51 protein-coding genes, 1 tRNA gene and 1 pseudogene are annotated in these 45,899 nt (G+C 60.4%); 29 read left to right on the top strand and 24 right to left on the bottom strand.

The features are described 5' to 3' along the window. Window positions 1–125 precede the first annotated feature (125 nt). Complete coding sequence (locus VNX23_RS28475; protein WP_325634903.1) at window positions 126–1,376, top strand: hypothetical protein; 1,251 nt, start codon at window positions 126–128, stop codon at window positions 1,374–1,376. Window positions 1,377–1,448: 72 nt separating this feature from the next. Here the strand turns inward: VNX23_RS28475 and VNX23_RS28470 are convergent. Next, window positions 1,449–1,522 (bottom strand) — tRNA-Gly (locus VNX23_RS28470). A gap of 482 nt (window positions 1,523–2,004) precedes the next feature. Between VNX23_RS28470 and VNX23_RS28465 the strand changes: the two genes are divergently transcribed. The 5 genes from VNX23_RS28465 to VNX23_RS28445 all read left to right on the top strand — a co-directional run bounded on the left by VNX23_RS28465 (window position 2,005) and on the right by VNX23_RS28445 (window position 7,337). Beyond that, window positions 2,005–3,417, top strand: a complete 1,413-nt coding sequence (locus tag VNX23_RS28465; RefSeq protein ID WP_325634902.1) for an MBOAT family O-acyltransferase — start codon at window positions 2,005–2,007, stop codon at window positions 3,415–3,417. Window positions 3,418–3,421: 4 nt separating this feature from the next. Continuing rightward, window positions 3,422–4,612: an alginate O-acetyltransferase gene (locus VNX23_RS28460; protein ID WP_325634901.1), complete on the top strand. Its 1,191-nt coding sequence runs from the start codon at window positions 3,422–3,424 to the stop codon at window positions 4,610–4,612. Between the two features lie 41 nt (window positions 4,613–4,653). After that, window positions 4,654–4,863 carry a hypothetical protein gene (locus VNX23_RS28455; protein WP_325634900.1) on the top strand — a complete coding sequence of 70 codons (210 nt, stop codon included), beginning with the start codon at window positions 4,654–4,656 and terminating at the stop codon, window positions 4,861–4,863. Window positions 4,864–4,913: 50 nt separating this feature from the next. After that, the gene (locus tag VNX23_RS28450) at window positions 4,914–6,434 is read left to right on the top strand and encodes an MmgE/PrpD family protein (RefSeq protein WP_325634899.1); all 1,521 of its coding nucleotides are present in this window, start codon (window positions 4,914–4,916) and stop codon (window positions 6,432–6,434) included. Window positions 6,435–6,575: 141 nt separating this feature from the next. Next, window positions 6,576–7,337, top strand: coding sequence for a hypothetical protein (locus VNX23_RS28445; RefSeq protein WP_325634898.1), 762 nt, complete (start codon window positions 6,576–6,578; stop codon window positions 7,335–7,337). Window positions 7,338–8,247: 910 nt separating this feature from the next. Here VNX23_RS28445 and VNX23_RS28440 read toward each other — a convergent pair. Next, the gene (locus VNX23_RS28440; RefSeq protein WP_414643100.1) at window positions 8,248–8,649 is read right to left on the bottom strand and encodes a hypothetical protein; all 402 of its coding nucleotides are present in this window, start codon (window positions 8,647–8,649) and stop codon (window positions 8,248–8,250) included. Between the two features lie 358 nt (window positions 8,650–9,007). Here VNX23_RS28440 and VNX23_RS28435 point away from each other — a divergent pair, with 358 nt between their 5' ends. Then, a complete protein-coding gene (locus VNX23_RS28435) occupies window positions 9,008–9,505 on the top strand; it encodes a lipocalin-like domain-containing protein (protein WP_325634897.1) in 498 nt (165 codons plus the stop codon). A 267-nt stretch (window positions 9,506–9,772) separates the two neighbouring features. Here the strand turns inward: VNX23_RS28435 and VNX23_RS28430 are convergent, their stop codons facing one another. The 5 genes from VNX23_RS28430 to VNX23_RS28410 all read right to left on the bottom strand — a co-directional run bounded on the left by VNX23_RS28430 (window position 9,773) and on the right by VNX23_RS28410 (window position 13,648). Then, a complete protein-coding gene (locus tag VNX23_RS28430; protein WP_325634896.1) occupies window positions 9,773–10,009 on the bottom strand; it encodes a hypothetical protein in 237 nt (78 codons plus the stop codon). 155 nt (window positions 10,010–10,164) lie between these two features. Next, window positions 10,165–10,383 (bottom strand): hypothetical protein, encoded by a 219-nt coding sequence (locus VNX23_RS28425; protein WP_325634895.1) that lies wholly within the window; start codon window positions 10,381–10,383, stop codon window positions 10,165–10,167. A 196-nt stretch (window positions 10,384–10,579) separates the two neighbouring features. Beyond that, the gene (locus VNX23_RS28420; protein WP_325634894.1) at window positions 10,580–12,166 is read right to left on the bottom strand and encodes a DHA2 family efflux MFS transporter permease subunit; all 1,587 of its coding nucleotides are present in this window, start codon (window positions 12,164–12,166) and stop codon (window positions 10,580–10,582) included. Beyond that, window positions 12,163–13,434, bottom strand: coding sequence for an HlyD family secretion protein (locus VNX23_RS28415; protein ID WP_325634893.1), 1,272 nt, complete (start codon window positions 13,432–13,434; stop codon window positions 12,163–12,165). The genes VNX23_RS28420 and VNX23_RS28415 overlap by 4 nt, the downstream gene beginning before the upstream one ends. Continuing rightward, window positions 13,427–13,648, bottom strand: coding sequence for a hypothetical protein (locus tag VNX23_RS28410; protein ID WP_325634892.1), 222 nt, complete (start codon window positions 13,646–13,648; stop codon window positions 13,427–13,429). Before VNX23_RS28410 ends, VNX23_RS28415 begins: the two co-directional genes overlap by 8 nt. A 146-nt stretch (window positions 13,649–13,794) precedes the next feature. Here VNX23_RS28410 and VNX23_RS28405 point away from each other — a divergent pair, with 146 nt between their 5' ends. Then, complete coding sequence (locus VNX23_RS28405; RefSeq protein ID WP_325634891.1) at window positions 13,795–14,721, top strand: LysR family transcriptional regulator; 927 nt, start codon at window positions 13,795–13,797, stop codon at window positions 14,719–14,721. Window positions 14,722–14,927: 206 nt separating this feature from the next. Then, window positions 14,928–15,641 (top strand): transglutaminase-like cysteine peptidase, encoded by a 714-nt coding sequence (locus VNX23_RS28400; protein WP_325634890.1) that lies wholly within the window; start codon window positions 14,928–14,930, stop codon window positions 15,639–15,641. Between the two features lie 43 nt (window positions 15,642–15,684). Here the strand turns inward: VNX23_RS28400 and VNX23_RS28395 are convergent, their stop codons facing one another. The 4 genes from VNX23_RS28395 to VNX23_RS28380 are packed head-to-tail and all read right to left on the bottom strand — an operon-like array spanning window position 15,685 to window position 18,149. Beyond that, complete coding sequence (locus VNX23_RS28395; RefSeq protein WP_325634889.1) at window positions 15,685–16,386, bottom strand: NAD-dependent epimerase/dehydratase family protein; 702 nt, start codon at window positions 16,384–16,386, stop codon at window positions 15,685–15,687. After that, window positions 16,383–16,580 (bottom strand): nuclear transport factor 2 family protein, encoded by a 198-nt coding sequence (locus VNX23_RS28390; RefSeq protein ID WP_325634907.1) that lies wholly within the window; start codon window positions 16,578–16,580, stop codon window positions 16,383–16,385. The genes VNX23_RS28395 and VNX23_RS28390 overlap by 4 nt, the downstream gene beginning before the upstream one ends. Before the next feature lie 41 nt (window positions 16,581–16,621). Next, window positions 16,622–16,846 (bottom strand): nuclear transport factor 2 family protein, encoded by a 225-nt coding sequence (locus VNX23_RS28385; protein WP_325634888.1) that lies wholly within the window; start codon window positions 16,844–16,846, stop codon window positions 16,622–16,624. A 55-nt stretch (window positions 16,847–16,901) separates the two neighbouring features. Then, window positions 16,902–18,149, bottom strand: coding sequence for an acyl-CoA dehydrogenase family protein (locus VNX23_RS28380; RefSeq protein ID WP_325634887.1), 1,248 nt, complete (start codon window positions 18,147–18,149; stop codon window positions 16,902–16,904). 336 nt (window positions 18,150–18,485) lie between these two features. On the opposite strand from VNX23_RS28380, the gene VNX23_RS28375 reads away from it, so the two are divergent. From VNX23_RS28375 to VNX23_RS28355, 5 genes are all read left to right on the top strand, one after another. Beyond that, window positions 18,486–19,427 (top strand): helix-turn-helix domain-containing protein, encoded by a 942-nt coding sequence (locus tag VNX23_RS28375; protein ID WP_325634886.1) that lies wholly within the window; start codon window positions 18,486–18,488, stop codon window positions 19,425–19,427. A 157-nt stretch (window positions 19,428–19,584) separates the two neighbouring features. Next, window positions 19,585–20,835, top strand: coding sequence for an acyl-CoA dehydrogenase family protein (locus VNX23_RS28370; protein ID WP_325634885.1), 1,251 nt, complete (start codon window positions 19,585–19,587; stop codon window positions 20,833–20,835). Between the two features lie 54 nt (window positions 20,836–20,889). Beyond that, on the top strand, window positions 20,890–21,612 hold the full coding sequence (locus tag VNX23_RS28365; protein WP_325634884.1) for an SDR family oxidoreductase: 723 nt from the start codon (window positions 20,890–20,892) through the stop codon (window positions 21,610–21,612). Window positions 21,613–21,799: 187 nt separating this feature from the next. Then, a complete protein-coding gene (locus VNX23_RS28360; protein ID WP_325634883.1) occupies window positions 21,800–21,988 on the top strand; it encodes a hypothetical protein in 189 nt (62 codons plus the stop codon). Between the two features lie 228 nt (window positions 21,989–22,216). After that, window positions 22,217–22,339 (top strand): hypothetical protein, encoded by a 123-nt coding sequence (locus VNX23_RS28355; RefSeq protein WP_325634882.1) that lies wholly within the window; start codon window positions 22,217–22,219, stop codon window positions 22,337–22,339. Window positions 22,340–22,371: 32 nt separating this feature from the next. On the opposite strand, the gene VNX23_RS28350 is transcribed toward VNX23_RS28355, so the two are convergent. From VNX23_RS28350 to VNX23_RS28305, 10 genes are all read right to left on the bottom strand, one after another. After that, entirely contained in the window at window positions 22,372–23,373 is a 1,002-nt protein-coding gene (locus tag VNX23_RS28350; RefSeq protein ID WP_325634881.1) for a formate dehydrogenase subunit gamma, read from the bottom strand. A 41-nt stretch (window positions 23,374–23,414) separates the two neighbouring features. Continuing rightward, window positions 23,415–24,011 carry a formate dehydrogenase FDH3 subunit beta gene (fdh3B, locus tag VNX23_RS28345; protein WP_325634880.1) on the bottom strand — a complete coding sequence of 199 codons (597 nt, stop codon included), beginning with the start codon at window positions 24,009–24,011 and terminating at the stop codon, window positions 23,415–23,417. A gap of 12 nt (window positions 24,012–24,023) precedes the next feature. Beyond that, window positions 24,024–26,972 (bottom strand): formate dehydrogenase subunit alpha, encoded by a 2,949-nt coding sequence (locus VNX23_RS28340; RefSeq protein WP_325634879.1) that lies wholly within the window; start codon window positions 26,970–26,972, stop codon window positions 24,024–24,026. A gap of 11 nt (window positions 26,973–26,983) precedes the next feature. Continuing rightward, on the bottom strand, window positions 26,984–27,193 hold the full coding sequence (locus VNX23_RS28335) for a twin-arginine translocation signal domain-containing protein (RefSeq protein WP_325634878.1): 210 nt from the start codon (window positions 27,191–27,193) through the stop codon (window positions 26,984–26,986). Between the two features lie 25 nt (window positions 27,194–27,218). Beyond that, window positions 27,219–27,998 carry a Cro/CI family transcriptional regulator gene (locus VNX23_RS28330; protein WP_325634906.1) on the bottom strand — a complete coding sequence of 260 codons (780 nt, stop codon included), beginning with the start codon at window positions 27,996–27,998 and terminating at the stop codon, window positions 27,219–27,221. A gap of 119 nt (window positions 27,999–28,117) precedes the next feature. Further along, window positions 28,118–28,759 (bottom strand): DUF3306 domain-containing protein, encoded by a 642-nt coding sequence (locus VNX23_RS28325; RefSeq protein ID WP_325634877.1) that lies wholly within the window; start codon window positions 28,757–28,759, stop codon window positions 28,118–28,120. Continuing rightward, on the bottom strand, window positions 28,756–29,271 hold the full coding sequence (locus VNX23_RS28320; protein ID WP_325634876.1) for a DUF3305 domain-containing protein: 516 nt from the start codon (window positions 29,269–29,271) through the stop codon (window positions 28,756–28,758). The genes VNX23_RS28325 and VNX23_RS28320 overlap by 4 nt, the downstream gene beginning before the upstream one ends. Further along, window positions 29,268–30,275 carry a DUF6352 family protein gene (locus tag VNX23_RS28315; protein WP_325634875.1) on the bottom strand — a complete coding sequence of 336 codons (1,008 nt, stop codon included), beginning with the start codon at window positions 30,273–30,275 and terminating at the stop codon, window positions 29,268–29,270. Before VNX23_RS28315 ends, VNX23_RS28320 begins: the two co-directional genes overlap by 4 nt. Continuing rightward, window positions 30,272–30,811 (bottom strand): DUF6505 family protein, encoded by a 540-nt coding sequence (locus VNX23_RS28310; protein WP_325634874.1) that lies wholly within the window; start codon window positions 30,809–30,811, stop codon window positions 30,272–30,274. The genes VNX23_RS28315 and VNX23_RS28310 overlap by 4 nt, the downstream gene beginning before the upstream one ends. Beyond that, window positions 30,808–31,494 carry a biotin/lipoate--protein ligase family protein gene (locus VNX23_RS28305; RefSeq protein WP_325634905.1) on the bottom strand — a complete coding sequence of 229 codons (687 nt, stop codon included), beginning with the start codon at window positions 31,492–31,494 and terminating at the stop codon, window positions 30,808–30,810. Before VNX23_RS28305 ends, VNX23_RS28310 begins: the two co-directional genes overlap by 4 nt. Window positions 31,495–31,722: 228 nt before the next feature. Between VNX23_RS28305 and VNX23_RS28300 the strand changes: the two genes are divergently transcribed. Further along, window positions 31,723–33,693: a 4Fe-4S binding protein gene (locus VNX23_RS28300; protein WP_325634873.1), complete on the top strand. Its 1,971-nt coding sequence runs from the start codon at window positions 31,723–31,725 to the stop codon at window positions 33,691–33,693. Here the strand turns inward: VNX23_RS28300 and VNX23_RS28295 are convergent, their stop codons facing one another. Continuing rightward, window positions 33,694–34,995: a c-type cytochrome gene (locus VNX23_RS28295; RefSeq protein WP_414643099.1), complete on the bottom strand. Its 1,302-nt coding sequence runs from the start codon at window positions 34,993–34,995 to the stop codon at window positions 33,694–33,696. Between the two features lie 215 nt (window positions 34,996–35,210). Between VNX23_RS28295 and VNX23_RS28290 the strand changes: the two genes are divergently transcribed. Further along, the gene (locus tag VNX23_RS28290; protein ID WP_325634872.1) at window positions 35,211–35,450 is read left to right on the top strand and encodes a hypothetical protein; all 240 of its coding nucleotides are present in this window, start codon (window positions 35,211–35,213) and stop codon (window positions 35,448–35,450) included. Window positions 35,451–35,734: 284 nt separating this feature from the next. Continuing rightward, on the top strand, window positions 35,735–36,130 hold the full coding sequence (locus VNX23_RS28285; protein WP_325634871.1) for a response regulator: 396 nt from the start codon (window positions 35,735–35,737) through the stop codon (window positions 36,128–36,130). A gap of 968 nt (window positions 36,131–37,098) precedes the next feature. Here VNX23_RS28285 and VNX23_RS28280 read toward each other — a convergent pair. Further along, window positions 37,099–37,245 carry a hypothetical protein gene (locus VNX23_RS28280; protein ID WP_325634870.1) on the bottom strand — a complete coding sequence of 49 codons (147 nt, stop codon included), beginning with the start codon at window positions 37,243–37,245 and terminating at the stop codon, window positions 37,099–37,101. 32 nt (window positions 37,246–37,277) lie between these two features. On the opposite strand from VNX23_RS28280, the gene VNX23_RS28275 reads away from it, so the two are divergent. Then, the gene (locus VNX23_RS28275) at window positions 37,278–38,264 is read left to right on the top strand and encodes an ABC transporter substrate-binding protein (RefSeq protein ID WP_325634869.1); all 987 of its coding nucleotides are present in this window, start codon (window positions 37,278–37,280) and stop codon (window positions 38,262–38,264) included. 176 nt (window positions 38,265–38,440) lie between these two features. On the opposite strand, the gene VNX23_RS28270 is transcribed toward VNX23_RS28275, so the two are convergent. After that, on the bottom strand, window positions 38,441–38,731 hold the full coding sequence (locus tag VNX23_RS28270) for a hypothetical protein (RefSeq protein WP_325634868.1): 291 nt from the start codon (window positions 38,729–38,731) through the stop codon (window positions 38,441–38,443). 455 nt (window positions 38,732–39,186) lie between these two features. Here VNX23_RS28270 and VNX23_RS31180 point away from each other — a divergent pair. From VNX23_RS31180 to VNX23_RS28220, 11 genes and pseudogenes are all read left to right on the top strand, one after another. After that, window positions 39,187–39,462, top strand: a pseudogene (locus VNX23_RS31180) (Arm DNA-binding domain-containing protein); the annotation flags it as partial. A gap of 90 nt (window positions 39,463–39,552) precedes the next feature. Continuing rightward, on the top strand, window positions 39,553–40,503 hold the full coding sequence (locus VNX23_RS28265; RefSeq protein WP_325634867.1) for a site-specific integrase: 951 nt from the start codon (window positions 39,553–39,555) through the stop codon (window positions 40,501–40,503). Further along, a complete protein-coding gene (locus tag VNX23_RS28260) occupies window positions 40,500–41,030 on the top strand; it encodes a hypothetical protein (protein WP_325634866.1) in 531 nt (176 codons plus the stop codon). Before VNX23_RS28265 ends, VNX23_RS28260 begins: the two co-directional genes overlap by 4 nt. Window positions 41,031–41,096: 66 nt before the next feature. After that, on the top strand, window positions 41,097–41,300 hold the full coding sequence (locus VNX23_RS28255; protein WP_325634865.1) for a DNA-binding protein: 204 nt from the start codon (window positions 41,097–41,099) through the stop codon (window positions 41,298–41,300). A gap of 297 nt (window positions 41,301–41,597) precedes the next feature. Continuing rightward, window positions 41,598–42,200, top strand: a complete 603-nt coding sequence (locus VNX23_RS28250) for a hypothetical protein (RefSeq protein WP_325634864.1) — start codon at window positions 41,598–41,600, stop codon at window positions 42,198–42,200. A 37-nt stretch (window positions 42,201–42,237) separates the two neighbouring features. Beyond that, complete coding sequence (locus tag VNX23_RS28245) at window positions 42,238–43,923, top strand: DNA polymerase (protein ID WP_325634863.1); 1,686 nt, start codon at window positions 42,238–42,240, stop codon at window positions 43,921–43,923. Beyond that, window positions 43,916–44,278 carry a hypothetical protein gene (locus VNX23_RS28240; RefSeq protein ID WP_325634862.1) on the top strand — a complete coding sequence of 121 codons (363 nt, stop codon included), beginning with the start codon at window positions 43,916–43,918 and terminating at the stop codon, window positions 44,276–44,278. The genes VNX23_RS28245 and VNX23_RS28240 overlap by 8 nt, the downstream gene beginning before the upstream one ends. A 397-nt stretch (window positions 44,279–44,675) precedes the next feature. Then, window positions 44,676–45,005: a hypothetical protein gene (locus tag VNX23_RS28235; protein WP_325634861.1), complete on the top strand. Its 330-nt coding sequence runs from the start codon at window positions 44,676–44,678 to the stop codon at window positions 45,003–45,005. 48 nt (window positions 45,006–45,053) lie between these two features. Then, window positions 45,054–45,236, top strand: coding sequence for a hypothetical protein (locus tag VNX23_RS28230; RefSeq protein WP_325634860.1), 183 nt, complete (start codon window positions 45,054–45,056; stop codon window positions 45,234–45,236). A gap of 149 nt (window positions 45,237–45,385) precedes the next feature. Continuing rightward, window positions 45,386–45,736: a hypothetical protein gene (locus VNX23_RS28225; protein WP_325634859.1), complete on the top strand. Its 351-nt coding sequence runs from the start codon at window positions 45,386–45,388 to the stop codon at window positions 45,734–45,736. Continuing rightward, window positions 45,717–45,899: hypothetical protein (locus tag VNX23_RS28220; RefSeq protein WP_325634858.1), on the top strand; the 183-nt coding region annotated here is incomplete at its 3' end. The genes VNX23_RS28225 and VNX23_RS28220, both read left to right, overlap by 20 nt.

Below are 45,899 nucleotides of genomic sequence, written 5' to 3'. Positions count from 1 at the left end.
TGGTAAGACCGCTTCGTCTGTAAAGATCGGCGATGGCTGGTTCGAAGTCCTGATCGGCGGCCACGAAGAGCGCTCTGATCTCGGGTCAAGCGAAACATCCGAAACACTGCGGAAGCTTATCTCTGATGATTAAGCCGCCGCGCACTGCCCTGCCCTTGCCGCGCTACGTCGAGCGTAGGCCGCTCAAGTCTGGAGGGTGGGGCCACTTCTTCCATGTGCCGAGCAAATACAAGAGGAACGGTTGCCCACTGCACGATGAACCGCTCGGCCTCGACTACGATGCTGCGGTGAAGCGTGCCGAGACGATACTGCTTCCAGCATTCGATGCGTGGCTGTCCGGCGATACCAAGACCGCAACGATGCCAGCGGTCGCAGCAGTCGGAACGCTCGACTGGGTATTTGCCGAATATCGCGCCGATCGCCGTTACACCAAGCTGGACCCGAAGAGCAGACGGAACCACGAAAACGGTTTCAAGCTGGTGGGCGGCTTCAAGCTGAAAGACGGAACATTGCTCGGCGACCGCCGCGCCGCTCAGATCGACACCAGTATCACCGATAAACTGTATGAGGCGCTGTTGCCGCTCAAGGATGACGACGGCAACGTGATCGGTGAGCGTCGTACCACGGTCAACCACGCAATGAAGTCATGCCGCCGCGCTTGGAACATCTGTGCGCGCCGCAATCCCGGCAAGCTGCCACTGGTGAATCCATTCGCGCAAATGGGCCTGCGATCTTCTGACCGCGAGACACCGACCGCGACCTTCGAGGAATTGCAAAGCTTCCGAGCCAAGGCGAAAGAGATGGGGCTGCCGTCGCTCGCCACTGGCGCTCTGATTGCATGGGAATGGCTGCAGCGCGAGGTCGATATCTTCGCGACCTTCGATGTCGCTCACTATCGACCGAAGGAACGGCCCAACATGGTGCGCGTGGTACATGAGAAAACCAAGGAGGAAAACTGGGTGCCGCTGTTCACCGACGACGGCAAGCCGGTCTACCCCGAACTGATGGCCGAGCTTGACGTGATCAAACGCGAGCGCATCGGCGGCCTGATACTGAGAAGGGACTGGGGCGAGCGCGGACCGTGGCCGACATGGCCGAAGCCTGATCAACCGGATTTCACGCACCTGAGCCGCAAGGTGAAGGAAGTCATTCGCGCCGCCGGATTGCGCGACGAACTGTCCTTCACGTCATTCCGTCACGGCGGATTTACCGAGACCGGAGACGCTGAACTGACCGACCGCGAGATCGTGGCGCAGAGTCGGCACAAGTCGGTCAAGGTGCTGCCTAAGTATGTGAAGCGCACTGCAAAACAGGTCACCACTGGCGCGAAGAAACGGCGCGCCTATCGCGACAAGCAAGATGCGAACAATGCGTGATTCTGGTCCGAATGAGCAGCAGCACGCCGGTCCGAATAGAAAACGGAGGATGCGAGAAGTGCCTGATTTTATTGGAGCGGGTGAAGGGAATCGAACCCTCGTATTCAGCTTGGAAGGCTGCTGCTCTACCATTGAGCTACACCCGCTCGGCGGCCGATCAACTATCACGCCCCGCGCGCCGCCTCAACTCTCATCAGGCGGGAAAACCCCTAAACAGGCCACATTTGCCCGCTTATAGTAGGCCTCCCATCAACAACGAAAGGAGGTGATCCAGTGTCTTTTACCAAGCGCTGTCACCTCGCTGGGATCGCCCGCTGAGCTTCGGTAGCTTGGCCTGAAGGCGTTCTCGGCGCCTGGACCAGCGAGTTTGAAAGAGGTGCGGGCGCGACGGGAAAAGTCCCGCCGCGCCCTTTGTCTTGACCTGATCTCCTGACCTGATCGCCCCGCGGCAGCACGCCCAGGCGCGACCTTTTCTCTACTTCGGAGCTTTCGCAACAATGATTCGCCTCAGTGGAACCGTCGCGCGTACCGGCAGGCGCCAAACTGGACTCGACTTTGGGGCCGTGCTTCCATCGCCCGCCATCCTTCCGGGCGCCTTTCACCTTCCGAAAACAACATCGACTTCCACATGCTTTTCTACGAGCCGCTGTTTCTCACGGTTTTCCCTGCGGTCTACGCGTCCTATCTGCTGGCGACCGGCGCTCGCGCGCGAAAGTGGATGCTGCTCGTCGCAAGCACGCTGTTCTATCTCTGGGGCGAGCCGGTATTCGTGCTGGTCCTTTTTGCTTCCACGGCGCTCGACTACGCGCTTTCATTTCATCTGAGCGATCCGACGCGGCTTGCAAGGCGAAGACTGGCGCTTGCGGGTGGGATCGCCGGCAATCTCGCCATCCTGATCGTCTATAAATACGCCGACTTCATCGCCCAAAATCTCAACCTCGCGCTCGCACCGCTCAGTGCGCAACGCGTTCCCCTGTTGCATCTGGCACTCCCGATCGGCGTCTCCTTCGTGGTGTTCGAAAAGATCACCTATCTGGTCGATACCTATCGCGGCACCTCGCGGCCTGCCGCGACCTTTACCGACTATTGCCTGTTCGTGCTGTTCTTCCCGAAACTCCTGGCAGGACCGATCCTCAAATATCACGAGATGAAGGATCAGATCGCAAAGCCGCCCGCGGTCGAATGGAGCGACTTTGCGACCGGTTTCTTGCGCTTTTCCCGCGGCCTTGGACGCAAGCTCCTGATCGCCGATCCGCTCGGCAACTTCGTCAACACCGTCTTCGCCGCCGATCCCGCAAGCCTCGGCACTGGCTATGCCTGGCTCGGCCTCGGCAGTTTCACGCTCCAGATCTATTTCGACTTCGCCGGTTACTCCGACATGGCTATCGGGCTGGCGCGAATGCTCGGCTTTTCCCTGAAGGAGAATTTCAATTCGCCCTATGTGGCGCGATCGATGACGGAGTTCTGGCGGCGCTGGCACATTTCGCTCACGACGTGGATTCGCGACTATCTCTACAAGCCGCTCGGCGGCAACCGTGAAGGCGAGGCGCGCACCTACCTCAATCTCTGGATCTGCTTCCTGCTCTCCGGGCTGTGGCACGGCGCGAGCTGGAATTTTGTGCTGTGGGGCGCCTATAACGGCCTGTTCCTGACGCTCGATCGGCTGTTCCTGCGCGATGCTCTGGCGCGATGCGGCACCTTGATCTCGACCGGTATCACACTTTTCATCGTGATGATGGGGTGGGCGATCTTTCGTTCAGACTCTCCGGCACATCTGACGACGTTCGTTTCGGTTCTGTTTGGAGCTTCGCCTGCCTCGCACGCACTCGAAATTCCTCCGGAAGTGCCCTGCGCGCTCGCTGTTGGTGCCGCGATCTCGCTGCTGCCGGCGACCCCGCTATATCCCGCGCTGATCCGCAGCTATGAGAAGCGCGTCTCGATGCGGGCGCTGACCGCGACCGCGCTCGTGCTGATCTACGTGCTCTCGACCGCGCGCTCGGTGGCCGTGCCCTTCCAACCGTTCATCTACTTCAGGTTCTAAAACGATGAGGAGCCTCGCCCTGCCCCGCCCCCTGGTTCGCGCCGCATTTTGCGCGTTCCTGTTGCTGTTGCCGCTCGGCACGGCATGGAACCTCCTGGTCGCGCAGAACCATCCCACGCTTGCAATCAAGATCGGGCCGAAACTCGGCGGCGTCACTTACGACAAGCGGATGATCCTGTCCTGGTCATCGCTTCGCGACGGCAGTTTCCAGAAAGCGGCGGCCGAACGAATCACGGAAGCCATGCCGATACGACCGCTTCTCATTCGCATCAACAACGAGATTCGCTTCGAACTGTTCGGCGAACTCACCGCCCCTCATGTCGTCCGTGGCGCAAAGGGCCATCTGCTCGAGCGGCCATATCTCGAGGAATACTGCTCCCGTACCGAAGGAATGGGCGCGAAATTCGCCGCCGAGATTCTTCCGAAGTTGAAGGACATCCAGAATTATTACGAAGCGCATGGCGCCGTCTTCATTTACGTCATTTCGCCGTCCAAGATCGCCCACCTGCCGGAATATTTCGTCGATCGCTTCCCCTGCCCGAGCACGCCACAAGCGCGGGCGCAACTCGTCCCCCAATATGTCGGCGCGCTCAGGCAAGGCGGCATCAATCTCGTCGATACCGCGAGCCTGATCCACTCCCTGAAAGGGACCTACGAGTTCGACCTGTTTGCCGAAGGCGGCGTTCACTGGAACGATGTCGGCGGGGCGCGGGCGGTTTCCGCAATCGTCGAGGAAATCAACCGCCTGGCGGGACACCAGCTCGTTCCGCCGTTCGGGTTCAGCTATACGCTCTCGGGCGCGGCGAGCGGTGCCGACCGCGAACTCGTCGATCTCCTGAACGTGTTCTTCCCGCCTCTGGGTTATCTGACGCCGAAAGTAGGTTTCTCGCCGTCTGTGTCCTGCGTCGACAGCCCGGCGCGACAGCTCGATGTCGCAATGGTGGGCAGCAGCTTCGGCCATCTGCCCGCGAGCATCATGGTCGAAGCCAATTGCCTGAGCGGGCTGCAGTTCTATTATTACGCCGCCCTCGGCCGCTTCGGTGGCGTGCCCTACCATGAACTGCAGAGAAATCTCCCCCAGTCCGAACTCGATCGCTGGCGCGACGCCAGGATCATGATCGTGGAGGAGAACGAGTCGTTTGTTGCACGAACCGGATATGTCGATCAGCTTCGCGCGGTCGTGAATCGGCCTTGAGGCTCGGCTAGCAAATTACGCACTTCCACCGGATTGACCGAATGAGCATCGTTGCGTCGATCGCCTATATCGCGGTGGTCTCAATCGCCCGTACCCATGGCGCCGTCGTGATTTTTCAGACGCTGGCCTCGAAACGCGTGCGTGGCCGTTCCCCTGCCGCCGACCCGTGCCGACCTGTACCGCTGAGGTTCAAGTTGAACGGCCTTGCCGAGTCCTGCGTGCATGGCGCGGTTGCCGGCCCTATTGCATGAGAAGCCGCGCTGAGCTTTCATCGACCGAGCCTGCCAGCAGGGAGGGTATGATGGACGATACCTCCGACACGGTCGAGTCGCGCAAGGATCGTGTGCTTGCGACGGATATTTTGATCGATCGGCGCCTTGCGCTCGGAGCAATTGCTGGAGCGGTCGTGACTTCGGCCCAAGGGTTCGGCCTGGCCACGGCTTTTGGCGCTTCTGCAAACAATCTCGCCGAACAGCTCGCCGACTACGCCGCCCGAATCGAATATTCGGCTTTCGATGAAAAAACCGTCGAGGTCGCAAAATCGCTTTTCATCGACGCGATTGGGTGCGCCATCGCCGCTCACGAGGAGAAGCCTGTTCGCGCCGTCAGGGACGTTGCGCTTTCCGTGCCTGGCGGCGTCGCCACGGTTGTCGGGACCGCAAAGCGGACCACGCCGGATCTCGCTGCCTTCGCCAACAGTGCGGCGATCCGCTACTACGATTTCAACGATCTCTATCTGGGCCGCGAGCCCGGCCATCCCAGCGATATCAGCGGCGGATGCCTAGCGGTCGCGGAGGCCGAGGGGCGCAGCGGCAAGGATCTGCTTCTGGCGATCGTGCTGGCCTACGAGATCAACTGCCGCTTGCTGGATGCTGCCGAGCTTACGCGGCGCGGTTTTGATCACCCGATCGCCAGTCTGCCTGCCGGCGCGCTCGCCGCCGGCAGATTGATGCGCCTGCCGGTGGAACAGCTCGCGCAAGCCGTCAATCTCGCGATCAACGGTCACATCGCCTTGAACCAGACGCGGAAACAGGAACTCTCGGATTGGAAGGGTCTGGCCGATCCCGACGCGGTCCGTAATGCGGTTTTCGCCGCTCTCCTCGCCCGGCAAGGGGTCACCGGTCCATCCCCGATTTTCGAGGGAACAGCGGGCTTGTTCAAACAAGTGACCGGCCCCTTCGAGATCGACGTCAACCAGTTCGGCGGACGATCGGGACGCTTCCGCATCAACGATTGCAGCGTGAAATTCTATCCGGCACAGGGCATGACGCTCATGGCGATTGCCGCAGCCGCCAGGGTCGGAAAGGAGATCGGCGATTTTGGCAAGATCGCCGCTGTCGAGATCGCGACCACCAACTTCGCTTATATCTCAGCCGGCAAGGAGCCGGAGAAATGGGCGCCAGAAACCAGGGAAACAGCCGACCACAGTCTTCCCTATATCGTCGCGCGCGCTTTGGTCGACGGCGACATCACGCACGACAGTTTCTCGGCCAGCGCCGTCCGCGATCCCAAAATCCGCGACCTCATGAAGAAGATCATGGTCAGACCGGACGAGGCGCTGACCGCGATGGCGCCGAAAAACCTTCCCAATCGAGTAACCGCCACGCTAACCGATGGGCGCACGATTTCATATCAGGTCGACGCTATTCCCGGCTTCGCCAGCATGCCGATGCAGAAGACCGACTTCGAACTGAAGTTCAGCAAGAATGTGGCCAAGTACATGGGAAAACAGCAGCAGCGCCAGGTGCTGGATTATCTCTGGGCACTTGAGCGGCAGGAAAACCTCGCAACACTGTTCGAGCTTCTTGTGGTGAAGGCCTGAACCCGTTGTGCGGGGCCCGGCGAGATGCCGGCCATTTCGATTGACCTAGGTCAATCATCGCCCGCCGAGGGTGCCGCACTCTGGCTGGCCGCGACGAAGACGGAAAAAGTCCAGCTCCGCGTTCCTGCTTCAGGCGCTCCCATGCCCGACAATTTCGATAATCCGTTTGCCGTCTTTGCCGCGGCCCTGATCGGGCAAATCATCGCGGCCCTTGTCGGCGATTTCCTGCGCAAGCGAGTGCAATCCTTCAAGCAAGGCGAGCGTCACGATTTCAACACCGTCCAGGCGGCGACCCTCACACTCATGGCGCTGATCATCGGCTTTTCGTTTTCGATGGCGGTGACGCGCTACGACCAGCGCAAGACGCTCGAGGAAGCCGAAGCCAATGCCATCGGCACGGAATATCTGCGAGCGGATCTGTTGCCCGAGGAAAGTGCCTCGCGAACGCGCGAATTATTGAGGAAATATCTCGACCTGCGTATCGCCTTTTACGAAGAGGCCAGGAGCAGGCCTGCCACCGACATCGCCCAGCAGACGGCAAACGTGCAAGGCGAGATGTGGAACGTGGTCAGGCCTGCTGCGACCAGCCAGCCGACACCGACGATCGCGCTGGTCGTATCTGGCATGAACGAGGTGATCAACGCGCAGGGCTTTACCCAGGCCGCCTGGTGGAATCGGATTCCCAAAGGCGCCTGGGCGATGATGGCGCTGATGGCGCTTTCCTGTAACCTTCTGGTGGGCTACGGCGAGCGCCGCAAAGGCGAACTGTTCCTGTTCGTGTTGCCGGTCGTGATTTCGCTGGCGTTCTTCCTGATCGCCGATCTCGACAGCCCGCGCGGCGGTGCGATACGTGTGCATCCGCAGAACCTCTTGGCTGCGGCGCAATCGATGAAGCCGCCATAGCGAGGCACGAATCCTTTGCCGGTTCGCAGCCAAATTCCAACAGCGTCCTGCGCCGCGATCGCATGGCGGCTCGGACCCCCGCCGCAGCCGCCTAACGCGCGAACGCGGCGCAGGGCGCAAAGCCCTACGACAAACCGAGCTTGAAAGTCTTGTTATCGCGAGCCAATAAATTGCTTTCTTGCGCCAACGCCGCGAACTCCGCTCAAGGTGAAATGCCGGCCATGTCGCGATTTTTGCCGGGAACTTTATTGTCATCCTGCATACCGACCAGACCGAAATGAAGGTTGATCGAAGAAGCGTCGTGTTGCACTCCGACGCGCCAATTTCCTGGCATTCGGAAACGAGGTCTGCCGAGCAAGGGGCAGAGCGAATTTGCACCAACGCACAAAACCAGACCGCATTCCGATCCTGCGTGATCCTGCGGCGCGCCGTCATTCGCTTCGCGCCGCGTTTGCCGGGAAGGTGTCAGGGGGTTGTGGAGCGCGGGCCGAGCGGCGGACGGCGCCCACCCCGTTAACCTTTTATTAACCATACACAAGCAGCCTCAGATCGTGGCGCTTCGGGCGGGGTAATCCCCATTGAACATCAACCCATCCCCGAACCGCCGGTTTCGATCGTTCATCCTTGGGCGGCGGGCGATGCCCGCGGGGGCTTTAAGGGAGTAACGGCATGTCTGGACGTGCGGTGTGGGCCGGAACAAGTCTGCTTTCGGCTCTCGTGTCGACGATTGGTGGCGCCGTGGGTGTTGGCCTTCCGATGGCGCTGGTGATTATCTGGATTTGTTCCTGACGCATTCGGTAGCGAGGAAATTTACAGAGCTAGCGGACCGATTTTTTCGGCGGCGGAAAAGCCCCGTGCCTTCCGCAGTGATCATCCGGGAGTGACGCGAGGCGTCGAGAGCATTGCTGGCTCACGTCATGCTTCCAGGCATGAAGCAGCGAATCGACACGCCTTGGTAGGTGTAGAGCGGCCAGACCATGGTGTGCCCTGCTCTGTTCGGCTCCGTAATCACTGCCTCGTCCGGGACATCAACCCAGACGGCGTCGCTGGAATCGGCGCTCTTCGGTACGCGCACGCGATAGTGGCCCTCCATGGTCTCCCAATCCGCGTCCCGTACGACGTAGCCGTCGGCAAACGAACAGCAAAGGCCCTTGCGGCTCGCCAGATGTTCAAACCAGTCGTGGAGTGGCGACTCCCTGTAACGGCCGTCCAGGTCACGTCCAAATGCGGGCAGCGTGCCGGCTGCCATGACCGCGGCAAGGCTGATCGGCCGCAACCAGCGTGCAATTGGGTCGACGCGATGTTTTCCCATTCTCGCCTCCCTCGCCCCCGGAGCGGATTTCACAGGATGATGACCTGCACAATGGGCGAGAAAATGACAGCGGGTTCCCGCAGTCGATTGGCCATCGTTTGGTCCGCCACGTTTCCGATACCGAGCACGGTGCGTGCCGGCCTCGGCCTTTGGCCGGCAGGCGACATATACTCTTCTGCCTTGTCGCCGGGCGGTGTAGCTTGGCCGCGGAGCAAGCGCCGTGAGCAGGTCCTGGAGGTGAATGCGGGAAAGAAACGCCTCAGCGCGCACTTCCAATTTTTTTTGCGGCAATCGATCTGAGCGGGCGCCTCCGGAAGCTTCCGGGCAAGTGAAGTCGTATTTTCAGGAGGAGATACTCATGAAGCACAGCATTGCCGCAGTCCTCGTTGCTGCAGCTCTCCGGGGTGGAATTGGTCCCGCCGTTTGCGCAGAAAATCCTCTCGTCGGTACGTGGCAGCTGACGAGCTTCTCGCTGATCGTCCTGGATACGAAAGAGACAAGCCGGCCATACGGCGATCATCCGACCGGATATATTCAATATTCTCCTGGCGGCCACATGGTCATGTTCCTTACCGCGGGCGATTTGAAACCACCCGCGTCCGGAAGTTACACCGATGCGGAGAGAGCGGACGTTCACAGAGGGATCGTTGGCGCTTATGCGGGGACATATACGGTTGAAGGAAACAAGGTTACCTACCATGTCCTCACTTCCTGGCGCCCGGAATGGATCGGCCGCGATCAAGTTCGCTACTTCGAGATCAACGGCACAAACCTGACGATCAAAACGTCTCCGCTTGCCTTCTCGCGAACCGGGCAAACCATCGTGGGAACCCTGACATTTGACAGAGTCGAATAAGTCTGCCCAAATCGAAATGGCGGCCTTGCAATTTCCGATCCGTGCGTTGCCCCGAACTCACGGGCGGCTCGATATCGTCGGGATCGGATCAAAGACCTCTCATCTCGCATCCGCCGCACCCGACGAATTTCCTGAAGAAGGCTTTTGCACCACGAAGCGACCGGAAACGGCCCCGCCATTGTGGTGCGGGGGATGACGGGGCCGTGCATCGGGCCGTATGGGGGACGGTGCGGCCCGAACCGAAGACATCAACAGCAGCTGAAGTGGTCAGTCGATTGGTACGAGCGGTTTGTGCCACTGTGCCGCGAGCTTTTTGATCTCGGCGAAATTCAGGATCGCCGGATCGCCGTCTCGGACAATGGTCGCGAGCTTGCGTTGCTTGGGTAGCATCATCATCGCTCGCAATACCGCCAAGCGAAGTTTCATCATACCGTGATCTGTCAGGGTGACGAGCTCTTCCGGGTCTAGCTCTTCCGGGTCTAGCTCTTCCGGGTTCAAGGCCATTGTCGCACGCCTTTGCTTACGGCTGGCCCGCAAGCCAGCACACGCACCCCCGCTGCCCAAATCCAAGAATAAACCAACTCCGTTAAGAGCGGGTTTATCCCTGAAAACCAGCTGCCCGATCTTTCCGTTTCGAGCGGATGCGGCGCGAGCGAAGGTCAATTAAAGCCGGTCATGCTTCCCCAGGCGCCCGCGCTACCCTCATAGGACCTCGTTACCGGCGGAGCGGGTATCTCACCAGCATTGGAGTTGCGGAAGTGCTGGACGGTGAGCTGCCGCGCATCACGCACGTGATGACGCTCCTTTGAGTAGGCGGTTCCTGTGGTTGCGCTGGCCAGCAAGGCTGTGCCGAGAAAAGCGAAAATGATCTTACGCATGATTACCTCCTGTTTGGCTCCTCCAGATCACGTAGGGCGTGACACTCGTCTTGGTAATTCCGCGACCATCACAACACATCAAAGGAGAGTGATTGCACTGATCCGGCGTCGGACGAGTATCGCCAATCTTGCAAGGCGTGCGATTGCCGACCGATCGGCAAGGTTCTTCTGCGAAAGTCCGCCGGTAGCGTTGTGGTCAATGTCCGGCATGGACGGGCCCTCCGAGCTTGATCTTGCGCAGGGTCAGCGCGAGCGGCACGGCGGAAAGCGAAATCAGCATCAGAACCCAGAACGCATCCATGTAGCCCAGGAACGACGCCTGCACCTGCACCTGCGCGCCGATCCATTGAATGGCCTGGTCATGCGCCTGCGCCAGCGAGCTGCCATGCGCGGTGAAGTAGCTCGTGATCTGTTGCAATGTGTCCTGGTAGGCCGTGCTCGACGGGGTCACCTGCTCGATCAACCGGTTCTGGTGGAATTGCTCGCGATGCGTCAATACGTTGGAGACGATGGAGACGCCGATCGAACCTCCGGTGTTGCGCGCAGCGTTGATCAGGGCCGAAGCCTGGTCGGTCTTGGATGAGGGAATCCCGTCATAGGACGCGGTCATGATCGGGATGAAGATCAGCGGAAGTCCGACACCGAGCAGCATGCGCGACCGAGCCATGAACCAGAAGCCGAGATCGCCATACACGTTGGTCATGCTGTACATCGAGAGCGCAATGAGCACCGCTCCTGTCATGATCAGGTACTTCGGTTGCACTTTCGCCGCCACACGGCCGACCACGAACATCATCGCCATGGTGACAACGCCTCCCGGAGAGAGCAGGAGGCCGGCCCAGGTGGCGGTGTAGCCAAAATCCTGCTGCACCAATTGCGGCAGGAACTGTGTGGTCGCAAGCAGGATGGCGCCGGTCGCGAGCATCACCAGGAAGGAGGCGCCGAACTGACGCGACGCCACCATGCGCAGGTCGATGATCGGATTTCTGCGGGTCAACCCCCACGGAATCATCAGCACGAACGCGAGACCAGAGATGACCGCGAACGTCACAATGAAGGATGAACCAAACCAATCGTCCTCCAGACCGCGGTCCAGCACGACCTCCAGGGCACCGAGGAAAGTCGCGACCAGCACAAAGCCGATCACATCGAATCCCTGGCCCTGCTGCAGCCGCCGTACTTCCGCGCGCGCGGTCGGGGACTCCTGCAGGAGCAGCGAGATCAGCGCCATCGCGATCACCCCGACCGGCACGTTGATCAAAAAGCACCATTGCCAGGAGATGTTGTCCGACAACCAGCCTCCAAGCGTCGGCCCCACCACCGGCGCCACGACAACGGCGACGCCGAACAGCGCAAAAGCCTGTCCGCGCTTTGCCGGTGGGAACAAATCCGCCAGGATCGACTGGGCGACCGGTACCATGCCGCCGCCACCTACGCCCTGCATGATACGGAACAGCAACAGCGCGTTCAGATTCGGGGCAAACCCGCTAAGCAGTGAGCTGAGGGTGAACAATCCGAGACAGATAAGGAAGAAGGTCTTACGGCCAAGCATTCGCGCCAGATAACTGCTGGCCGTCAGGACGATGGCATTGGCGACCAGATAGGTGGTGACCACCCAGGAGGCCTCGTCCTCGCTCACTCCCATGCCGCCGGCGATGTAGGGCAGCGCCACATTGGCGATCGTGGTATCCAACACCTCCATGAAGCTGGCAAGGGCAACCAGGACAGCAATCAGCCAGGGATTGGTGAGGGCAGGTTCGGCCTGAATTGAAGCGCTGTTCATATGAACTTCCTCAGCCGCTCATAGAGTGAAGGCGCAGGGTTGATCCGCACAGTCGGCACCACCGACATGCCTGGGCCGAGCGCCACATCCGTTGGGGGATTGTCCATGACGATCTTGACCGGCACGCGCTGGACGATCTTGACGTAATTGCCGGTAGCATTCTGGGCCGGCAGCAACGAGAACGCCGTGCCTGATCCAGGCTGCACGCTATCGACATGACCACGGATCGTGCGTCCCGGATACGCATCGATCTGCAGTGTCACCGGTTCGCCGGGCCGCATCTGGTCAAGCTGAATCTCCTTGAAATTCGCAGTGACCCAAATCTCGTCCGGCACGAATATCGTGAGATTTGTGCCTGACTGTGCGAATTGACCGACTGCTGCGGTCAGGTTGACAACACGCCCTGGTTGGGCCGCCGTAACCGTCGTGTAGGAAAGATTGAGTTTCGCCTGGTCGCGCTGGGCCTCGGTTTGTGCCAGGTTTGCAACTGCGCTGTTGCGCTGCGCCTTCAGCGACTCCAACTGCCGCTGCGCCAGTTTGAAAGTGGCCTGTGCGCTCGCCACCGCCGCCTGCTGCTGATGCAGCTGAGATGAGTACTGCTGCGCGTTCTGAACGGTGCCATAGCCGGTCTGCTCGAGGTGCTCGTAGCGCGTCGCCTGCTGCTCGGCGAATACCAGCGCGGCCTGCGCCTGGTCGACCTGCGCCTGGTTGGCGCTGATCTGCGCCGCCTGCACGTCCAGCTGCGCGTCGATGTTCGCGATGCTCGCTTGCGCGGCTGCAACCTGCGCCTCCGCCTGCTCCAGCGCGATGCGGTAATCCCGGTCGTCGATGCGCGCGATGACGTCGCCGGCTTTGACATGCTGGTTGTCGGTGACCGGGACAGCCGTGATGTAGCCCGATACTTTCGGAGCGAGCGAGGACTGCCGCGCTGCGATGAAGGCGTCGTCGGTGGATTGAAAACGTTCCGAGTTGTTCAGATATACAAAGCCCGTTCCCAGCAAAGAGGCGAGAAGTACCGCACCGATGGCAGCGACAACGGGGCGGCGATGCAAAGGACCCTTTTTGGGCTGCTTGCCGCTCGCCGGCTGCTCCCGGCTCGGAGCCGGAAACGCGGCGGGCTCGGCCGTGGGGCCTTTTTGTCGCAAAGGAGCCCGTGCGATGACCCGCTCTTCGCCGAAACGTGAATCCGGCTCGCTCAGAACGAATTGCGGACTTTCGGATTCTTCCAGGGCAGCTTCGTTTCTCTCGATAACATTACTTTCAAACATGATTGTCGCTCCTGTTTCGATACGCGAGGCCGTGGTCGTCGCTCGAGGAGACCATCGGTGGCCCGACCCCGCTGACCGGCTTTGCGGCAAGCTGGACGAGGCTGAACAAGGCCGAGATCAGGATGACCGACAGCATTTCGCCACGTGCAGCGGCGGCGCTTGCCGCAATCAGGGTGGGCTTCAGCGTGGCCAAGATCGCGAGGAACTTTGACATCGAACACCTCCATCTCTCGATGGCCCCGGCAAAATCAGTTTTCAGGCGCAATGCCGGTCTGCGATGCCTTTGGAAATACACCTCTTGCAAAAGAGTGATAATCCCGCTTTCTTTTGCATGATCTTTGCGTTTTTCGAGGAAATCCGATGGACCTCCTGGGCGCACTCGGTGTTCTGGTTCGGGTAGTGGAGACCGGCTCGTTTTCGGCCGTCGCTCGCGAGCGCGAGCTGAGCCAGGCCGCTGTCGCCCGGCAAATCTCCCAATTGGAGGACCATTTCGGGGTCCGGCTTTTTCACCGCACGACGCGAAAACTCAGCCTGACCGATGATGGCCAAATGCTGCTGGGCCTTGCCCGGCCGGTACTGGACGGCGTCGATACGATGGAGGCTGCGCTCGGCAAGCAAAGCGCCTCACCCGTGGGACTGGTGCGCCTGGGTGTCACGGTGACGGCAAGCCGCTTCCTTTCCCAGCGTCTGCCGGCCCTGCTCGGCGAACATCCGGGCTTGAAGGTCGAACTCGTGGTGAGCGATCGGTTCGGCGACATGGTCGAAGACCGGCTCGACCTCGCCTTGCGTATCGGCGAGGTCGCGGATGCGTCACTGGTCGTGCGCCGACTTGGGACTGGTGCGTTCGTTTTGGTGGCAGCGCCGAGCTACATCGAACGGAAAGGAAGACCATCCACGCCTGCCGACTTGGCGAACCACACCTGCATCGTGCACGATCTCGGACCGGGATCGGACGTGTGGACTTTTGTGACTCCCGAAGGCCCCAGGGACTTCAGGGTGTCAGGCGGACTTCTCGCCAATGATGTCAGTGCGGTGCATCTGGCCGCGCGCAGCGGGTACGGCATCGCGCATCTTCCCTTGTTCCAGGTGCTCGACGATGTGCGCGTTGGGAGCCTGGTTGTCGTGTTAACCGAATTTCCATCACCGGGCATTCCCTTAAGCTTGGTCTATCCGTCGCGGCGACATCTGGCGCCGCGTACCCGCGTCGTCTTTGATTTCATCGTCGAGCAGGTGCGACCGATCCAGGAACTGATCGCGTCTGTGTCGGACCAGATCCGCAGCGCGTAAGCGCCCTTCCCCAAATCAGGCCGCGCGCCGACGCTGACCGGCGCGGGAACCCGCGTGGAACTCGCCCCGAGCGGTTATGCGCTTTGGACTTATGCGTTTTGATTGAAGGTGTTTTGCGCATTCCGTTCTTTTTCGCAAATGCCCGCCGCCATAAGTCCCGATCTTCGTTTGCAGCGCCCGCGCGCAGACGAGGGCGGAGAGCTAAGATGAGCAACCGTTTTGGACTGATCCTGGCAGCGTTGGCCTGCGCGTTCGTTTTGGCCGGACCTGAGCCGGCCGCTGCGGCGATGGAACCCTATACCTCAGCGCCAGGACAGCCGGAGACAGCGCATCATCGTACCGACGACGCGCTGTTTGGCATGGAAATCGCGCCAAGCTATGGAAACGTTTCGTCGAAATGGCTCGCCGTCGAGGCCAAAATCGAACAGGAACAAGCCGTGCTGGCGGGCTGCCGTGCCGCAGAAGACTGTCCCGCCCCCGCGCGAGAGCTGCTGCGAATTGTCGCAGAGGGCGCCGGCCGCACCGGTCTGGCGCGCGTTGGCCTGATCAACAGGGCCGTCAATCTCGCGATCGCGCCGATGAGCGATGAGGCGCAATGGGGGGTTGACGACCGCTGGAGCCCGCCGTTCGAGACGCTGCAGACCCACCGCGGCGACTGCGAGGATTACGCAATCGTGAAATATGCCGCACTGCTGGAGGCAGGGCTGTCTCGCGACGATATGAAGATCGTCATCCTGCGAAATTTCGTTCGAAACGAGGACCATGCGGTGCTGGCGGCGCGTGTGGATGGAGAGTGGCTGATTCTGGACGACCGCAATCTTACTCTGGTGCCCGACACAGAGATGCTCGGCGCTCATCCTGTCTTCGCGCTCGATCACGACGGCGCGCACCGCCTCGTCTCGCCGAAGCGAGCCGGCTAGCTCGGCGAAGTGGCGACCCGGACCGCCGTCACGTTGTCTCGCCTCACTGACCTCTCAGGCGGGCTTCCATAGCGCGAATGTCGCGGTTCTCTAAAACCAGGCCTCCGCGTTCCTCTGTTGCCCGGACAGCGACCTCGACCATAGCTCGGGCCAGGTCGTCAGCCCGAATGACGAGGTTTGGAAACAACACCCGAAAGACCGGATAGATGCCACGCAACAGGCGGTAGCTGAAGTTTGGTTCTTCCCGCGGCAGGACCGGGTAGATGTATGCCGGCCGGAAGATATAGGCGCGGGGGAAGCCCGCCGCGAGGAGCGCCTTCTCGGCCTCTCCCTTATAGCGTGCGAAAGCCATTCGACTTCGGCCGGTGGGATCCGCGCCACTTCCGCTCAGGAACGAGAAAGCCGCATCAGGGCTGCTGCCGCGGAGCACGCGCGCGAATTCAATGGTGTAGTCCACGGTTATTTTGCGAAGTTCCGCGTCTGGCACCGCGCCGGTATACGCGCCCAAACAAAAAACCGCCGCGTCCTCGTGCGAGAGCGCTGCCGCGAGTGCGGAGCAGTCCGTGAAGTCTTGATGCAGAACTTCTTTTAGCTTGGGGTGTGCGATGCCAAGCTTTCTGCGCCCGATCGCCGTCACAACCCCAACAGAGGGATGGTCGAGCGCGTAGCGCACGGCGTATCCGCCGACCATCCCCGTCGCGCCCACAACAACAAGACGTGCCTGACCCGGCGGCAGAGCGTTCATGACGGGACCCGTTCCTCCAGCCAATCGACGTAGAGAAGGCGCTCGGCGAAGAGCCACGCGTCGTTGATCTTGATGAAAGTGTCGAGGTAGCGAAGCGAGGCGACCATCAATCGCCGCCTTCCGTGTTCCGACTTGACGTGATGCGCAAGGCAGTAGGTTTCCCCAGTGGCGCGATCGTCCGTCAGCGTAAAAATGGTGCTCTGTCCGACGAAATGCGTCGTGGCATCATATTGGTTCAGATCGGCGAAAACGGGAGCGAGAGCCTCGCTTGAAGCAACTCCTGCGAGGGCTTCGGATCTTTCGCGTTCATATACACCACAAAATGGGTGTCTGGCGTAAAGAGCGCCATCTGGCCATGTGCGTCGCGACGGTCGGCGCAGTGGGCGTAGGCCTCGATGAGCTCCCGGATCGCAAGGCGATCCGCGGCTTCGCCGGCCGAAACGGCAACGTGCTTGGTCATCCAAGACTCCTGGCTCTCAAAACGGCTCGCGCCAACGAACACAGCCTTTGGCGCTTCAGGCAGCTGCACCGCTCGCAGCAAGATGGTCATAGTCGGGCCGCATGAAGATCGCGTGCAGCTGACGTCGCCTGATACCCATATTCCCGCCGTCAAAAATCGGCAGCGCGAGGGCGTCCTGCAGCAATCTCCCGAGCGGCGCGTCATGATCGTAGCTTTCGATGCCGACGACCCGCAGCAGATCGGTGATCACCCGTACTGCGGTTTCGGAACCGTAGATCTTGGCCTGGACGGCAAGTTCTTCCGCGGCCGGTGATTGGGTATCGAGCGCATGGCATGCACGCCAGCTGAGGTAGCGCGCGGCTTCGATCGCGGTCTTGGCGTCGGCTAGCGCATATCCGACGGCCTGGTGCTGGATAATAGGGTGAACGCCGCCGCGCTTCTCGGTGCGGGCAAAATGAAGCGCAAATTCGAAGGCCGCCCGCATCAAGGCAACACCAAGAATCCCGACAAGGGCTGCCGTGGCGGTGAACGCGGTCGCAGTCAATGCCAGACCACCACCTTCGTGTCCCAACAAGTTGGAGCGCGGCGCGACGACGTTCTGCAGGCTGAATTGCGGGACCAGGTGCGCGCGATGGCCGATCGAATTGATGGCCCGTTCGAACACGATTCCGGATGAGGGCCCTTCCACTGCTATGATCGAAATAGCCCTGTCCGGAGTCGCGTTGGGATCGGTTCGGCATACGACACTTAAAATGTCCGCGCCCCTGCGGTTCCACCCGGTCGCCGAAGACGTCCATTTCTTGCGACCGTTGATGACCCAGTCGTCGCCAGCAAGCCGCGCAGTCGTGCGCACCCCGTCTCCGGGCGGCGGTGAGTCGGCATTCGCGCTGCCGCCAGGTTCGCTGAAGCAAAATGCGGCAAGTGGCGTCCCGTGCTTCATAAGGAACGGAGCGAGCAGTCGCCCGCATTGTTCCGGGGACCCACCGAAGAGAATTGGCAATAGACCCAGCACCGTTCCCAACATGGTCAGGGTCACGCTTGGATTAATGCTGTAGAATTCCTCGGCCAGAATGGCCATATCGACAAGCCCGGTATTTTCGCCACCTGCAGGTGCAGGGATGCATTTCCGTAGGTAGCCCGCGCCAACCATCGCTTCATAAATGGGCCGCGTGGCGAGAAACCGTTCCTCTGGCGTCGCCAGCAACTCGGCCGCGCCTGCGCTGGTCAACACCTCTCTTGCAAACTTGCGGGCTGCGAGCTGCAGCTCCCGCTGTTGGGCGGTCAGCGTGAAATCGATAGCCATCAAACCCTCCCGGCGTTTTCAGCGGTTTGGCAACGGCTAGCAGAACCGGGAGTCGAAATCTTGGACTGCAGCGACCGATTATTGAGCCTGGAATGAACCAGACGTCCGGACCATGATCATCCCGGCGATCCCATCGCCTGCCAAATTCGCAACTGTCGAAACCGATCAGGGCCCGCACTGTCCAAGGGAATGATGGTCTCGCTGTTAAATCCGGCTTGCATCTCGCGAAGATTCCTCACGCAGATCGACCGCGTCGTAGCGTTGAACCGCTCTATGGGAGGGTGTATTCTGCCAAACGGGCGGGGCCATCGATTTGCAAAGCGCAAGGTGTGGTCAATGGAGTGGTTGACGGAACCGCGTCAGTTGGAACGGCCCTTCGGCAATTGGGCCAACCATCTGGCAGCCGCGTTTGTCCAGCTTGAACCCCGTGAGTTTGGCGAGCAGCCCTTTCGCGGGGCGATCACCAGGACCAACGCTGGTCGCATAAAGGTGTCCTTGGTGACTGCCACCCGGCACCGAGTGTTGAGGCTGCGCTCGCATATCGCTCGCAGCACGGATGACCTTTGTTTCATCAATCTGCAAATCGAAGGCATGGGCCGCTACACGCAACGTGGCCATGAACAAATCTGTGGGCCCGGGGACCTCGCCGTCGTCGACACGACCGAACCTTTCGAGATAGCAAACGCTCGCGATTTCCGATTGTTTTGCTTTGCCGTGCCACGTTGCTTATTGCCAGGCAAACTCTACGAGAGGCCCAGTCTCAGGACCGCCTCAACGCCAGCTGGCCGCGCTCTCTCCAAAATCCTCTATGGATATGCTGAACTATGCCTCGGCCAAACGACTGGATCGGAGGTTTCGGCGCGCTACGGCACTCACATCGTTGACCTGATCACTCAAGCCGCCTACCTGGAGGAGGATGGATCGCAAGCGCAAGCGAAGGAGCCCGTTTTACTTTCGATGATGCTCGACCATCTTGGTCGCTGCGTCACCGATCCTGATCTTTCAGCTGAATCGCTCGCCCGTACGTTCCGCTGCTCGGAGCGTTATGTTCACAAGCTGTTTGCGGTAACGGGCCGCACGGTGGGACAACACCTGAATGACAGGCGGGTCGCTCTTTGCGCACAACGTCTGATCGACAGGCAAGAGCGGCGGACAATCGCCGAAATTGCGTTCGAGGTCGGCTTTCGGGACATTTCGCACTTCAACAGATTGTTCAAGCGAAGCCATGGCATTACTCCCCGAGAACTTCGCAGATCGATTGCTGAGGAAGTGGGTTAAGTAGGCCGAACGGGTCCTTCTGCCCCGCCGTTTCACATTCAGCCTCGACAACGGAGTTTTGGTGCACCCGAAGTCAAGACGTCGTGCACTCCTGTCCAAGACTTTCCTGATCAACTCCGGTAGCGGTGGCCTTGATGTCTCACAGGAGGGAGATTTCGTGGCCATCGATTTTCGGCTTACCGCGCACCAGCGCGAATTGCAGCTGCAATCACGCAACTTCGCGAGGCAGGTGCTATCCGAGACGGCGAAAGCAGAGATTTTGGCTACTCCGGAAGAACGATTTGCCGCAACGAAGCCGGCGTACGAGGCGATGATAGCCGCTGGATTTCTGCGAAAATGTATCCCCGTTTCCGCCGGAGGAGAGAACACGAGCCTGGTTGAAACTGCGATTATGGTTGAGGAACTTTACGCGGTGAACGCCAGCCTGACGTTGACCTTGATGGGCACCGTGCTTGGTCTATTGCCGCTGTTGATCGGTGGCACGAAGGAGCAGCGAAGCCGGCTGCTGGTTCCATTCTTAAAGCAAGCCGGAGCGCCGTTGGCGAGCTTCTGCGCGACTGAACCGGGAGGCAGCGCTAATCCAGCATCTGCCCCACCGGGTGAGGGCGTTCGTACCACCGCCCGGCTCCTCGGCGACAGGTGGACCATCGATGGTCGAAAGAGCTGGGTTTCGTCGGCCACTGGTTGGGATCGCAAGGGCGCTGACCTTCTGTCGGTACTGTGCCGCACCGCTCCAGACGTTCCTCCCGAACGAGGGATTTCGGTGTTGGTTGTCGAGCGACCAACACCAGGCATTGTGCTGGAGCGTGCAATCGATTCGGTCGGACATCGTGCGCATCTCTTGCCGTGCTTCCAGCTCGAAGGAGTGAGCGTGCCGAGGGATAATGTTTTGGGAAGCCTGGGCGGCGGTTTTGCGCTGACAGCGGCCTGTTTTACTGGTGCAGCCGCCCTGGTGGGAATCTTCGCAGTGGCGTTGATGCGGGCGGCGTTCGATTTCGCGCTGAATTTCGCACGCAACGAGAAGCGGGGCGGCATCTTGCCTGTCATCGAGCATCAAGCGGTTGGATACGCGCTTGCGGATGCAAAGATGGCCATAGAGGCGACTCGCTATCTGTGCTGGCGCGCGTGCCACGGCGTGGATTTTCAATCGCCCGGCGCGGATGAACTGGCGATCGAAGCCAAAGTCTATGGTTCGGAGACAGCGGTGCGGGTGCTTACGGATCTGATGAGAGTCGTGGGAGTCGAGAGCTACGATCACATGTTTCCGCTGGGACGTCTGCTCCAGGACGCCCTCGCGCTTCCTGTCTTTGGCGGAGGCAACATCGGCGTCCGACGTCGACAGCTTCATGGGATCTTGAAGCGGCCCGAATACGATCCGCTTATGGCCAGCAGCGAGGCAGAGACCTGAGCTTCAGAGCGAGACGAGTGGAGTCTGGTTTCTCTAATTGGATGGACAAAGATCATGAGCACAGAGCAGAAGGTAGCCGTGGTAACGGGGGCTTCGCAAGGGATCGGTGCAGGCCTTCTTCAAGCATTTAGAGATCGTAACTACCGGGTCGTTGCGACATCGCGGTCGATCAAGCCGGTCTCCGACTCGAATATTGCGACTGTGCAAGGCGACGTCGCCGCCCCGGACACCGCGGAAAGGGTGTTCAGAACGGCGGTCGAGCGTTTCGGCCGTGTCGATACGCTGGTCAACAACGCCGGCATGTTCATGGCAAAACCGTTCACTCTTTATTCGCAGAGTGATTATGCGACCTACATTGCGACAAACGTGACGGGCTTCTTTCACATGACCCAGCGTGTCCTGGAATTGATGAGCAAACAGGGACATGGACACGTCGTCACGATTACCACGAGTCTGGTCGACCAGCCGATGACAAGCATCCCCGCAGTGTTGGCTTCACTCACGAAGGGAGCCCTAAGCGCGGCGACCAAAGCGCTCGCGATTGAGTATGCGAGGACTGGAATTCGCGTGAACGCGGTATCCCCGGGCATAATAAAGACGCCGATGCACCCCGCTGAAGCGCATCAGGCATTGGCGGCACTGCATCCCATGGGCAGGATGGGAGATGTATCGGACATTGTGGACGCGGTCCTTTACCTCGATGGCGCCGGGTTTGTGACAGGAGAAATACTTCACGTCGATGGCGGACAGGCTGCCGGCCACCACGTACTGGAATGAGGACTTGTAGTAGTCGTATCGACGAAAATCGGCCGAACGCGGCCGCTTGAAACCGGCGAGCTTATCGCGGCGCACACCTCTGATCGTTTCATAGATTGATCTGGATCAATGCGACCAGATCGTCGCGCGCCTTGGCTGCAAGGGAGCGGATGATGCCCTTCGCCTCGCAAACCATGGAGCAGTCACCATGAGCGAAAAAAAGAAAGCTGAGAAAACCCAAGCCCAGATCCTGTGTGATTTCTTCGAAGGCATGAAGGGTCGCCAGCCAAAGTCGGATCGCGAACTAAACGAATGGCTCGCCACCGACGAGGGCAAGCAGGCGACGATGTTCGAGCCCACACTGATTTCACGGTGGGGCGAAACCGGACATGCTTAGAACGAGCTGATTGACAGCAAATAGGACGATTGGTTCCGGCATGGCGTCCGCAGGATGCCCGCCGTCGGTCTTGGCTGTGCCTTCCGGGATAACCCTCCTCCGCCCCGGCCGCCGCCACGGCGAGCGAACAATTGCCCAACGACTCGAATTTTGGCGCGCGGCCGATTCAGTTGTCCTCAGCACGCCCGCTCGTATAAACTAACCGTCGATCTCCTGCGGAGCCCCACCATGAAAGCCTTCTTGCTCGCCTGCGCGGCCGCAATCGTGATTGCGGCGGCCGGCTTTATCGTCCTTGACCGGGTCCAGGAACCCGTACAGGAAGCGTTCGCGACGACAGGTGTGCGGCTCTGAAGCGCTTGCGCGTTACGGGTCGCGCGCGATCCCTACTCCGCCGCAGTGACCGCCGGCCGGGACCGCGCATCGGCTTCGGCGCGGGCATTCTCCTCTTCCAGCCAGCGACTGTGGTGCTCCTTGGCCCAGTTGACATCGACGGTGCCGCTCCCCATCGCTTCGAAGGCCCCTTCCATACCGATCGTACCGATGTAGATGTGGGCCAGCATGACCGCCACGAACAGCACTGCCACGGTTGCGTGGACCATTTGCGCGAGCTGCATCCCCTCGATGCCTGACAGATAGAAGGGGAACATCAACTCGTATCCGGTGGCTGCGACCAGACCGCCGCCGATGACCACGATCCAGTAGATCGCCTTCTGGCCGGCGTTGAAGCGATCGGCCGGCGGATGATCGTGACCTACTATACCGCCGCCGCGCTTCACCCAGTCGACATCCACCTTGTTCGGGATATTGCCGGCGATCCACATCAAAAAGAGCAGCACGACGCCGATCGCGAACGGGAAGCTGAGATAGTTATGTGCATACTTCGCCCACTGCGACCATTCTGAAAATGCCTCGTGGCCGATCAGCGGCAGGAGCAGTGGCCGGCCGAAAGTAATGTTCAATCCGGAAATCGCAAGAACGATGAAGCAGGTCGCGGTCATCCAATGCACGAAGCGCTCGAACGACGTAAAGCGCACGATCGTCAGGCCGGAACGACCGCTCTCCAGCCGCACCATGCCGCGGCTGAGATAGAAGATGATCAGCACTGCGAGCATGCCAAGGATGGCGATGCCGCCGATCCAGCGCAGCGTCACGTCCCGGAAATGCCGCCATTCGCGGCCTGCCGGCTGTTCGAGTACGCCTGAGCGCTGATCAGGAATGCTGACGCGACCATGGATGCGGTTCATCTCCTGCAGAAGCTGTTGCTCCTTGACCGAACTGGCGGTGGGGTTGACCTGTTGGGCAATGGACGGCGAAGCGGCGAAGAAAAGCAGAAGGAGCGCGCCCGCGCCAACGGCGAGCCGTATAAACCGTGTAAAACACGCCATAAGTTCCTCCCGATTTTGAGCGACTGCAGACGATGTTGTCGTCAGGACTCGATCGTCTCGCGATAGGCGGTCTTCCAGCCCCAGGCGCCGGAGCCGTAGCCGCGCCTCATCACGCGCTCCTTGTAAATCTGGGCGATGACTTCGCCGTCGCCTGCAAGCAGCGACTTGGTCGAACACATCTCGGCGCACAGCGGCAATTTGCCCTCGGCGAGGCGGTTCGCGCCGTATTTCTCGTATTCTTCCTTGCTGCCGTCGGCCTCGGGCCCTCCAGCGCAGAAGGTACACTTGTCCATCTTGCCGCGCGAGCCGAAGTTGCCGACCTGCGGATATTGCGGCGCGCCGAACGGACAGGCGTAGAAGCAATACCCGCAGCCGATGCAGAGATCCTTGGAGTGAAGCACGACGCCGTCGGCGGTTGTGTAAATGCAGTTGACCGGGCAAACCGCCGCGCAGGGCGCATCGGTGCAGTGCATGCAGGCCATCGAGACCGACCGTTCGCCGGGCTTGCCGTCGTTGATGGTGACCACGCGACGCCGGTTGATGCCCCAAGGCACCTCGTGCTCGTTCTTGCAGGCGGTGACGCAGGCATTGCACTCGATGCAACGGTCGGCGTCGCAGAGGAATTTCATACGTGCCATCGTCGTTGCTCCTTATGCCGCCGCGATCTGGCAGAGGGTGACCTTGGGTTCTTGCATGCCGGTCGCCGGATCGTATCCGTAGGTGGTGATCGTATTGGCGCTTTCGCCGAGCACGATCGGATCAGTGCCCTTCGGGTAATTGCCGCGAAGGTCCTTGCCGGCAAACCAGCCGCCGAAGTGGAAGGGCATCCACGCGACGCCCTTGCCGACGCGCTCGGTAACGAGCGCCTTCATCTTGGCGCGCGAGTTGTTTTCGGCGCCGGTGACCCAGACCCAGCCGCCGTCCTTGATGCCGCGGTCGGCAGCATCAGCGGGGCTGATCTCGATGAACATGTCCTGCTGGAGTTCGGCGAGCCAGGGATTGGTGCGTGTCTCCTCGCCGCCGCCCTCGTACTCAACGAGCCGACCGGAGGACAGGATGAGCGGGAATCGCTTGGCGATCCCCTTCTCGACCGCCGCCTTCTGCACCGAGAAGCCGACATTGGGCACTCGGAACTGTTTTGCATCCGGCAGTGTCGGATATTTCGCAACCAGATCGACGCGTGGCGTGTAGATCGGCTCGCGATGGACCGGTATGGGATCGGGCAGTCCGAACGCATTCATGCGCGCCTTGCCGTTGCCGTAAGGCACGCAGCCGTGCATCAGCGCCACACGCTGGATGCCGCCTGACAGATCGAGCGACCATGACACCGCATCCGGATTGGCGGAGTTGACCTTCGTGATCGTGGCCATCTCCGCCTCGGTGAGATCCTTGTCCCAGCCGAGCTTCTTCAGGCTCGCCAGCGTGAATTCCGGATAGCCGTCCTTGATCTCCGAATCCTTGGAATAGGACCCGTCCGCCAGAAGGCTCACCTTTCGCGTCGTGCCGTCGGCAAGCTTCTCCTCGCGTTCAACGCCAAAGCGCGGCCGGAACGTGCCGCCGCCATCCATCACACTCAGATTGGTGTTGTAGAGCAGCGGCGTGCCAGGATGCCTGACTTCCGGCGAGCCCCAGCACGGCCAAGGCAGGCCGTAATAATCACCACCGACTTCCGGATCGTCCTTCGGCGCCCGCATCGTCAGAAAGTCGAACTTGGCCTGGTTCTTCATATGCGCCTTGAGGCGCTCGGGCGACTGGCCACAGTAACCGGTCGACCAGCTGCCGCGATTCATCTCGCGCAGGATATCCTCGGCCTCGGGCAGATTGTTCTCGACCTTGATATTCTTGAACATCTTGTCGGCAAAGCCGCACTTCTTCGCCACCAGATACATGACCTCGAGGTCATCCTTGGATTCGAACACCGGCTTGACGATCTGCTCGCCCCATTGCAGCGAGCGGTTCGAGGCCACGCGCGAGCCCTTGCATTCGAATTGCGTGGCAACCGGAAGAATGTAAACGCCATCCTTGCGTCCCGCTTCCACGGCAAGCGATGCCCAGGTGGTCGGATGCGGGTCGGCGATGACAAGCAGTTCGAGCGCCTTCAGGCCGTTGAGGGATTCGGGCACGCGCGTGATGCTGTTGCTGGCGTGTCCCTGCACGAAAACCGCGCGCACATTGTCTTTCTGCGCGACCTGGTCTTTCGGCAGTGTCACCGCTTCGAACCAGCGGGTAAGCGGGATGCCGGGGGTTTCCATGATCTGCTTGGAGTCAAAGCGCGACTTCAGGAACTCGTAGTCGACTTCCCATACCCGCGACCAATGCTTCCAGGCGCCCTCGGCAAGGCCGTAATAGAACGGCAGCGTGACGATATCGAGCCCGACGTCGGTCGCTCCCTGCACGTTGTCGTGGCCCCGAAAGATGTTGGCGCCCATGCCGGGGCCGCCGACATTGCCGGTCATCAACAGTGCGATGCAGCTCGCCCGCACATTGGCGGTGCCGACGGTTTTCTGGGTCTGGCCCATGGCCCAGATCAGCGTCGACGGTTTCTCCGTGGCAAACATCTTGGCCACGCGCTTTAGCTGTTCGCCGGGAACGCCGCTGACGCGCTCGACCTCTTCCGGATTCCACTTCTCCACTTCTTTCCGGAGATCGTCGAACCCATAGACTCGCTGCCTGATGAACTCCTTGTCCTCCCAACCATTCTGGAGGATGTGCCACATCATGCCGTACAGCACCGGGATATCGGTGCCCGGCCGCATGCGCACATAATCGGTCGCATGGGCAGCGGTTCGGGTGAGGCGCGGGTCGATGACGATGAAGTTGGCCTTTTGAAGCTCCTTGCCCTCGAGCAGGTGCTGCAACGACACCGGGTGGGCCTCGGCAGGATTGCCCCCCATGATGACCTGGGTCTTCGCATTGCGGATGTCGTTAAAACTGTTCGTCATCGCGCCGTAGCCCCAGGTGTTGGCTACACCGGTGACGGTCGTCGAATGGCAGATGCGAGCCTGATGGTCGGTGTTGTTGGTGCCCCAGAACGCACCAAGCTTGCGAAACAGATAGGCACCTTCGTTGGTCATCTTGGCCGAGCCGAGCCAATAGACGGAATCGGGACCCGACGTCTCGCGCACCTGGAGCAGTTTGTCGCCGATCTCGTTGATCGCGGTGTCCCAGGGCACGCGCGTCCATTGCCCGCCCACGAGCTTCATCGGATAGCGCAGCCGCCGATCGCTATGCACCAGCTCGCGCACCGAAGCGCCCTTGGCACAGTGCGATCCACGATTGATCGGGGAATCCCAGGTCGGCTCCTGGCCGATCCACACTCCGTTCAACACCTCGGCGGTCACGGTGCATCCGACCGAGCAATGCGTGCAAATGCTCTTTCGAACGGTCGCTCCGGATGTAAGGGGACCTGCGACTGCCGCTTTCGCCTTGCGGACGCTGCCGACCGGCAGCGTGCCGATTGCGGCGAGCGCGCCGCCGGCAAGACCGGACCGACGCAGGAAGGTGCGGCGGTCGAGACCCTCGCTTTGCCCGGACAGGGCTGCGGCCATTGATCCGCGACGATCGGTTTCAAAGCGCTGTTGTGTTCTCTTGATCAGCACGGCCGCCTCCCTCAACCAGGATAACGATTGACGCGGTAATAGGCCTTCACATGATCGGTCTCCTTGTAGCGCGCCTTGCGTTTCTCATCGTCGGTCTCGCTGTCGGCCTGAGCCGGCGCCACGAGCGGCGTCGCCAGCGTGGCACCGGCGCCGACCGTGCCGATGCCGACCTTGCGAAGGAAGTCGCGGCGGCCGACTGTCGTTTTCTTCTCGTCTCTCATCGCATCTCTCCCGGACCGGCGTCGGTCAGTTGGCGAATGTGAAAGCCTCGGATTCGATTTCCAGAAACACGCGCCCAAGCGTTCCAACCGACCGGTAGAATTTGGCGTTTTCCGCCTTCTCCATGTCGGCGAACAAACGTCCCATCCAGCGCGACACATGCTTCTCGAAGAAGGCGCGCTGTGTTTCCGGCGAGACCGCGAAGCGCGCCGCGGCAAGGCCCGCCATGACCTCGCACAACGTCGCCGCGTGATCCTCAGGCTCAAAATTGTTCTCCAGGCGCTCGATGCCGAGCGCGGCGAGATCGTCGCGCAGGCGCGACAGCGGACGTTCGTTGAGAAATCCGGTCAGGTAATAGGATGCGTAAGGCAGCAGCTCGCCACGGCCGAGACCTGTGAACAGATCAAAATATTCGCGCTCGACATCGGGTAGAGCCGCTATCGATGCGGCCTCTGCGAGGGCCGCGTGGGCGCGCCCGAGCGGCGTCGCATCGCCATTCAGTCGCACGATCCGTTCGAGCAAAGCAGCCGATGGCGCGGACGAGAGAAGGGTTGCAAGCAGCGCGTATTCCTGTGCGCGGCCCGACTCGATCGGATCAACCGCGTCTGCCAACTCGGCAGGTTCGCTGTAGAGATCAGGACGAAGCTCTTTGCGCGAGACACCCGTCGCCGCCTCTACTGCAATCACACGTTGTGCGGGAACCCTGTCCCAGTTCGATACCGAGGGCTGGGCAATGCCGATCTTTCGGGCAAGCTGGGCAACGCCCCCGGCTGCATCAATGGCGCGTTCAAGTCCCGTATCGCGCAGGGCGACCTCCCATCCCAGGGGTCAAGCACTCGATTGCGTTTGCTCAGGAAAAAGTAGGCGCGCGTCGGGAAGCGGTCAATCGCGTGGCATAGCTTGAGGCTATAGCATTTGGTCGCACCTTATCGAGGCAGCGCGCCGCCATGCGTGCGGCGCGGACAGGGAGCCTCTTCGCCTGCATCTACCGGTTGCACCGCAGCAGAAGACGGCAATTCCGCGGCTGCGGGCTCGTCGGAGGTTTTAGCATCACCGATCGGCGGCTTTGACGCTTGCCCGAAATCCGGTTCCATCGAGGCCGATGGCATGGGATCTTGGGCCGTTTCTGCCGGCGAAACGGGAAGTCCCTCGGCGGCCTGCACCAGGCCCCCAACGATGCGGCGGACGAGTGCGTCAACCTGGTTTGCCGAACAATCGAGCGGACCAAAGCCGGGCATGGCATTCGGATCGTTGAAGTCCCAGGCGTTCTCGGCGAGCCCAACGAAATCCCGGATGGCGGGATCGGCGCTCCAGGCGCGACGAAGCGCCGCACGGCTCAACTCCTGCGGAACGCCTTTGCGCAGGAAGGCGGCGATGTCAGTAGCAGCGTCAATCGATTCAATCGGGGGCAGCTCGGAAAGATCCGTTTCCTGGGGAACCGGCTCCGCGGCGGCCTCGGACGGCGCCGGCGCTTGCGCCTCAGCACCTTCCGGCGCCGGTTCAGCGTATCCGGCCCTCACCTCTTGCTTGCGGCGCGACCAGCGCGCCAGGAATTGCTCATCGCTCATTCGTGGCCACCTTCGTGGCGCCGCCGCGCAAGCGCCTCCGGATCGGCGCGGCGCTGCTCGCGCTTGACGAACTCCGGCTCGACGTGGTGCTCGGCGATGAAATTTTCAATCGCCTCATGCAGCACCTCGGGCATCGGCACAGCTTCGACCAGGTTGGCACCGGCTTCCGTGAATGCCTCCCCTTCTGCCGGATCTGCGGTGACGGCCGAAACAGCATAGGGCCAAGCACCTTCGGAAGGAGTCAATACGATCCATACACTGGGAGCGCCGGTGGCGAGATTGTCGCGGTAGCGCGCAGTTTCCGACCGATAAAGATCGACAGTCGCGCTTCCAGCATAAAAGAGCGTCGTTCCCTGCTGTTCGCGCAGGACAGTCCACGGCGTCATTTCCGGCTCGTCCGGCAAGACTCCGATGCCGCGCCAGACAAAATCGATCCACGGGGAATCTGTCCTGCGGCGCTCCACCACGACGCCGACAGAAATGCGCAACAGCGGCAAGGCGCAGAGGCTCACGTTGCAGCCTCCAGGTGCTTGATCGGCAACCCCGTCAGCAGATTCTGCGGCTTCATCCGCACCAGCCGGTCGGAGGTCATTGCAAGGATCAGGTAGACCGGCTCGCCTCCCACGGCATCAACGACCAGGCGGGCATCAGAAAAGGTGAGCCGGAACAATGCCAGGACACGGTTGGCAGCGCCGTCATCCAACGCCTCTCCATGCCAAAGCCGGTCGCCCATGCGGGTGGCCTCAGCATCGAGCCCAACGTACCAGGTGAGCTTCGCATCACGCAGCGCGGTCAGCGGCTCGATTGCGACGTCAACTCCAAGCAAGTGGGAAATCCAGCACCTCATGGCCTCCGCCAGCGCTCCCGGCCCTCGCGTTCCACCCGTGAAATCAAGCGCAAGATCGAATTGATCACTGCGCCGCCAGTAGCTGTCGGCATTTCCCTCACTTAATACGTCGACCCCGGCGGCGTTCGCGGCCCCTAACATGGACATCAGCGACAACACAGGCGTCGGGCTTGCTCCACCGATGACTTCCTCGTCGCCCAGCAGCAACGAAAGATCATGCGGCACGATACGCTGCGGCCGGAAGAACAGTTCAGCCGCACGCAGCACGAACGGATCCTCGCAGCCATCGAGTGCGTTTCGCAGGATCGCGTGCACGAGATGATTCACGAACAGCGGCGGCAAGTTGACGGACCCCGACCGAACCAATGCAAGATACGCCGCTTCCAAGGTAGGCTCACGCAGCAGGAGCTTGCGAAAGGCCAGCACGAATTGCCAATTCTCTCGTGCGTCCGGATCGGCAATCGTGGCAATTTCCTCGGCAGCAACTGCCCGGCTCGGGTCTGCGAGCATCTCCCGGTGCAGCCTGCGCTCGACCGCGCAAGCGCCGTCCGGAGGCATCAGTTCGGGACGCGCGATATAGGCTTTCAGGAACTCATCTGTGACCACGAGCGCGCCGCTCGCATCGCGATCGAGCAGGTGGTGGCCGCAGGCGATCCAGAAATCCCTCATCGGCGCGGCGGCTCCTCACTCATGTTCGCAAGATTGAGATCGCCGTCGGGCTCGGTGTCATCCTCGATTTCCATGAAGGAGAACGCCTTGCCGTGACCCTGCCCCTCTCGCAGTTGCAATCTGCGGAACGACTCGCGAACTTCGCCGTCGCTTGCCGAGCGGTGGACGGCGATCAGCGTGCTTACCGGATGGGTGCAGAGCGATTGCGCAAATCTCACCTCTTCTTCCGCCGCCAGGCGCGCGGTCGCTGGATCCGGCGCCCCGAACCGTTCGACCAGTTGCCTTGCAAGCAGTTCCACCAATCTGTGGCAATCATCCTCAGAGGCGTGAACGATTTGCGCCAGCGTCGACCAGCCCCAGGACTGCACGCCGAGAAAACCGCTGCGGAACGCCGAGCGGTCCTTGCCGCTCAGTTTCGCCGGATCGCGATTACAGAAGCGGAATGCGCCGGACACGGCCCAATCGCCAGGCTCCGCCGCCACGTCGAAAACGAAAGTGTCGGAGAGATCGAGCGCGATGGTACGCAAGAGCTTCACAAGCGTGGTCCTCCGAATTCTGGATCGAGCCACGAAGGCGCACGCAACGCCTTTTCCAAATCGCGACGTTCACTCTTGCTCGTCCCGGTCCTGCGGACAAGAAGGTCGCCATTGTCGGCGATCACATGAGAGGTCTGCCGCTGGCGCGCCAGCCGGAGCAGGAACTCGTTTGCGACGGCAGCGAAACCGTCGACCTGCCAAACGTCGGCGACGAGCATCAGATGCCGCGCAAAGCTCTCCGTGATCTGAATCGCACCGGCCTCGCCAAAGCCCTCCTGGTCGAGTGCGGAAGCGAGCGGATGCACGCCCGCATCGCGGTCGGTAATTGCGACCGTCCGGATCATGGCGCCGAACACCAGCCAGCGCGGCGGTTCATCCCCTTTCGCGGACGAGGGCCAACCAAGCCGCCCGCCACCAACAAGCCCGCCGTCGATACGAATTGCATCGGGCCAGTCGATCGCGATCGCCTTGTTCGGCGGCGCATATGCGCGCAGGGCATCGGTCAACGCCACCATTGCGGCATAGAAGGCGCGCCGCGCAGTGCGTAAGGGCTCGCTCGGTTCAAGCACGACGGCAAACTCGGCCAGATCGAACCGTCCCACATAGGTCAGCGTACCTGCCCCGCCCTCTTCTGCGATGTCGATGGCGTGGGCGAAGGCGTCACGGCTCTCGCGCAGCCTCATCAGCCTGAATGGCGGAGGCAAGTTGATCGGCTCCAGGACCGATGAGCGCGTACCGGCTGTCGGTGTCAAGCGGACCTCCAGCTTCCTTTTCTTCTCTTGTGAGAATAACTTAATCGGGCGTCACGGTCGATGCGAGTTCGATCACCGTAGTTCCCGGAGGGAGGCAGACAGTAGCTGCGCATGCCAGATCCGCCGAAAACGATCCTGATCTGCTCGTGTGAGGACACGATGCGCCTCGATACGGCCGCGATCAGGCGAGGATGTCCCAACTGCGAAATCGCCGACTTCCACCAACTCTGCCGGCACCAGCTTGATCATTTTCGCAATGCGGCAAAAGCAGAAGGGCCGCTCGTCGTCGGCTGCACCCAGGAGGCCACGCTGTTCGGTAATGAGGCGGAAGGAGGCTCCGGGAAGATGGACTTCGTCAATCTTCGGGAGACGGCCGGCTGGTCGGTAGAGGGAGCCAAGGCTGGCCCAAAAATGGCAGCGCTGATCGCTGTTGCATCCGAGCCTGCGCCTGCTTATCCGTTCGTTGCTCTGAAGAGCGATGGCGTGATCCTGATCTACGGCCGCGACGAAGTGGCGGTCGAAGCCGGCCAACTGCTTTTCGATCATCTCGACGTAACGGTCATGATCACGAAGCCGGCGCTGATTGCGCCGCCGGCCACGACATCGTTTCCCGTCGTCAAGGGAACGATCCGCAACGCCAAGGGTCATTTGGGGGCATTCGAGCTTGTGATCGACGATTACGCCTTGCCGCAGCCCTCCTCGCGCACCGCGCTCGTCTTTGAAACTCCGCGCAACGGCCTGACTTCGCGCTGCGACCTCGTCCTTGATCTTTCCGGCGGTACGCCGCTTTTCCCCGCCCATGACTTGCGCGACGGCTATCTCCGCGCGGACCCGCGAGATCCGTCCGCAATGCTGCGTGCGGTGCTCAAGGCGCGCGATTTTGTCGGCAGCTTCGACAAGCCGAAATATGTGAATTTCAGCGCAGAAATCTGCGTCCATTCGCGCTCGAAGCTGACCGGTTGTCACCGCTGTCTCGACCTTTGCCCGACCCGGGCGATCACACCGGATGGCGATCACGTCAAAATCGACGCCGGGGTCTGCGCGGGATGCGGCCAGTGCGCCGCGGCCTGTCCAACGGGCGCGGCAAGCTATGCCCTGCCGCCCGCCGACGCCTTGCTGCACAAACTGCGTGCGATGCTCTTGACCTACCGTGAAGCCGGTGGCGCCAATCCTGTTGTGCTGTTCCACGACAGCCAACACGGAGGCCCTCTGATCGATGCGCTCGCCCGCCATGGCGATGGGCTTCCGGCCGATGTGCTGCCGTTCGCCGTCAACGAGGTGACGCAGGTCGGACTCGAAGCGGTCGCGGCTTCCTTTGCCTACGGCGCGGCTGGGATCCGCTTTCTTCTACGGGCAAAGCCGCGCCACGACGTCGCCGGCCTTTCCCAGACCGTCGCGATGGCCGATGCCGTTGTCGGCGGGCTCGGATTTTCGGGGCCGCGCGTCGCGACGATTGAAACGGACGATCCGGACGCGCTGGGAGAAGTGCTGCGGGAAATCGAACCCGCGCCGGCCGTGGAGCGGGCCGCAACCTTCAAAACGGTAGGCAAGCGGAGCGACCTGCTTCGCTTCGCCCTTCACGAACTGCACCGCGTCGCACCTGCGCCGACCGACATTATCGCTCTGCCCGAAGCCGCACCGCTTGGTGCGATCAGCGTCAATGTGGACGGCTGCACCTTGTGCCTGTCCTGCGTCTCGGTCTGTCCCACCGGCGCTCTCCGCGACGATCCTGAACGTCCCGTGCTCAAATTCGTCGAAGATGCCTGCGTGCAGTGCGGATTGTGCCGGAGCGCCTGCCCGGAAAAGGTGATCACGCTGAAGCCGCAGATCGATTTCCGTGCCGCCAGGGCAGCGCCCCTGATCATCAAGGAAGAAGAGCCAGCGCTTTGCATCCGCTGCAACAAGCCCTTTGGGGTAAAGAGCACGATCGAGAAGATCGCGGCGAAGCTCGAGGGCCGGCACTGGATGTACCCCGCAGGCGACGCGCGGCTCAATGCTGTCAGAATGTGCGCGGACTGCCGCGTTATCGTCATGAGCGAGCAGCAATTCGACCCGTTCGCCGGCGTGCCCGAACGCGCCTCACCTCGCACAACGGATGATTACTTGCGTGAGCGAGAGAACAAGCGTTAGCTATTTGGCAGTGGCGCGCGTCAGAAAATCCGTGAGCGCCTTGCGATCCTCCGCTGATCCAATTTTCTGCTCCGGCATTTTTGTCCCTGGCGTATAGGCGTTTGGACCGAGCTCGAACAGCCTTGACACTGTCTCGGGCGTCCACACGATGTCCATATGTTTCAGCGCATCGGAGAAGAGATAGCCCGGCAGCGTCGCGATCCTTCGGCCATACAGACCTGCGAGCGTCGGGCCGGCACGTTGTGGCTCCTTGTCGGACAAGGTGTGACAGGCAACGCATGCCCGAAACACCTCGGCGCCGCGATCTCCCGCATACGCGGCAAGCGGATCACGTGGCGTTGCTTGCGATGATGAGCCGATGGGCTCACCGGTCAGCGCGTTGAGGCGCCTGACCCTGCCGTCGGCGCCGCCGGTCAGCATGGTCGCGTTGTCGGGAAGGAATGCGACCGACCATACGGGTGCACCGGGAACGACCGCCGTCCGCACGGTGCGGCGCGTCTTTCGGTCGATGATCGCGATCGAGCCACTGATCGAAGCTGCTGCGATCAACGCACTGTCCGGTGAAATTGCGAGCGCAACAATCGGCGTCGCATCGGCTTTTACCTCGCCGGTCTCCCTGCCGGCAGAGGCCAGAAAACGAACCTTCCCGTCCGCTCCCCCCGTGACCATCTCGCCGTCAGAGGCGATGACCACGGCGTTAAGCGGGGACGGGAGCGCAATGGCTGCTGCCGACGAGCCACCGGCGGAGGACCAGATCCTTAACTGAAGATCATAGCCGACGCTGACAAGCGACTTTCCATCCGCCGTGAATGCGACCCCGTTGACGTTCTGCGTGTGCCCCTCCAGCACCTGCTGCGTACCGTCACCGAGCGACCAAATCCGGACCGTGTGATCCCAGGACGCGGAAGCGAGCTTCGTGCCATCGGGCGAAACCGCAAGTGAAACGATCGGTGCGCGATGTCCCTCGAAAACCTGATCCGGATTCTGCCGGCCGGCCGTCCAGATGGCAATCCGTGCATCCGCTCCGGCGGTCGCCATTCGGCCATCCTTCAGGAAGGCAACCGCGTTCACCGCGCTGGTGTGAAACCGAAGGACCTGCTCTGCGGATTCGGTCCTGAGCGACCATCGAATGGCGGCGGTGTCGAAGCTGCCCGACAGAACACTGTAGCCATTGCTGGCAACCGCGATCGCCCGTACCGGTCCGCCGTGACCTGTCAGTTGCGCTCGCGCCGGCGCCAAATGCATCGCCAGCAGCGCGGCAACGATGCGGAGACCCATGCTGAGACCTGGGACGCAATTCATCTGCGGTTTACAGTCGTCCGGGTATTTCACGGCCAGTGAAGCGCGATTTGCATCGCGTGCTGCCGTCAAAAATCGAAGCCGTTGTTCGGTTTCTCCATGCTGCACCGCAGGACGGGAAAAGGCCACCCCGCTACTCAACGCCGCGATGGCTATTGTCAGCTTGTACAGGGCATAGCCTGATCCTATGCTTGATTTGGCACGTCGAGGACGGCGTCATGCAAATGCGACCTAAAACGTATCTGCATTTCGGGTCGTTGTGGCGATCGCTTCGCGATGTGATACCGCCACGCCGCGGCGACGCGCCTGCCAAGGCGTCACCGTCGCTTATCTATGCCGCGGTCGTGCTGATGTCTCTCCTGACCATTCTGGAAATCGACGCCCATCAACGCGAATTGGAATTGCTTGGCCTTTTGGGGCACGACTACCCGATTCCGGCCGCTTTCCTGGGTCCGTAAGCCTTGCGGCTCACGGCCCGGGCCGCCGAAGTGAGGCAGCCTATCCAGGAGGGAAGCCATGGAATGGTTAGCAAATACAACGGGTTTTGTGATTGAGCGGTTCCGCTGCTGTGCCTTGGGGAACCTTCTCGCCGATCTTTGATTGTCCCTCTCGGGTCTTTGGCGCGACACCTAGGTTTCACCTGGCCTCGAACCATCCACCCGTGAGTGCCCCCGTCGGGGTCGGCTCCGGCGGGGGTTTTTGGTTTGGCTCATCCGCGCAGTTGTCGGGCGGGAGAACAGCATTGAATGAATTACCAGTGATCTTGCTCGTTGAAGACGACCAAGCGATTCAGGGCATCATCGAAGACACACTTTCCGAGGGCGGTTTCGAGGTCGCCATCGCCGCAAGCGGGGAAGAGGCAGCCACACTGCTAAGCGGCAACAACGGCCAGTACCAGGCACTGGTGACTGATATCAGCCTGCTTGGTCGGTTTGATGGTTGGGAAGTCGCTCGTCGCGCCAGAAAGACCAATCCTGATTTTGCCGTCGTTTACATGAGCGGGAAGTACGCGCAAGACTGGGCGTCAAAGGGCGTCCCGAACAGCATCATGTTGGCGAAGCCTTTTGCGCTCGCCCAACTTGTTACTGCCGTTTCTCAGCTTCTCAATGCTGTTCCGCCAATCGCGCCAGCCGAATAAGACCGCCTCAGTTGCAAAGAAAAAGCCCCGCAGGGGTCTGCGGGGCTAGTATTTGCGGTAACGCGCCAGAGCTTAAGCCGAGCAGGCGAGCGACGTCTATGGCGACGCCGCGACTTTCCCACAGCGGCTTACGCGGCTTGCTTCGATCTCTTGGCAATCTTTGCGATGGTAGCGCGGCTGCATCCGGGGCGGCCTGCATGGCGCTCCAGGACGCGGAATTATGGGAGATCCCAGTACGGCGGCCAATACGGACCCACGGGCAAACCTCGCCCATGGTATCTATATTGGACCCACGACCCGCCGGGGCAAAATCGCCCGACGGGGCCGCCATGTGGCCTGCAGACTTTTCCGTAGTAGCCGCACGGCTCTCGGTAAACAACGCAGCCGGCATCTGCTGATGATGACCAAATCGCAAGGATACTCAAAGTGGCAAGCATGGCCATACTGCGCATCGGAATTTCCTCATCGCGCCATTTTTCCGCTGTCTAATTCTAGCGGCGTCCCCGGCTAGGGCACAAGTGAGGGTCGCTGACCGTCGAGCCGCGCGCAAGGCGGCAAGCTTTTGGGCAACGTCAGTCCGGTCGCGGTCCAGATCAACGGCGGCCTAAATTTGAAAGGTGAGCAATCGCTGCGGCGATCGCGGGCGATCCCATTAGCGGCGGCCCTGCCAAGCCTGGTGTCGGCACGCTGACCTGGCTATGGGAAAGATACCGCGAGGTCGGTTTCGGGACGAAACGGAAATCAAATGGCAGGCAGGACCGGCTGACCCAGCCGCGAATGACCCGACGCGGACGTCATCTGTTCGCCCTCGGGCCAAGGAACGAGGCTATGGAGTTGCGACTTTGGAGAGACGACAGCACTCCTTACTATTTGCCGCGCCCGTTGGTGAGAGATAAGCTGCCAACTCGTCCGAGGGTCGCCCTCGATTAGGCGGGGACGTGCCGAACTCCCCGATCATTTCTTATTAATTAATTGCGCTTGGCATTGTTGTTGCCGTCGGCAGGCATGATCTCTCGGGAGATTGCCGTCTCTTTTGGCACTCCACTCACGTCCAACTTTCCTTTGCGCGTTGCTTTCCAGGCCAGCGGCTCCTTTTGGGCCAGCGTCGGGGGCATCTGTCGGCTAAACTTGATCTGAGAGGTGTGACATGCGCGCGCCAATGCTGATCACAGCCTTCCTAGTCTATGTTTTCGTTATGCCAGTCGCCGTTCAAGCGGGGCAAGCTAGGGCTATGCCTGAAGTGGGAGTTTTGTCGCCAGTGGTGCGCGCCGACAAGGAAGAGGTGATGAATTCCCTCAATGCGGCGCTCATGGAAGGTTTACAGGCGCTCGGTTATGTCGAAGGAAAAAACATTCACGTCGAACTCCGTATGCCGAGGAAGCCTGAAGACCTCGCTGAGATGGCCGCCGATCTAGTCAACCGCAAGGTCGATATTATCGCAACTACGGGACCACAGCCCATCGAAGCAGCGAGGCGTGCGACCGCTACCATCCCCATCGTCATCATCGCCTGCGATCGCGCCGACAGGCTGGTCAACAGTATTGCGCGGCCGGGGGGAAACATAACGGGAATGGCTTGCATCTCGTCAGACCTTGCGCTCAAGCGATTGCAACTTATGCAACAGGTCTTACCAGGGCTGTCGCGCTTGGCGGTGCTCTTTAACGGAGGAGTGCCCGCCAAAGTGGCGGAATTGCAGGATATCACGGCTGCGGCAAAAACGTTGGAAGTCGAAGTGCACTCCGCAGACGTGCGGGATCCGTCGGAATTCACGACGGCGTTTGCCGCCATAAAGACCGGAAACCCCGACGGGCTCCTTATCTTGGCCGACCCTCTGACAGTCATTCACGTCAAGGAGATCGCCAAATTCGCCGCGGAAAAGCGTTTGCCGTCGATGTTCGGATTCAGAGAGTTCTGCGATGCGGGCGGACTGCTGTGCTATGGCGCAAACCTCAAGTATCAATTTCGCCGGTATGGATATTTCATTGACAAGATCCTAAAGGGTACCAAGGCAGGAGACATTCCTATTGAGGAACCCACCACATTTGAACTGATTGTCAATGCCCGGACGGCAGCGTTGCTGGGCTTGTCGATCCCGAATTCCATTTTGATCAGCGCCAACGAGATGATCGAATAGTTAGACTCTGCTGCGGTGCATGAGTCCGGTATTGGCCCACGCGTCATTTCGTTGCAGAGTAGCGCTTCGGTCGCTTTCGGAGAGAAGCGGACATCAACTGGCAGGCAGGACCGGCTGGCCCCTCGCAGATGAAAATCAGCAGACGCGCGTCCTGATGGCTGTTTGGGCGTGATTGCCTAGGGGGGCCCGATGACCCAGCCACCGTAGTTGCCCATTCGAGCGATAGCCCTGTTAAGCCTGAGATACTCAATCTCGACCTTGACTTGCAGCCTGGCAATCGCGAGCTGGTTTTCAGCCTGCATGTGCTCCCAGGCACGCTGGTTTCGTGCTTGCAGATCGCCATCGTCGAGAAGCTCTCCGCTGGGACCGTAGACGTGCTCAATGTCTCCCTTGATTACCCGGACTTGCTGAGCAAAACAGGGCATCGCCACGGCCAAGCAAGCCGCAATCAAAACAGCTCTCAACATGTGCGAGAAACTCCTGCCGTCCTGCGCCCCACTAATGAGATCGGACTTGATTGGTTCCTATATCCCTGCGCGATCGACCTTCAGAAGATTTGAACGAAAACGATGAGCGGAGCCCGCCTGGCCATTCAGGCCGGGCAAAGGACCCCAACAAGAACATCTAGTCCCGCACCTAATGGAGAGGTGCGGGCCTCGGACGAAAAAGGAAAGTGAAATCAAATGCCGAAACTTGCAATGGTGGGGGAGGAAGGACTCGAACCTTCGAAGCCATGAGGCGGCTGATTTACAGTCAGTTTTTGGACGCAGACACTCCCCGACACATCAGGACATCCACATCAGTCGCCCGTCTGTAATCGCTTGTAAATTGGGCGTTTGTCTGGCATTGTCCGCGACACAGGGTAACACTCCAAGACGCCGGCTAATCGTTACCCGGCTGTTACCCTACGGGGAGACTGATTGTGACAAAAGCCCTGACCGACAGGCAACTCAAGGCATATGAAAAGGCCGCAGCACCAGCCAAACGGGAGGAGGTTCCCGACCGCCGGCTTCCTGGCCTCTATCTGATCCGCCAACCCTCCTCCAATGCGATGTCTTGGGCTGTGCGCTACCGGAGCGCCGGCAAGCCGCGCAAGGTGACGATAGGCGCTTATCCCAAGATTGACCTTAAGGCTGCGCGGGAACTTGGCGGCAAGGCCCTGCGAGCCGCAGCCGAAGGCCGTGATCCGGCCCGCGAAAAGCAGGAAGCCAAGGGCGAGGCCAAGCGGCAGGCAGCCGAAGAAAAGCGAGCCGAACGCGACCTGTTCGAGAATGTTGCCGTCGAATTCATGAAGCGACACGCGGTCAAGAACACCCGCGAAAGCAGCTTTTTGGAAACCGCGCGCATTCTCGGCCTAAAACGAACGGATGGCGGATGGGACGAAACCGGCAATGGCGTGATTGCCGATTGGAAGGGCCGCAAGGTTCAGGAAATCACGAAGCGCGACATGATCGTCCTACTCAACGGGATTGCTGATCGTGCGCCCGTCATGGCGAACCGGACGCTGGCCGCGCTGCGCAAGTTCTCCAATTGGTGTGTCGGCCAAGACATCCTCAAGGATTCTCCCTGCAACGGGATCGCGCCGCCGGCCAAGGAGGACAGCCGCAAGCGCGTTCTGACCGACGATGAACTTCGTTTGGTCTGGAATGCTGCCGATAGCGACGGCTATCCGTTCGGACCAATCGTCAAGCTAATGGCCCTGCTCGGCCAGCGCGAGAACGAGATCGCACGAATGCGACGGAACGAACTCGACCTTGACGGCAAGCTATGGACACTCCAGGCGAGCCGCACAAAGAACAATGAGCCGCATACGGTCCCCCTCCCCGACGCTGCTGTTGCGATCCTTAAGGACAAGAACCTGCCGAAGATCGAATCAAAGGAAGACTTCATTTTTGCTGGCCATCAGGGCAAGCCGCCGACGGCATTCTCGCACGCTAAGAGAAGGATGGACGAGGCAATCGCCGCCGCCAACAACAACAAGCCGATCCCGGATTGGGTTTTCCACGATCTTCGACGCACTCTAATCACCGGCATGGCGCGCCTGCGCATCGCCCTCCCCGTCATCGAAAAAGTTATCAATCATAAATCAGGGACGTTTCGCGGCATCGTGGGTGTCTACCAGCACCACGATTTCGCAGGGGAGAAGGCCGCGGCATTGGATGCTTGGTCAAAGCATGTGCTTTCGATAATCAGCGGCGATCATCGGTCCAACGTGATCGATCTTATGGGGGCGCGATGACGGACGAATCCCCTTCCCTCGAATCCGAACTGAAGATTCTCGAGGCCGAACTCCGCGCCACCCTGACCGAAAAAGAAAACGCGGTTAAACAAATCCGTGCGCTGCGAGCAATCGTGTATCATCTCACCAGAATCGGCTTTGCCGCCGAAACGCTTTCACCATTTGTCAGTGTACTCGGCGACATCCAAAAGGAATTTGAAGCGAGCAATTTTAAGCCTCTCATACAGGCCCAACGCCATGCCGCCTGCGCGGCGGCAGTGGACTATCTTCGCGACCATGCCGATGTTCCATTGAAAGAAGCCCTGTCGATGGTGTCTCGTTTAATCGATCTTGATGCGACGCAACTGGATGACCTTCGCAAGAACCTCCGGAAGAATCGGGGAAGGCCGGAGGCCCGCGCCTTCTATGACAGTTGCATGCAGCGAAACCGTGCGCTTTTCGATTCCCTCGCGCCCGCCCTGCGCAAGACAGCCGTCCTAAAATCCATCGCCAAGATTGTGGATCGGCCATCCGCCCATTTAGGGTAAAGCCCCCCGTTCTTTTACCCGGCACCCCCCGCCATCCTGTCTTTACTTTCAACGACAGGAGGCGAAATGTCCGATACTCAATCAAGTGCCCGCAAACTTCCAACTCGACTGGTCTGCGAACGCTACGGCGTTTCGAGCCGCACCATTGATAGATGGGTGCGTGACCCGGAACTCAACTTCCCGAAGCCAACGGTTATCAACGGCCGGAATTATCACGACGAAGACGCGCTGACCGAATGGGATCGCGCTCAACTGCGAGGGGCAGTGTGATGCAGATGAATCCCACAAACCCCGTGCAATTCCGGCTGCCATTCGACGAACCCAGGCGGAAGCCAAAAAACGCAAACGGTGCACGGCGTCCCGGCGCTGAATTTCCTCACGTCAGTGGTGATCAACAGGCGCAAATACCACGACGAATCGGCCTTGACTGCCTGGGATCAAGCCAGAGTGCGGGGGGCAGTGTGATGCAGACGAGTCCCACCGACCCCGTGCAACTGCCGCTGCCGTTCGACGAACCCAGGCGGAACCAATTTTTCCAACCCACCAATCTGAAAGGTCCCCTTTCTCATGACTGAACTAGAGAAAAGCCACGCCGGTAGGGAAGCGCCGTCTTCGGTGCCAGATCCTTTCGACCTGGGCAATCTGCGGTTGAGCCAGTCGTTCACCGAAACGGCCGGCGTCAAAAAACTACTGACTATTGTACCGGTGCGCAAGCCCAACCCTCAAGACTGGGTGCGTGTTCACCCTGGGTCAGAATATCGCGAAAATTTTCCGCTCATTGAGTTGAAGGACGAGCGGGAAGAGTACGTAGTCGCAGCCTCGTTAGTACCTGAACTGGTCGGAGAGTTCGTGAGTAAGACGCTCTACACCACCGTTAACCGGCAGGGTGTCGTCTCACTGTGGCCAGTCCGTCTTCCGGACCCAGACGGTCGTGAAATGGAATGGCACCGATCAGCACGCGAAGCGGCCGAGCTTGCAACGACCCGCTGGGTCCGCTGCAAAGCGAATCGTAGCTTGGGCGCATACGAGATCTTCCAGGCGGAAGCTTGTATTGCCGAGCCGACGTGGCCTGACCTGACCTTCCAGGAGGTTATCCGTATCGCGTTTCGGGATCGGCTGATCACTTCGATGGATCATCCGGTGATTAAGCGCCTACGCGGGCTGCCTTAGCATCATGTCGCTACCGGCCTCGTTTCGTGAGATCGTCGTGCTCGACTTCGAATTCGAGGTCGGCCACGGCGAACGGCCGGTGCCGGTTTGTCTGGTTGCGAAAGAGCTGCGCTCTAATCGCACCCACAGGGTCTTCCAAGGGGAGTTCGGGGCCGCGCCGCCATATGCGGCCGGCCCCGACGTTCTGTTCGTGGCGTACTATGCCAGTGCCGAACTTGGTTGTTATCGCGTACTCGGTTGGCAACTGCCTGAAAGAATACTCGACCTGTTCGTTGAATTTCGAAACCTCATAAACGGACTGTCTACTCCTGCCGGTGCTGGCCTCTTAGGTGCGCTCACATATTTCGGCCTGGACGGCATGGGCGCCACCACCAAAAAGGAACTCCAGGAAGCTATCGGTACTGGCACCTGGCTCGGCCAGTACACCGCCGACGAAATTCTCGACTACTGTGAAAGCGACGTGTTGGCGCTCGAACGGCTGCTGCCGGTGATGCTGCCCAATATCGACCTACCGCGCGCCCTACTGCGTGGCAGGTACATGGCCGCCGCCGCCGCCATTGAACACGCTGGCGTCCCTATTGACACCACTACCCTGCATAAACTGCGCGACAGGTGGGTGTCCATTCAAGACCAACTGATCGCGGGTATTGACGCCCAATACCATGTCTATGAAGGCCGAACGTTCAAGCAGGAAAGGTTCGCGCAATTTCTGCAGTCACGCGGCATTCCGTGGCCACGTCTTGTAAGCGGCGCGCTTGACCTGGGGGACGATACTTTCCGTCAAATGGCAAAAGCCTATCCGGCGATCTCGCCGTTGCGCGAGCTACGCAGCGCGCTATCGGAGCTGCGCCTTAATGATCTCGCTGTCGGCCACGACGGCCGCAACAGAACGATCTTGTCGGCATTCCGTTCCCGGTCAGGCCGGAATCAGCCGAGCAATGCGAAGTCTATATTCGGACCCAGCGTGTGGCTGCGTGGACTGATCAAGCCGCCGCCGGACTGTGCCGTGGCATATATCGATTGGTCACAGCAGGAATTCGGCATTGCTGGCGCACTGTCCGGCGACACGGCCATGCAGGAAGCCTACAGGTCCGGCGATCCGTACCTCACATTCGCCAAGCAGGCCAGAGCGGTCCCGGACAACGCTACCAAGGCTTCGCACCCCGGTCCGCGCGAATTGTTCAAACAGTGCGTGCTTGCAACCCAGTACGGAATGGAAGCGGAATCGCTGGCGGCACGTATCGGCCAGCCGCCGATCGTCGCGCGCGATCTATTGCGCATGCACCGCGAGACGTACAGCCGGTTTTGGGCATGGTCTGACGCAGCACTTGATCACGCCATGTTGCGCGGTTCGCTGTACACGGTGTTCGGTTGGCACGTACATGTTGGCCAAATTTCCAACCCGCGTTCGCTGCGAAACTTCCCTATGCAGGCTAACGGCGCCGAGATGTTGCGGCTGGCATGCTGCCTCGCCGTTGAACGGGGTGTTGAGATCTGCGCGCCGGTTCATGACGCCGTTCTGATCTGCGCGCCCGAGCAGGGTCTGGGTGCAGACGTTGAGACGATGCGCGCCGCCATGGCCGAGGCCAGTAGGATCGTTCTGGGCGGCTTTGAGCTGGGCACTGACGTGGAAATCACGCGGTGGCCGGATCGGTACATGGACAAGCGCGGCAGCGTGATGTGGGAACGGGTTATGGGACTAATCGGAAACGGCAATGACTGACGAATTTGATATCGAGAACCTGCGACTGTCGGACAACATTGCGCTGCTGGAACGGAGAGCAGTCGAACCGCGCAAGTTGGAAAAACGGCGCCAGCATTTCGTCCGGGTGCCTTGGCAGTGGGTTGAAGCCCTTTCCGGTGCCAGCGGGCAAACCTGCTTACTGGCACTGCACCTGCTCTACTTACATTGGAAAGGTAATGGCGGGCCAATCAAGCTGGCAAACGGCATGCTTGAAATGGACGGTATAGGCCGGAAAGGGAAGTCGCACGCATTAAACGAGTTGGAACGTCGTGGGTTGATTACAGTCGAACGTCGTCCCAGGAAATCGCCAATCGTTAAGCTGTTACGGGTGTAGGTATGGGTACCTCATATCTATTAAGACTACAGACTAAACATAGACATAGATAAGACTAGATATCGTATGGAGCATTTGGAAACAGTTTCCGGGAAAGTCTGTTTCCATTTGGAAACAGGACATGCGCCGTTTGGAAACAGATGATGCGCCATTTGGAAACAGACATTTCCAACATTACCAATCCGTAATTATTGCACTACCGAGTTATTTTCCTTGAGCGCAATCCGCTGCGCTGCTGATGCTGGCATCTGATGACCAGTCATATGCCCGCGTCTGTCATTGTCTTTGTGCGTCCGTATTTTAGATCGGAGCGAATGGTGTCATATTAGACGCCGGGTAACGTGCGGGTAGCGGAGCAAGCCGAGGCTTTTGAAAAAACAGTCAAAGGAATCAAACGATGCGGGGCGGCAAGCGCGAGGGCGCTGGGCGTAAGCCAGGCACACCGAACAAGATCACGATGCAGCTCAAGGAAGCCATCCTTGAGGCTGCGCATCAGGCTGGCGGTCCCGACGGGATGGTTGGCTATCTCAGGAAGCAGGCCACCGACAATTCCGCGTCGTTCATGGCGCTACTCGGGAAAATCCTGCCGCACCAGATCGCGGGCGACAGGGACAACCCGATCCAACTAGAACATACGATTGAGTCCGAGCGTGCATTTGCAAGCCTTGTCAGCGCATTGGAAGGCGTTGCCAATTCCCCAGCAGGCGACGATAACGGCGATAGCTAACTGGCTGAGCAACGCCATTTCGATCGCGAATTCAACCGGCTCGGACATTTGTCGAAAAAACCGCTATCTGACAATGAAATAGACGACCGCCTGAAAGCCGCGCGTGCGGTGCTCGGCGAAGAGCACGGTGCCACCGTGCCGGGCGAAACCGCCTTGGCGGCTGCGCGGAAGGCGCTCGAACTGTTATCCCTTGGACTGATCATGGCCGGACTTAAGCGGCCCGATCCATAGCCTCGCCACGACATCAGCGAAACGCCCTTCTCGCGTCCCGCACCCTCGCGCTCTCCGCGCTTTGCCATTGATTTTTATTGATTGTTTTTCAATGGCCCATCAGCTTCCAGCTTCGCCGCTCTTGGCGCGCGACCAGACGTCCGGATGAAATGTTTGCCGTGCGGCTGGCGCGCGCAGGACTGACCGGGCCGGCGCCGATCTTCGAAGGGAAATCCGGTGTGTTTCAGCAGATTACCGGCGCGGCTATTATCGACGTAGCGAGCTTCGGCGGGCGTGATAGGCCATTCCGGATTCATCAGTGCATCCTGAAGCCCTATCCGGCCGTTGTCTACACGCAGACCGCCATCATCGCAGCAATCGAGGTCGCCAAGGAGGTTGGCTCGCTCGATCGAATCGCGACGCTTGACATCGCGACGTCACGCCGTGGTTACGAACGCACGGGCAGCGAGCCTGAGAAATGGGACCCCAAGACTGCCAGGCGTGGATGCGCTTCTCGATAGCTCCGATCTCTGCCGCGATCGTGGCGTGTTGGCGGGCCAGAACATCAAGGCTGAACCGTGCGGCCGCGGGTATCCGGGCATCCTTCTCGTCAGCAATGATCTTGAACAGCTCGGCCGTGCCGTTGCGCCCCTTCGCCGAGATAATGCCAAGCTCGGCCAGGTG

Source organism: Bradyrhizobium sp. (assembly GCF_035570375.1).
In the GTDB taxonomy this organism is placed as follows: domain Bacteria; phylum Pseudomonadota; class Alphaproteobacteria; order Rhizobiales; family Xanthobacteraceae; genus Bradyrhizobium.
This window is presented reverse-complemented; position numbering and strand designations above follow the sequence as displayed.

Bases quoted from the DNA above. Each gene is read 5' to 3' on its own strand.
- VNX23_RS28475 (WP_325634903.1), top strand. From the start codon at position 126: ATGATTAAGCCGCCGCGCACTGCCCTGCCCTTGCCGCGCTACGTCGAG.
- VNX23_RS28465 (WP_325634902.1), top strand. From the start codon at position 2,005: ATGCTTTTCTACGAGCCGCTGTTTCTCACGGTTTTCCCTGCGGTCTAC.
- VNX23_RS28460 (WP_325634901.1), top strand. From the start codon at position 3,422: ATGAGGAGCCTCGCCCTGCCCCGCCCCCTGGTTCGCGCCGCATTTTGC.
- VNX23_RS28455 (WP_325634900.1), top strand. From the start codon at position 4,654: ATGAGCATCGTTGCGTCGATCGCCTATATCGCGGTGGTCTCAATCGCC.
- VNX23_RS28450 (WP_325634899.1), top strand. From the start codon at position 4,914: ATGGACGATACCTCCGACACGGTCGAGTCGCGCAAGGATCGTGTGCTT.
- VNX23_RS28445 (WP_325634898.1), top strand. From the start codon at position 6,576: ATGCCCGACAATTTCGATAATCCGTTTGCCGTCTTTGCCGCGGCCCTG.
- VNX23_RS28440 (WP_414643100.1), bottom strand. From the start codon at position 8,649: ATGGGAAAACATCGCGTCGACCCAATTGCACGCTGGTTGCGGCCGATC.
- VNX23_RS28435 (WP_325634897.1), top strand. From the start codon at position 9,008: ATGAAGCACAGCATTGCCGCAGTCCTCGTTGCTGCAGCTCTCCGGGGT.
- VNX23_RS28430 (WP_325634896.1), bottom strand. From the start codon at position 10,009: ATGGCCTTGAACCCGGAAGAGCTAGACCCGGAAGAGCTAGACCCGGAA.
- VNX23_RS28425 (WP_325634895.1), bottom strand. From the start codon at position 10,383: ATGCGTAAGATCATTTTCGCTTTTCTCGGCACAGCCTTGCTGGCCAGC.
- VNX23_RS28420 (WP_325634894.1), bottom strand. From the start codon at position 12,166: ATGAACAGCGCTTCAATTCAGGCCGAACCTGCCCTCACCAATCCCTGG.
- VNX23_RS28415 (WP_325634893.1), bottom strand. From the start codon at position 13,434: ATGTTTGAAAGTAATGTTATCGAGAGAAACGAAGCTGCCCTGGAAGAA.
- VNX23_RS28410 (WP_325634892.1), bottom strand. From the start codon at position 13,648: ATGTCAAAGTTCCTCGCGATCTTGGCCACGCTGAAGCCCACCCTGATT.
- VNX23_RS28405 (WP_325634891.1), top strand. From the start codon at position 13,795: ATGGACCTCCTGGGCGCACTCGGTGTTCTGGTTCGGGTAGTGGAGACC.
- VNX23_RS28400 (WP_325634890.1), top strand. From the start codon at position 14,928: ATGAGCAACCGTTTTGGACTGATCCTGGCAGCGTTGGCCTGCGCGTTC.
- VNX23_RS28395 (WP_325634889.1), bottom strand. From the start codon at position 16,386: ATGAACGCTCTGCCGCCGGGTCAGGCACGTCTTGTTGTTGTGGGCGCG.
- VNX23_RS28385 (WP_325634888.1), bottom strand. From the start codon at position 16,846: ATGACCAAGCACGTTGCCGTTTCGGCCGGCGAAGCCGCGGATCGCCTT.
- VNX23_RS28380 (WP_325634887.1), bottom strand. From the start codon at position 18,149: ATGGCTATCGATTTCACGCTGACCGCCCAACAGCGGGAGCTGCAGCTC.
- VNX23_RS28375 (WP_325634886.1), top strand. From the start codon at position 18,486: ATGGAGTGGTTGACGGAACCGCGTCAGTTGGAACGGCCCTTCGGCAAT.
- VNX23_RS28365 (WP_325634884.1), top strand. From the start codon at position 20,890: ATGAGCACAGAGCAGAAGGTAGCCGTGGTAACGGGGGCTTCGCAAGGG.
- VNX23_RS28360 (WP_325634883.1), top strand. From the start codon at position 21,800: ATGAGCGAAAAAAAGAAAGCTGAGAAAACCCAAGCCCAGATCCTGTGT.
- VNX23_RS28355 (WP_325634882.1), top strand. From the start codon at position 22,217: ATGAAAGCCTTCTTGCTCGCCTGCGCGGCCGCAATCGTGATTGCGGCG.
- VNX23_RS28350 (WP_325634881.1), bottom strand. From the start codon at position 23,373: ATGGCGTGTTTTACACGGTTTATACGGCTCGCCGTTGGCGCGGGCGCG.
- fdh3B (WP_325634880.1), bottom strand. From the start codon at position 24,011: ATGGCACGTATGAAATTCCTCTGCGACGCCGACCGTTGCATCGAGTGC.
- VNX23_RS28335 (WP_325634878.1), bottom strand. From the start codon at position 27,193: ATGAGAGACGAGAAGAAAACGACAGTCGGCCGCCGCGACTTCCTTCGC.
- VNX23_RS28325 (WP_325634877.1), bottom strand. From the start codon at position 28,759: ATGAGCGATGAGCAATTCCTGGCGCGCTGGTCGCGCCGCAAGCAAGAG.
- VNX23_RS28315 (WP_325634875.1), bottom strand. From the start codon at position 30,275: ATGAGGGATTTCTGGATCGCCTGCGGCCACCACCTGCTCGATCGCGAT.
- VNX23_RS28305 (WP_325634905.1), bottom strand. From the start codon at position 31,494: ATGAGGCTGCGCGAGAGCCGTGACGCCTTCGCCCACGCCATCGACATC.
- VNX23_RS28300 (WP_325634873.1), top strand. From the start codon at position 31,723: ATGCGCCTCGATACGGCCGCGATCAGGCGAGGATGTCCCAACTGCGAA.
- VNX23_RS28295 (WP_414643099.1), bottom strand. From the start codon at position 34,995: ATGAATTGCGTCCCAGGTCTCAGCATGGGTCTCCGCATCGTTGCCGCG.
- VNX23_RS28290 (WP_325634872.1), top strand. From the start codon at position 35,211: ATGCAAATGCGACCTAAAACGTATCTGCATTTCGGGTCGTTGTGGCGA.
- VNX23_RS28280 (WP_325634870.1), bottom strand. From the start codon at position 37,245: ATGCCCCCGACGCTGGCCCAAAAGGAGCCGCTGGCCTGGAAAGCAACG.
- VNX23_RS28275 (WP_325634869.1), top strand. From the start codon at position 37,278: ATGCGCGCGCCAATGCTGATCACAGCCTTCCTAGTCTATGTTTTCGTT.
- VNX23_RS28270 (WP_325634868.1), bottom strand. From the start codon at position 38,731: ATGTTGAGAGCTGTTTTGATTGCGGCTTGCTTGGCCGTGGCGATGCCC.
- VNX23_RS28265 (WP_325634867.1), top strand. From the start codon at position 39,553: ATGAAGCGACACGCGGTCAAGAACACCCGCGAAAGCAGCTTTTTGGAA.
- VNX23_RS28260 (WP_325634866.1), top strand. From the start codon at position 40,500: ATGACGGACGAATCCCCTTCCCTCGAATCCGAACTGAAGATTCTCGAG.
- VNX23_RS28255 (WP_325634865.1), top strand. From the start codon at position 41,097: ATGTCCGATACTCAATCAAGTGCCCGCAAACTTCCAACTCGACTGGTC.
- VNX23_RS28250 (WP_325634864.1), top strand. From the start codon at position 41,598: ATGACTGAACTAGAGAAAAGCCACGCCGGTAGGGAAGCGCCGTCTTCG.
- VNX23_RS28240 (WP_325634862.1), top strand. From the start codon at position 43,916: ATGACTGACGAATTTGATATCGAGAACCTGCGACTGTCGGACAACATT.
- VNX23_RS28235 (WP_325634861.1), top strand. From the start codon at position 44,676: ATGCGGGGCGGCAAGCGCGAGGGCGCTGGGCGTAAGCCAGGCACACCG.
- VNX23_RS28225 (WP_325634859.1), top strand. From the start codon at position 45,386: ATGTTTGCCGTGCGGCTGGCGCGCGCAGGACTGACCGGGCCGGCGCCG.